Below are 56,164 nucleotides of genomic sequence, written 5' to 3'. Positions count from 1 at the left end.
GGGCTCGTAGCGCGCGGGCGGCCGCTGCACCAATGTGCGCGCCGCAGCGCGGTCACGCGCCTCACGGCGCGCACGATGTGCGCCAGTGGTGCGGGTCGTGGTGTCCGGGCTGCTGCTCATCACCCGGCGACCGTAGGCGGCGGCGAGTGGCCGCTTCCGCCCCGTTGAGCACATTTAATCCGTACGGGTGAAACGATCCCTCATAAGGGGACAGGAACCCTCCATTCCATTGCTCGTTCGTGACGGGGTCGCCGGCCGGGGGTGCGCACGGGCGCGCGCCCGGGCGTGAACCGGGGGCCCGCAACGTGCCGCTTCACGAGGCCCGTACCCCGGCTGTCAGTGCCGGCGGCTACGGTTCCGTCCATGGCTGCCCGTACGAAGACCACCAAGGACCGTCCGTCCTACCGCTGCACCGAATGCGGCTGGCAGACGGCCAAATGGCTCGGTCGCTGCCCCGAGTGCCAGGCCTGGGGCACGATCGAGGAGTACGGCACGCCCGCGGTACGGACCACGACGCCGGGACGCGTCACGACGTCTGCGCTGCCCATCGGTCAGGTCGACGGCCGGCAGGCGACCGCGCGCTCCACCGGTGTGCCCGAGCTGGACCGGGTGCTCGGCGGCGGTCTGGTGCCCGGCGCGGTGGTGCTGGTCGCGGGCGAGCCCGGCGTCGGCAAGTCGACGCTGCTGCTGGACGTGGCGGCCAAGGCGGCCAGCGACGAGCACCGCACCCTCTATGTGACCGGCGAGGAGTCGGCGAGCCAGGTCCGGCTGCGCGCCGACCGCATCCACGCCATCGACGACCACCTCTATCTCGCCGCCGAGACCGATCTGTCCGCCGTGCTGGGTCACTTGGACGCGGTGAAGCCGTCGCTGCTGATCATGGACTCGGTGCAGACGGTGGCCTCCCCCGAGATCGACGGCGCGCCCGGCGGCATGGCGCAGGTGCGGGAGGTGGCCGGCGCTCTGATCCGCGCCTCCAAGGAACGCGGCATGTCCACGCTCCTGGTGGGCCATGTCACCAAGGACGGCGCGATCGCGGGCCCCCGCCTCCTGGAGCACCTCGTCGACGTCGTGCTGCATTTCGAGGGTGACCGGCACGCGCGCCTGCGGCTCGTACGAGGCGTCAAGAACCGCTACGGCACCACGGACGAGGTCGGCTGCTTCGAGCTGCACGACGAGGGCATCACGGGCCTTGCGGACCCGAGCGGACTTTTCCTGACACGTCGTGCCGAACCAGTCCCGGGCACCTGCCTGACCGTCACCCTGGAGGGTCGCCGCCCCCTGGTGGCCGAGGTCCAGGCGCTCACGGTCGACTCCCAGATCCCCTCCCCGCGCCGTACGACCTCCGGCCTGGAGACCTCCCGCGTCTCGATGATGCTCGCGGTGCTGGAGCAGCGCGGGCGGATCAGCGCGCTGGGCAAACGGGACATCTACTCCGCGACGGTCGGCGGGGTGAAGCTCTCCGAGCCGGCCGCCGACCTCGCCATCGCCCTGGCGCTGGCCTCCGCCGCCAGCGACACCCCGCTGCCGAAGAACCTCGTCGCGATCGGCGAGGTCGGCCTCGCGGGCGAGGTCAGGCGGGTCACCGGCGTGCAGCGCAGGCTCGCCGAGGCGCACCGGCTGGGCTTCACGCACGCCCTCGTGCCGGGCGACCCGGGGAAGGTCCCGGCCGGTATGAAGGTGCTGGAGGTCGCGGACATAGGGGACGCCCTGAGGGTGCTGCCCCGCTCCCGTCGCCGAGAGGCCCCCCAGGACGCGGAGGACCGCCGGTAGACTTTGCCCTGGTCTCGCCCGTCCGTACGAACCGCGTGCGGATCCGGGAGCGCCCCACAACCTGCGACCGGAGGAGTGCAGTGGCAGCCAACGACCGGGCAGCAGCTCCCGGAAAGTACGGCGGGAGTGCCGGTTCCGATGGCCTGATGCGCGCCTCGCTGAGCGCCGTCGCCCCCGGCACGCCCTTGCGCGACGGCCTGGAGCGCGTCCTGCGCGGCAACACCGGCGGCCTGATCGTGCTCGGCTCCGACAAGACCGTCGAGTCCATGTGCACGGGTGGATTCGTCCTGGATGTCGAGTTCACGGCCACCCGGCTGCGCGAGTTGTGCAAGCTGGACGGCGGCATCGTGCTCTCCTCCGACCTGTCGAAGATCCTCCGGGCCGGCGTGCAGCTGCTCCCCGACCCGACGATCCCGACCGAGGAGACCGGCACCCGCCACCGCACCGCGGACCGCGTCAGCAAACAGGTCGGCTTCCCGGTGGTCTCGGTCTCCCAGTCCATGCGGCTGATCGCCCTCTACGTCGACGGGCAGCGCCGCGTCCTGGAGGACTCGGCCGCGATCCTCTCCCGCGCCAACCAGGCGCTCGCGACCCTGGAGCGCTACAAGCTCCGCCTGGACGAGGTCGCGGGCACGCTGTCCGCGCTGGAGATCGAGGACCTGGTGACGGTCCGGGACGTCTCGGCGGTGGCGCAGCGGTTGGAGATGGTGCGCCGGATCGCGACCGAAATCGCCGAGTACGTGGTGGAGCTGGGCACCGACGGTCGCCTGCTCGCACTCCAGCTGGACGAGTTGATCGCGGGAGTGGAGCCCGAGCGGGAGCTGGTCGTCCGGGACTACGTCCCCGAGCCCACGGCCAAGCGCTCGCGCACGGTGGACGAGGCGCTGGCCGAGCTGGACGCGCTCAGCCATGCCGAGCTGCTCGAGCTGCCGACGGTGGCCCGGGCTCTGGGCTACACCGGCTCCCCCGAGGCCCTCGACTCCGCGGTCTCACCGCGCGGCTTCCGGCTGCTGGCCAAGGTGCCGCGGCTGCCGGGCGCCATCATCGACCGGCTGGTCGAGCACTTCGGCGGCCTCCAGAAGCTGCTCGCCGCGAGCGTCGACGACCTCCAGACGGTGGACGGCGTGGGCGAGGCCCGCGCCCGCAGCGTCCGCGAGGGCCTGTCCCGCCTGGCGGAGTCGTCGATCCTGGAACGCTACGTCTAGCGCCGCCCTGGGCAACGCCCCGAGGGGCCGCGCCTCCCAGGGGCGCGAGGAACTTGGCGACCAGCCACGGCGAACCCGCACCCGACGCACGGCGCGACCGCGGCCCCAGCCGCAGCCGCTCCCGGCCACAACGGCCCGCACCTGACAGCACCGGCCTCCGGCCAAGCGCAGCGGTCAGTCGGCGTCCAGCACGAACGAAGCCCGCAGCGTCCCGAACCCCGCCGCCTTGCCCTCCAGCAGATAGGTCCCCGCCCCGGCCACTCCCGCCGGAGGCGTCCCGCACTCGGGGGCGCTCGGCTTGCGGTCCCACTCCACGGTGTACGTGATGCTCTTCCCCGCCGGCACCCGGTACAGCAGGCTCCCGGAGCCCTTGGGGCAGTCGGCCGACGACCAGTACGCGTCGTCGTCACCCGCGGCCTGAGTGACCGTCAGCACCGTGCCCTTCGGCCCCAGATCGACCTTGCAGTCACCGCTGGAGGTGTTCTTCGCCGTCAGCCGGAACGCCGGCGTCTCGTCGGGCGAGTAGGCGTTGCGCACGCTGCGCAGGGTCAACGTCACCGTGTTCGGCGCGCAGTTGGGCAGCGAGGACCCGGCCGGCAGCGCGTCGCCCGTACCGACGCCACCGCCGGAGGAGTCCGCACCCGAACCGCCGGCGCCCGCACCGTCCGATCCGCCGGCCCCCTCGCCGTCACCCGAACCCGCGCCGGCGCCGTCACCCGTACCGTCGTCCGATCCGTCCCCGGCGTCGCTCCCGCCGGAGCCCTCGTCGCCCGACTCGTCACGTCCGCCGGGCGCTTCGCTGATCGCGGGACCGGAACCGGACGGGCCCGGCGTGATGGAGGGCGCGGGATTCTTGCCGTCGGAGCCCCCTGCGCCGTTGCCGCTCCCACCGCCGCCACCGGAGGTCACGACCCAGGTGACCAGCAGGGCCAGCAGGGCGACCACGGACAGCATGATCACCCTCCGTCGCCAGTAGATGGAGGAGGGAAGCGGCCCGACCGGATTGCGCAGAGATCCCACGGCGCAAACTGTACGAGAGATCGGTGGCGTCACCGGCCCCACCCGCCGCCTGGAGCCACAACTTTTCCGGATCATCATCCCGGAAACGCCGCGCGGGCGCACGAGAGTTGGATGCGAGGGCACAGCGGTGGGTCCGGGCGCCCCCGGGACCCGCGCCCTGGGCCCGTGTCTGCCGGGCCGCGAAACGCTTCGCAGCAGCACGGCCGATCCGCACCGGCATGGCAGGATCGGAACTGCCATGACTGCTCCCACGAAGCCCCCGCACACCAGCCCCGCCGAGGCCGTCACCGGCTCCCCGAGCGGGGAGGACCTCCACTCCCCCGTCATCGCCTGGTTCGACGAGCACGCGCGCGACCTGCCCTGGCGGCGGCCGGAGGCCGGCGCGTGGGGCGTGATGGTCAGCGAGTTCATGCTCCAGCAGACCCCGGTCAACCGCGTGCTGCCCATCTACGAGCAGTGGCTGGCCCGCTGGCCGCGCCCCGCCGGCCTCGCCAAGGAGGCCCCCGGCGAGGCCGTCCGCGCCTGGGGCCGGCTCGGCTACCCGCGCCGCGCCCTGCGTCTGCACGGCGCCGCCGTGGCCATAACGGAACGGCACGGCGGCGACGTGCCCACCGACCACGGGCAGCTCCTCGCGCTGCCCGGCATCGGCGAGTACACCGCGGCGGCGGTGGCGTCGTTCGCCTACGGGCAGCGCCACGCCGTGCTCGACACCAACGTCCGCCGGGTGTTCGCCCGCGCGGTCACCGGCGTGCAGTACCCGCCGAACGCGACGACGGCCGCCGAGCGCAGGCTGGCCAGGGCCCTGCTCCCGGACGACGAGGCGATCGCCGCCCGCTGGGCCGCCGGCTCGATGGAGCTGGGCGCGCTGGTCTGCACGGCCAAGAACGAGAGCTGCCACCACTGCCCGATCGCCGCACAGTGCGCGTGGCGACTGGCGGGCAAGCCGGAGCACGAGGGCCCGCCGCGGCGCGCCCAGACGTACGCCGGCACGGACCGCCAGGTGCGGGGCAAGCTGCTGGCCGTGCTGCGCGAGGCGCACGCGCCCGTCCCGCAGGCGCGTCTGGACCGCGTGTGGCACGAGCCCGTCCAGCGCGCCCGCGCCTTGGACGGCCTGGTCTCCGACGGTCTGGTGGAGCCGCTGCCGGGCGGCCTGTACCGGCTGCCGCTGAGCTGACGCACAGAGGGAACACAACCCGGCGCACCTTCATGTCACAAAGCTGGCCACCCCTCCACCGCCCAAATCATCCCATAACCGCCCCAACTGCCTTGCGCACTTAACCGTTTCCTACTTCCGTTACACAACCGACGGACAGCCGAGCGTTCACCGCAGGCTGCTTCGCACAGCCCCGTGACAACGCCTCCGTAGCTTCATTTCCGTGCCCGGCAGGGGGGCACAGCCAAGGAAAACGGGGATGGAGGCGGTTGATCATGTCGCAGGGTGACGTGGGCGAGGTGCTCGGGTTCGAGGAGTACGTCCGCACCCGGCAGGACGCGCTGCTGCGCAGTGCCCGGCGGCTGGTCCCGGACCCGGTCGACGCCCAGGATCTGCTCCAGACGGCACTGGCGCGGACATTCGGCCGCTGGGACGGCATAGCCGACAAGCGGCTCGCGGACGCCTATCTGCGCCGGGTCATGATCAACACGCGGACCGAGTGGTGGCGGGCCCGTAAGCTGGAGGAGGTTCCCACCGAGCAGCTCCCCGAGTCGTGCGTGGACGACTCCTCGGAGCAGCACGCGGACCGCGCCCTGCTGATGGACGTCATGAAGGTGCTCGCCCCCAAGCAGCGCAGTGTCGTCGTGCTGCGACACTGGGAGCAGATGTCCACTGAGGAGACGGCCGCCGCCCTCGGCATGTCGGCCGGAACGGTCAAGAGCACGCTGCACCGGGCGCTCGCCCGGCTCCGCGAGGAGCTGGAGGCCCGCGACCTGGACGCACGCGCGCTGGAGCGTGAGGAGCGGGAGCGTTGCGCGGCCTGACCGGCAGGGCCGGTGTCGGCACCGGCCCCGGGCTCACCCCGGCCCGAGGTACCTTCCAGGCGGTGACCACGGCGGCGTCCGTGCTCACCACCCTCAGCCTTTTACTGTCCGCCTGCGCGACGGGCGGCACCGGCGCCCGGGACGAGGGACCGGCGCACGACGAGCCGGTGGCGGGCACGGCGGTGAGCCCGGCCGCCCCCGTCTCCGCGGTGCCGCCGTCCAGAAGCCTGACCCGGGCCACGGCGGTCAAGCTGCTGCAGGCGGATCCGCAGGTCTCGGCGGCGGTCAAGCGCGTCCTGAAGCCCTGCGTCGCCGACGAGTACCCGGTCGACCTGTCCTACGGCGATCTGACCGGCGGTACCGCCGAGGACGTCGTCGTCAACGTCGTGACCTGCAGTGACGTCGTCGGCATCGGCTCGTATGTGTATCGCGAGGAGAACGGCACCTACGAGAACGTCTTCAAGGCCGAGGAGCCTCCGGTCTACGCCGAGATAGACCGCGGCGACCTGGTGGTGACCAAGCAGGTCTACGAGCGCGGCGACCCGGTGTCGAGCCCGTCCGGCGAGAACGTGATCACGTACCGCTGGACGGCGGGCCGTTTCGCCGAGGAGTACCGCACGCGCAACGACTACAGCACGGTCGTCGGCCCGGAACCGACCCCGGCGCCCGAGAGCAACTGACCGGCCCGGGACCGGCACGAGACCGGGTACCGAGTACCGACCCAACGGATACGGACTGAGAACACGGATGGCAGACCAGACCCACGTCCTGTTCGTCGAGGACGACGATGTCATCCGCGAGGCCACCCAGCTCGCCCTGGAGCGGGACGGCTTCGCGGTCACCGCCATGCCCGACGGGCTGTCGGGGCTGGAGGCGTTCCGCGCGAACCGGCCCGACATCGCTCTGCTGGACGTCATGGTGCCCGGCCTCGACGGGGTCAGTCTGTGCCGCCGTATCCGCGACGAGTCGACCGTCCCGGTGATCATGCTGTCGGCGCGGGCCGACTCGATCGACGTGGTGCTCGGGCTGGAGGCGGGCGCGGACGACTACGTGACCAAGCCGTTCGACGGCGCCGTGCTGGTGGCGCGGATCCGGGCGGTGCTGCGCCGGTTCGGGCACGCGAGCGGCGGCGCGGCGGGCCGCCCGGAGGACGCGGACGCCTCGGCGAACGGCGGGGTGCTGACCTTCGGTGACCTGGAGGTCGACACCGAGGGCATGGAGGTGCGCAAGGCCGGCCGGCCGGTGGCGCTCACCCCGACCGAGATGCGGCTGCTGCTGGAGTTCTCCTCGGCGCCGGGCACCGTGCTGTCCCGGGACAAGCTGCTGGAGCGGGTCTGGGACTACGGCTGGGGCGGGGACACCCGCGTCGTCGACGTCCATGTGCAGCGGCTGCGAACGAAGATCGGTCAGGACCGGATCGAGACGGTTCGCGGCTTCGGCTACAAGCTGAAGGCCTGAGGGCGGGACGGGACACGCAGATGCGGGGGATCACCCGGCGCCTGGTGGGGGCGCGCGTGCGGCGTACGGGCATCCGTACGGGACTCAGGTGGAAGCTCAGCGCGGCGATCGCGCTGGTCGGCGCGCTGATCGCGATCGTGCTCAGCCTGGTCGTGCACAACGCCGCCCGGGTCTCGATGCTGGACAACGCGCGCGACCTCGCCGACGAGCGGGTGCAGATCGCCCAGCGCAACTACGAGCTGTCCGGGCGGCCCAACTTCCCCGACATCAAGATCGACGACCCGGACCTGCCGTCCGCGCTGCGCGCCAAGGTCGGGGCCGGGCGCCGGGCGACGTACGTGACCGACCGGGCGGGTGGCGGGCCGGACATCTGGGCCGCGGTGCCGCTCAAGGACGGGCATGTGCTGTCCCTGCACACCGGGTTCACCGACCGCAGCACGGACATCCTCAAGGACCTCGACCAGGCGCTGGTCATCGGCTCCATCGCGGTGGTCCTGGGTGGCAGCGCGCTCGGCGTGCTCGTCGGCGGACAGTTGTCGCGCCGGCTGCGCAAGGCGGCCTCCGCGGCGAACCAGGTCGCCAAGGGCGAGCCGGACGTGCGGGTGCGCGAGGCCATCGGCGGGGTCGTCCGGGACGAGACCGACGACCTGGCGCGGGCCGTGGACGCGATGGCGGACGCGTTGCAGCAGCGGCTGGAGGCGGAGCGGCGGGTGACCGCCGACATCGCGCACGAGCTGCGCACCCCGGTGACCGGGCTGCTGACCGCGGCCGAGCTGCTGCCGCCGGGCCGCCCCACCGAGCTGGTGCTGGACCGGGCGAAGGCCATGCGCACGCTGGTCGAGGACGTGCTGGAGGTGGCCCGGCTCGACGGGGCCTCCGAGCGGGCCGAGCTGCAGGACATCATGCTGGGCGAGTTCGTCGCCCGGCGGGTGGCGACGAAGGACGCGGGGATCGCCGTACAGGTGGTGCACGAGTCGGAGGTGACGACCGACCCGCGCCGCCTGGAGCGCGTGCTGTTCAACCTGCTCGCCAACGCCGCCCGGCACGGCAAGCCGCCCATAGAGGTCACCGTCGAGGGCCGGGTGATCCGCGTCCGCGACCACGGGCCGGGCTTCCCCGAGGACCTGCTGGCACAGGGCCCGAGCCGGTTCCGCACCGGCAGCATGGACCGCGCCGGTGTAGGCCACGGCCTGGGCCTGACCATCGCGGCCGGCCAGGCCAGGGTGCTGGGCGCCCGCCTGACCTTCCGCAACGTCCGCCCACCGGGCGCCGCCGACCACATACCGGCCGAGGGCGCGGTCGCCGTCCTCTGGCTGCCGGAGCACGCGCCGACGAACACGGGCAGCTATCCGGTCCTGGCCGAATAGGCCTGCTGAACGGGCGGGGCGAACGCTACGGGCGGGGCTCGGGCCGGGTCAGCAGCCGAAGTCCTTCGAAAAGTCCAGCTTCTCGTTGCGCTGCGTCAGGGAGTACCAGTTCCCGTTGTCGTCGCGGAAGATCGCCTCGATGCCGTACGGCCGCTCCTGCGGCTCCTGGAGGAACTCCACCCCGCGCGCCCGGAACGTCTCGTAGTCGCCCCGGCAGTCGTCCGTGCGTAGCGCGCCCGCGCCGATGACGCCCTTGCTGACCAGCTTCTTCAGCGCCTCGGAGGACTCGGCGTCGAGCCCGGGACCGTCCAGGCTCATCAGGGCCAGCTCCACGTCCGGCTGCTCCTTTGCGCCCACGGTGACCCACCGCATGTCACCCATCGGCACCTCGCTGCGCACCTCGAATCCCAGCTTCTCCGTGAAGAAGGTCTTGGTGCGCTGCTGGTCGAAGGTCCACACGGTGGTGATTCCCAGGCCGGTGATCATCGCTCTGCTCTCCCGCGTCGGGTAACGGCTTGTGTTCGTCACGGTAGGCAGGGCAGGGGCCGGTGCGCTTCTCCGGAATTGCTCAGTGCCGGACCGCCGGCAGCGGCGCGAGAGTCCGGTGTGACGCCTTCGGCATCCGTACGGCCCGGGCCGCGATCCGTGTGCGGTTGCCCAGCATCCGGGGGGACGCCGTGGGCGGATGCACCTCGCCGTCCCCCAGGCCGATGCGGACGCCTAATGTGCCGCCATGACCGATGGGGAACTGTCGCTGCGCTCCCGGCTGGCGCACACGCTGCTCGCGGACATCGACCGCCTCACCGGCAAGGTGGTGGCGGACATCCGCGCGCACAGCCCGGCGTACGCTTCCGGCCGCCCGGTCTCGCTCACCGATCTGCGCGCCGTCTGCCGCGACAACCTCGTACTCGCGCTGGAGGACTTCGGCGGGCTGCCGACGAGCGTCGGCGACATCGAGGCCGCCGCCACCGAGACGGGGCGGCGGCGGGCGGAGCAGGGCATGCCGCTGGACAGCGTGCTCCAGGCGTACCGGCGCGGCGGCCGGGTGCTGTGGCAGGCGATGGCGGAGCCGCTGCGCGGCCCGGCGGCGACCGACCAGGACCTGGTCCTGGAGGTGGCGGGGGCGCTGTGGGAGACCATCGACCGCTTCTCGACGGTGATGTCGGATGCGTACCGGCTCGCCCAGCTGGAGCTGCGCCACCGTCAGGACTCGCGGCGCGGCGCCCTGTTCGAGGCTCTCCTGGAGGGCCGCGGCAGTGATCCGGCGGTGGCCGCCGCGGCAGCGGCGGCTCTCGGTCTGCCCCCGCGCGACCGCTTCGCCGTGGTGGTGGCCGACCAGGATCCGGCGGCGCCGCCCCACCCAGGGCCGGCGCTGCAGACGGCGGGCATGTGGTCGTTCTGGCGTCCCCGGGCCGAGCGGTACGCGGGCCTCGTACGGCTCGGGTCCGCCGAGCCGTACGAGTTGACGCGGGTGCTGCGCGGGGAGTTGGGGGGCACGGCGGGGATCTCCCCGCCGTTCGAGGAACTGGCCGCGGCGGACACCGCCCTGCGGCTGGCGGAACGCGCCCTGCGCACGCTGCCGCCGAGCAGCGGAGTGGTGGCGCAGCTCGACGAACGCCTGGTGGAGGCGGCACTGACCGGCGACCCGGAGATAGCCGAGCGCCTGGTCACCCACTACCTGGACGGCGTTCTGAAGTGCGGCTCCGAAGCTCCGGCGCTGCTGCGCACCCTGCGGGTGTGGCTGGACGCCGGCTGCTCGGCCCTGCGGGCCGCCGAGGAGCTCTACTGCCACCGCAACACGGTCCTCAATCGCATCGTCCGGATCGTCGAACTCACGGGCTGGCCTTCGGAGTCGGGGGAGGCCCGACTGGGCTGGGCCCTCGCGCTCCGCGCGACGGACGTGCCACGCTGACGCGGGCAGCCGCTCGTACGCCACGAGGCCGCGCAAGCTTCTTGTGACGCCGATACCGATGCCTACGCCGATACCGACGCCGACGCCGACGCCGACGCCGACCAGCCTCCCGCGTCCCCGGCGACGGCCCCGCCGTCCCCGATGGAGCTCAGGTGCCCCGCGCCGCGCGCCTCGCCGTAGACGGCCGGAACATGCCAGAGCGCTCGTGGAACCCCTTCGCCAGGACCGGCCGGACGGTGAGGACGCCCTGCCCGGTCAGGTGGAGTTCGAGGTCGACCTTGCCGTTCAAGACGCTGCCGCTGTCGGCGTTGCACTGCTCACCGCCCTTGCTGGAGCGTCCTCACAACGCGGTCACCGGCTCAGCCGGCATCGCCGCGGCCCGCTCCCCCGCGTCGAGCTCCACCCGCGCACGGCGCGGGAAGCCGCCGGCCCAGAGCATCGCGTAGCACCCGGGTATCAGGGCCGCCCCGCTGCCGACGTGCGTCGTCCGGTACTCGCTCGGCGTCAGGCCGGTCCGTGCCTTGAAGCGGGTCGAGAAGGTGCCGAGGCTGCTGAAGCCGACCAGGTTGCAGATCTCCGTGACGGTGAGGTCGGCGGCGCGCAGCAGGTCCTCGGCCCGCTCGATCCGGCGGTGGGTGAGGTACTGGCCGGGTGTCTCGCCGTACGCCTCCTTGAAGGCGCGGACGAAGTGGTACCGCGAGTACCCGGCGTGCGCGGCGACCGCGGCCAGGTCGAGTGCGGGGTCGGCCCAGTCACGGTCCATCGCGTCCTTCGCCAGCCGCAGCTGACGCGTCCTGTCCATGGACCGATCGTGACACGGGGCACCGACATCACCGCCGGGCTCCGCGACCGGCCGCCGGCGCATCGCCCGCCGACGCCTTACCCCGCGCCCCGCCCCCACCGGAGACTCAGACCGCTTCAGTCACCGGCGCCACCGCCGGCTCCGCCTCGTCCTTCGGCCCCGCCCCCTTCAGCGGCACCTCCTTCACGAACACCGCCGCGATCAGTGCCGGCACGGCCACCACCGCGCCCAGCAGGAACGCCCCGTGCGTCCCGGCCGTCACCGCGTACTGGTACGCCTCGCGGGCCGCCTCCGGCAGCTTGGCCAGGCTCGCGGCGTCCAGCTGGGCGGACTGCTCGGTCATCTGGGAGCCCAGTGCGCCGGCCCGCCGGGCCATCTCGTCCTGGACCCGGTGGTTGAAGAGCGCGCCCATGATCGCGACACCGAAGGAGGAGCCGAGGGTGCGGAAGAGGGTGGTGGAGGAGGACGCGACGCCCATGTCCTTCATCTCCACGCTGTTCTGCGCTATCAGCATGGTGATCTGCATCAGGCAGCCCATGCCGAGCCCGACCACGGCCATGTACACGCCGGACGTCAGCCGCGAGGTCTCCGTGTCCATCAGGGACAGCAGATACAGGCCGACGACCATCAGCGCACCGCCCACCACCGGAAACAGCTTGTAGCGCCCGGTCTGCGTGGTCACCCGCCCGGCCACCATCGACGTGACGAGCATCGCGCCCAGCATCGGCAGCAGCAGCAGTCCGGAGTTGGTGGCGGACGCTCCCTGCACGGACTGCTGGTAGAGCGGCAGGAAGAGGGTCGCGCCGAACATCACGAAGCCGACGACGAACCCGATGAAGGACATCAGCGTGAAGTTCCGGCTGCGGAAGATGTGCAGCGGCAGGATCGGCTCGGCGGCCCGCGTCTGCCGGAAGACGAACCCGACCAGCGCGGCGACGCCGATCCCGATCAGCTCCATGATCACGGCCGACGTCCAGGCGTACTCCGTACCGCCCCAGGTGGTGACGAGCACGATCGCGGTGATGCCGACGGTCAGCAGCGCGGCGCCCAGGTAGTCGATCCGGGCCTCGGAGCGCTTCTTCGGCAGATGCAGCACGGCGGTGATGGCGATCAGCGCGACCGCGCCCAGCGGCAGGTTGATGTAGAAGGTCCAGCGCCAGCCCCAGTGGTCGGTGATGGTGCCGCCGACCAGCGGGCCGCCGATCATCGCCAGCGCCATGACGCCAGCCATCATGCCCTGGTACTTGCCGCGCTCCCGGGGCGGTATCAGGTCACCGATGATCGCCATGACGCCGACCATCAGACCGCCGGCGCCCAGCCCCTGCACGGCCCGGAACGCGATCAGCTGCCCCATGTCCTGGGCCATGCCGCTGAGCACCGAGCCGATCAGGAAGAGCACGATCGAGCTCAGGAAGACGCCCTTGCGCCCGTACATGTCGCCGAGTTTGCCCCAGATCGGGGTGGAGGCGGCGGTCGCCAGGGTGTACGACGTCACCACCCAGGACAGGTGTTCCAGACCGCCCAGCTCGCCCACGATCGTCGGCATCGCCGTACCGATGATCATGTTGTCGAGCATCGCGAGCATCATCGCGATCATCAGGGCGAGCAGGACCACCCGCACGCTCCTCGGTTGCTTCCCCTCTTGCACCGCTCCCCCAACTTACTTGCCGCCCGGCTAGTTACCGCGAGAACGTAGCTCGCAAACTAGCCGGGCGTCAAGTAAGTTTTTCCTTGCCAGGGAGTGGCCGGGCAAGGCGAGGACGGGCGGCAGGATGGACGGCACCAAGCAGCGCCGACGGGGCGACACCCGCCAGCGCATCCAGGACGTGGCCCTGGACCTCTTCGCCGAGCAGGGCTACGAGAAGACATCGCTGCGCGAGATCGCCGAGCGCCTGGACGTCACCAAGGCGGCGCTCTACTACCACTTCAAGACCAAGGAAGAGATCCTGGTCGGCATCTTCGACGACGTGATGCAGCCGATCGACGAACTGATCGAGTGGGGCCGCCACCAGCCGCACACCCTGGAGACGAAGCAGCAGATCGTACGGCGCTACAGCGAGTACCTCACCGCCGCCGGGCCGCTGTTCCGCTTCATGCACGAGAACCAGGCGACGGTACGGGAGTTGCGCATCGGCGACCTGTTCAAGGAACGCATGAAGGGCCTGCGTCACATCATCATCGACCGGGACGCCACCCTGGCCGACCAGGTCCGGTGCGTGAGCGCCATCTTCACGCTGCACGCGGGGATGGTGTTCGTGATGCAGGAACTCGAAGGCGACCCCGAGGAGAAGCGCGAAGCCATCCTCGAAGTCGCCGTCGACATGGTGACGCAGGCGCACAGGGGTGCGCCCTAGGTCACCGTCGCTCAGAGGGTGATGCCCTTGGTCCGCAGGAAGGCGACCGGGTCTATCGCCGTGCCGTAGTTGGCGGAGGTGCGGATCTCGAAGTGCAGGTGCGGGCCGCTGGAGTTGCCGGTGTTGCCGGACAGGGCGATGCGCTGACCGCCGGCGACGATCTGACCGACCTTCACGTCGATGCGCGAGAGGTGGGCGTACTGCGAGTAGGTGCCGTTGCCGTGCTTGATGACGACGGCGTTGCCGTACGCGGGGCCGTCACCGGCGCCGTTGCCGCCGGCCTTGACGACCGTACCGCCGTGCGCGGCCATGACCTTGGTGCCGGTGGCGACGGCGAAGTCCTGCCCGCTGTGAGTGGACTGCCACATGCCGCCGGCCTGGGCGTAGCTGGCACTGAGGCTGTAGCCCTTGACCGGGGCGGTCCAGCCGACGGCCTTCTTCGCGGCGACCGACTTGGCGTTCGCCTTCTTGGCGGCGGCGACCGTGGCCGCCTTCGCCTGAGCCGCGGCCTGTGCCTCAACGGCGTGCGCGACACCGGTGGTGGCGGTCGTGGCAGCGGCCGTGGAGGTGTTGGCGGCGGCCGCGACCCCGGCCCCCAGCACGACCGAGGCGCCGATACCGGCGGCCAGCACGGCCGCGCGAGTGCGGAGCTGGGGCGTACGGGACGAACGGGACGTGACACGCGTGAACATGCGAAACCTCATGGGACGGGGACAGAAGGAACCGCTCGGCGCAAAAGCCTTCTGCCGGGCGGGCCATCCCTTGGTACCTGTCGCACCCGGTCAGGCCAAAACGTGTGACCTACTACCGAACCTAGTAGAATCAGGCATATCGCCGGGGCTCTTGACAGAGGAGCTATTCCGGACGATTGGCTCGAAATTGGATAGTCCGACACGTGAGTTGTGAGTGAAAAATCCTGTTTGTCCAAATCCATCCCACTCCTATTCCGGCTAGTACCGGACAAATCGCCTGTGCGGCATGTCACCGGCGGGCAGGCTCCCCGCACCCCGGAATGTGACCGGCGCTACTCTGCTGTCTCCTGCCAACAGGGCTCAGGGGGAGGCCGGGTGGAACCGTCGGTCATCGGCGTGCGGCTGGCGTCGGCCGTGGCCGCGCCGCTCGTGAAGAAGCTGTTCGTGAGCGAGGGCGCGGGCGCCGGGCTGGTCGAACGGCCGGTGCGGATCTCCTCGTACGTCTCGTTCCGCGGCGAGAAGCGGCGACTGGATCGCGGGGACCTCACCCGGCTGGCCACGGAGCTGGTCCGGCAGGCGCTGAAGGGCGGCGGGGAGCGCCCCTTGCGGGCGGCCGAGGAAGAGCCCGTGGCGCACGCCCTCGCCGACACCCTGTACGCCCTCGGCGAACTGGACATGACCGACGTACAGGCGGTCGAGCTCGGCCACGAGGCCTTGGCCGCACGGCTGCGCGCCGCGAGCGGCACGCCGGACCGCGAGCTCTCCCTCGACGCGGCCCACTTCTACCTCGGCACGCTCACCACCGCCTGCCTGCACATCCTGCACTTCTTCACTCAGCGCTCGACCTTCGTCGCCCGCACCCTGGTCGAGCAGTCCCGCCGCCAGCGCGAGCTGGTCGGCAAGATCGACGCCCTGCTCGCCCGCACCGCACCGGCCTCCGACAGCGGCTTCGAGCAGCGCTATATGAGGTACGTCACCACCAAGCACGGCCACCTCACCATCTACGGCATCGACCTGGTCGACTCCCCCGACCGCTGGCCCCTCGACGCCGCCTACCTCAGCCTCCAGGCCCTGCACCCGGCCGCCGACGGCGAGACGGCCGGCCCCGACGGCCTCCCCTCCGCCACCCTCACGCTCCGCGCCGAACAGGCCTTCGCCGAGCACGACCGCGTGCTGCTGCGCGGGGTGGCCGGTTCGGGCAAGACCACGCTCGTCCAGTGGGTCGCGGTCACCGCGGCCCGGGGCGCGCGCGGCGACCGCGTCCCGTTCGTCCTGCCGCTGCGCACCCTGGTCCGCCGCCCCGACGGCCTCCCCGCACCCGACGCCTTCCTGTCCGCCGTACGCGTCCCCTTCCACGCGAACCAGCCGGACGGCTGGGCGGACCATGTGCTCGGCGCGGGCCGGGGACTGCTTCTGGTGGACGGCATCGACGAGATCCCCGAACGCGAGCGCGAACGCACCCGCCGCTGGCTGCGCGACCTGCTGGACGTCTATCCCGGCAACCAGTGGCTGGTCACCTCCCGCCCCTCCGCCGTACGGGAGGACTGGCTCGCGCCCGACGGGTTCACCGAGCTGACGCTGACCCCGATGAGCACGGACGACGTGGCCGCCTTCGTCACGCGCTGGCACACCGCCGCCCGCGCCGACGCCCCCGAGGACCGCGACCGCCTCGACGCCTACGAACGCACCCTTCTCGACGCCGTCCGCACCAAGCCCGACCTGGGCCGCCTCGCCACCAACCCCCTGATGTGCGGTCTGATCTGCGCCCTGCACCGGGACCGGCGGGGCTATCTCCCGTACGGCCGCCAGGAGTTGTACGACGCCGCCCTGTCGATGCTGCTGGCACGGCGGGACGAGGAGCGGGACATGGCCGGGCCCGGCGGCATCCACCTCACCGAGCTCCCCCAGATCCAGTTGCTCCAGCGCCTCGCGTACTGGCTGATCCGCAACAACCAGTCCGAGATGGACCGTGAGCGGGCCGAGCGCCTGGTCGCCGACGTCCTCCCGTCCCTCCCGGCGGCGGCCTCCCAGGGCGACGCCCCGTCGATATTGAGGCATCTGCTGGTCCGCAGCGGCCTGCTCCGCGAACCGTCCCCCGGCACCGTGGAGTTCGTCCACCGCACCTTCCAGGACTACCTGGGCGCGAAGGCGGCGGTGGAGGACGGGGACTTCGGCCTGCTGGTGCGGGGCGCGGCGGACGAGCAGTGGGCGGACGTGATCCGGATGGCGGTGGCCCATGCCCGCCCCCGGGAGCGGGCGCAGCTGCTGCGCGAGTTGGTGGCCTCGACGCACCGGATGGGGGGCGCGGCACACGCCCGGGTAGGGCTGCTCGCGCTGGCGTCCCTGGAGCACGCGACCGAGCTCGACCCCGGGGTACGGGAGGAGGTCGAGCGGAACGCCGCCGCCCTGATCCCGCCCCGGACGGTCGAGGAGGCCCGCGCCCTCGCCTCGGTCGGCCCCCTGGCACTGGAGCTGCTGCCCGGGCCGGAAGGGCTCGGGCAGGAGGAGGCGCGGGCGGTCGTCATCACGGCTTCGCTGATCGGTACGGAGGCGGCGGTGCCGGTCCTCGCCCACTTCCGCTCCCATCCGTCGCTCGACGTGCGTGCCCAACTGTCCTGGACCTGGCACCGGTTCGGGACCCGGCGGTACGCCGACGACGTCATCGCGCACCTGGACGAGGACGGCCTCTTCATCACCGCCCACTCCGGCGAGCACCTGCGTGAGCTGCGTGAACTGGGCGGCCGGGCGGCCAACGACGTCGTCGGCGACATCACGGAAGCGGAACTGAGCGCCGGTCTGGTGCCCCGGAAGGTGCGGGAGCTGCGTCTGCGCAACAACGGCCGGCTGCGAGACCTGACCTGCCTGACCACGCTGCGGCAGCTCACCGACCTGACCATCCATCAGTGCCCGGAGGTACGGGAACTCCGCCCGCTGGCCGGCATCCCGCTCGCCTGGCTGGCGTTGCACGACCTGCCTGGCCTCGTACGTCCCGGCGCAATGTTCGCCCTCGCCGATAGCCCGACGCTCCACTCGCTCGACATCGGCGTGCCGCTGGAGGCGGAGTCCCTGGACGAGGCCATTCCGACGGAACCGCCGCTGCGCTATCTGCGCTTCACCAAGCTCGCTCTCCGGCACAGCGGGCTGCGGGGCCTGCACCGGTTCCGCTCCCTGCGAGCACTGAGCCTGGCCACCCTCTACGAAGCGCTGGACCCGGAGGACTACGAGGAGATCGCCCGGCTCCCGGACCTGCGGGAACTGCGCATCAACTGGGAGCTCGTCGGCTGGCAGGGCCCACCCCTGCCCGGGGTCACCAAGCTGCGCCTCAACAACTTCCACGGCACCGAGGACATTTCAGGTGTGCGCACCCTGTTTCCCGACCTGCGCGAGGTCACCATCAACCTGGCCGCCGGCATCACCGACGTACCGGACGGGATACGCGAACTCCTCCCGGTGTCACCGTCGTTGAGCAGGATCCACGGCGTTGTGTGACGCACACCTCTGTACACCTACCGTGCAGTAACCCTACGGTTCCCCTCGCGCCACCCTCACGCACGACCATGCACACGACATGCCGGCCCCGTACGCACCGTGTACGGACGTGAAGGGACCCCCCAGATGACAAGACGCCACCCTTGGGCGAGCCGCACCGCCGCCACCGCCCTCGCCGCGGCCGCCCTCGTGGCCATCGCCGCCCCCGCCGAGGCCGCCACCAGCACTGCCTCGACCACCGCGGCCACCGCCGCCGCGGACGTCGACTACGCCACCTGGCAGCGGGACTGCCAGGCCGTGATGGACCAGGCACTGCCGTACCTCAAGCAGCGGATCGCCCAGGCCGGGCCGGGCGAGAAGCAGGCGATCGTCTTCGACATCGACAACACCACGCTGGAGACCGACTTCGGCTTCAGCTTCCCGCAGCCGGCCAACAAGCCCGCCCTGAACGTCGCGAAGTACGCCCAGGACCGCGGCGTCGACATCTTCTTCGTCACCGCCCGCCCGGGCATCATCCACCTGCCCACCGAGTGGAACCTGGAGCAGGTCGGCTACGAGGTCGACGGCCTCTACGTCCGCGGCTTCTTCGACCTCTTCAAGAACGTCGCCGACTACAAGACGGCCCAGCGGGTGAACATCGAGTCCAAGGGCTACACGATCATCGCCAACATCGGCAACAACACCACCGACCTGTCGGGCGGCCACGCCGAGAAGACCTACAAGCTGCCGGACTACGACGGCCAGCTGTCGTAGCACCCGGGCATGCGAAAGGGGCCGGTGCCTCGACGGCACCGGCCCCTCACGTGTGCGGCGTTACGCGTCCTTGCTCAGGTTCGGACCCGCTCCGCCGGCCGCCTGCTCGATCGGCGGGACGTCCGGCAGGGCCGACTTCTCCTCGCCGCGGAAGGTGAAGGTCTTGCTGTCGCCCTCACCCTCGGTGTCCACGACCACGATGTGGCCGGGACGCAGCTCGCCGAAGAGGATCTTCTCCGACAGGGAGTCCTCGATCTCGCGCTGGATGGTGCGGCGCAGCGGCCGGGCACCCAGCACGGGGTCGTAACCCTTCTGTGCCAGCAGCTCCTTGGCGGACTGGGAGAGCTCGATGCCCATGTCCCGGTCCTTCAGGCGCTCGTCCACCTTGCCGACCATCAGGTCGACGATCCGCAGGATGTCGCCCTGGGTCAGCTGCGGGAAGACGACCACGTCGTCGACGCGGTTGAGGAACTCGGGCCGGAAGTGCTGCTTGAGCTCGTCCGAGACCTTGTTCTTCATGCGCTCGTAGTTGGACTTCGTGTCACCCTGCGCCGCGAAGCCCAGGTTGAAGCCCTTGGAGATGTCCCGGGTGCCGAGGTTGGTCGTCATGATGATGACCGTGTTCTTGAAGTCGACGACCCGGCCCTGGGAGTCGGTCAGGCGACCGTCCTCCAGGATCTGCAGCAGCGAGTTGAAGATGTCCGGGTGGGCCTTCTCCACCTCGTCGAAGAGGACGACGGAGAACGGCTTGCGGCGGACCTTCTCGGTCAGCTGGCCACCCTCTTCGTAGCCCACGTAACCGGGGGGCGAGCCGAAGAGACGCGACACCGTGTGCTTCTCGCTGAACTCCGACATGTCGAGGGAGATCAGCGCGTCCTCGTCACCGAAGAGAAACTCGGCGAGGGCCTTGGACAGCTCGGTCTTACCGACACCGGAGGGGCCGGCGAAGATGAACGAGCCACCCGGACGCTTCGGGTCCTTCAGACCGGCACGCGTACGGCGGATCGCCTTCGACAGCGCCTTGACGGCGTCGACCTGGCCGATGACCCGCTTGTGGAGCTCGTCCTCCATGCGGAGCAGACGCGAGGACTCCTCCTCCGTCAGCTTGAAGACCGGGATGCCGGTGGCCGTGGCGAGGACCTCGGCGATCAGCTCGCCGTCGACCTCGGCGACGACGTCCATGTCGCCGGCCTTCCACTCCTTCTCCCGCTTCGCCTTCGCGGCCAGGAGCTGCTTCTCCTTGTCGCGCAGGGAGGCCGCCTTCTCGAAGTCCTGCGAGTCGATCGCGGACTCCTTGTCCCGGCGGACACCGGCGATCTTCTCGTCGAACTCGCGCAGGTCCGGCGGAGCGGTCATCCGGCGGATGCGCATCCGGGAACCGGCCTCGTCGATCAGGTCGATCGCCTTGTCCGGCAGGAAGCGGTCCGAGATGTACCGGTCGGCCAGGGTTGCGGCCTGGACCAGTGCCTCGTCGGTGATGGAGACGCGGTGGTGCGCCTCGTACCGGTCCCGCAGACCCTTGAGGATCTCGATGGTGTGCGGCAGGGACGGCTCCGCGACCTGGATGGGCTGGAAGCGGCGCTCAAGGGCCGCGTCCTTCTCCAGGTGCTTGCGGTACTCGTCCAGCGTGGTGGCGCCGATGGTCTGCAGCTCCCCACGGGCCAGCATCGGCTTGAGGATGCTCGCGGCGTCGATGGCGCCCTCGGCGGCACCCGCACCGACCAGCGTGTGCAGCTCGTCGATGAACAGGATGATGTCGCCGCGGGTGCGGATCTCCTTGAGCACCTTCTTCAGGCGCTCCTCGAAGTCACCGCGGTAGCGGGAGCCGGCGACCAGCGCGCCGAGGTCCAGGGTGTAGAGGTGCTTGTCCTTGAGGGTCTCGGGCACCTCGCCCTTGACGATGGCCTGAGCGAGGCCCTCGACTACGGCGGTCTTGCCGACGCCGGGCTCACCGATCAGGACCGGGTTGTTCTTTGTACGGCGGGACAGCACCTGCATGACCCGCTCGATCTCCTTCTCGCGCCCGATGACCGGGTCGAGCTTGGACTCACGAGCGGCCTGGGTGAGGTTCCGGCCGAACTGGTCGAGGACCAGGGACGTGGAGGGGGTGCCCTCGGCAGGACCGCCACTGGCGCCGGCGGTCTCCTTGCCCTGGTAACCGGAGAGCAGCTGGATCACCTGCTGCCGCACCCGGTTGAGATCTGCGCCCAGCTTGACCAGGACCTGGGCGGCGACGCCCTCGCCCTCACGGATCAGGCCGAGCAGGATGTGCTCCGTGCCGATGTAGTTGTGGCCCAGCTGAAGGGCCTCGCGGAGCGACAGCTCCAGGACCTTCTTGGCACGGGGGGTGAAGGGGATGTGCCCGGACGGGGCCTGCTGGCCCTGGCCGATGATCTCCTCCACCTGCTGGCGGACCGCCTCGAGCGAAATCCCGAGGCTCTCAAGGGCCTTGGCGGCGACACCCTCACCCTCATGGATCAGGCCCAGGAGGATGTGCTCGGTGCCGATGTAGTTGTGGTTGAGCATCCGGGCTTCTTCCTGAGCCAGGACGACAACCCGCCGCGCGCGGTCGGTGAACCTCTCGAACATCGTTAATCGCTCCTCAGAGCGGTCAGGCAGTGGGGGGAACTTCCCCTCCCTGTCCTTCCGCAGCTTAGTCCCGCAAGCGGGGACCGCTCATTCCAACTGCCGACACCGTCGATGGCCTCCTGACCCCGAACGCCGACATCTGCTCCAACCCGATGGTGCGAGACGATGTTCCCGCAGGCCAGGCAGTTACCCCCACCATCAGTACGCCGATGGCGAACGCGAGACGGCCTCGCCTGCGTGTCGCCCCCTCTCACTAGGGATGTCTTACCCGCTCGCACTGACAGTCCATGCCGTGCGCCCCCGTTCCCTCCGCTATGGGCGAACAACCTTGCGCCACCCCGCACCCCCACACGCCCCCTTTTTCGCCACTCTGCGCATCAACAGCAACACCCAGCGTAACTCGAACGCGGTTTTGACGGTTTCACTTGGCATGGTTGGCGCAATGCCCTGGGTTCCGCCCCCACGGCGCCCTTCCCATCAGGGCGATCGGGTGAGGCGGTGGTACGAGCACGAGCTGGGCTGGCCGACCGTGCCGGGCACCCCGCTCCACCTGTCGGTGGGCTCGCGCTTCGACGTCCTGGACGTAGCGGTCGAGGCGGGCCTCGCGGGTCTGCGGCACCTTGTTCCGGGGTCTCCGGTGGCCGTCCAGGGTGACCGGATGCGGCTGCTGGTGGCGCCGGGGAGCGCGGAGGAGCTGCCGGGGGTGCTGGACTGGCTGGAGTGGGGTGGCCTGCCGCTGGATCTGCGGGTCGTCGGCGGGGAGGGCGGGAGCGCCTCCACGGAGGCTCCGCTTCCGCCGGGCGGCGACGCGGCCGGCTGGAGCGGCGAGGAGCTCATCGCTGACCCCGAGGGGGGTGGTGGCTCCGGGGATCCCTGGGGCTGCTCCCGGGGCTGTCACGGGGACGACCGAGGCTGTCAGGGGGACTGCCGGAGTTGTCACGGGGACCGCTGGAGTTCTCTGCAGGGGGCCGCTGTGTGGCTGCGGCCCCCCGAGCCGGGGTGCGAGGTCGAGGCCTCGCTGCCGACGCTGTCGGCCATGGGGGGCGTTGGGGGCGCCCCCGATCTCGTACGGCTGCTGGACACGGTGGCGACTCACTGCCACCGGATCCGGCTGCGACGCGCGTGTGCTCAGCCGTTGGCCTTCTCGTAAGCCTCGCGAATGGACGCGGGAACACGACCACGGTCGTTGACCTCGTAACCGTTCTCCTTCGCCCACGCACGGATCGCAGCGGTGTCCTGGCCGCCACCGGACGCGGCACGCGCCTTTCCGCGCCCTCCGGAAGCACGGCCGCCAGTACGCCGACCACCCTTCACATAGGGGTCAAGAAGGCTGCGCAACTTGTCCGCATTGGTGGTCGTGAGATCGATCTCGTACGTCTTACCGTCCAGCGCGAACGTCACCGTCTCGTCCGCCTCGCCGCCGTCGAGGTCGTCGACAAGAAGGACCTGAACCTTCTGTGCCACCGCATTTCCTTTCATCGATAACGTTGAGGGCCGAGGGTCTGCGGCGTCCGCCGTTTCGCCGCCCCCTGTTATATGCAGTACTGCAGTACGTCGGAAAGCAAACCGCTTTTGCTGGAAAAACACAAACCCCCCGGGAGAGACCGGTGGACGACCCTCGCCCGGAAACATGCGCGTTTCGGACATAGGGAACCCGGGCAGCGGGCTCGGGCGGAATACTCCGGGCATACTCTCGGGCATACCCGCGGACATACCTCCCCGACATAGCCCGTCGACATCCCCCCGGCATACTCCCCCGCAAACCGTCGGCATACCCCGGCGATCACAGATGCAGAAGCATCCGGCTGTTGCCCAAGGTGTTCGGTTTCACTCGTTCGAGGCCCAGGAACTCCGCGACGCCCTCGTCATAGGAACGCAGCAGCTCCGCGTACACCTCGGTGTCCACCGGGGTCTCACCGATCTCCACGAAGCCGTGCCTGCTGAAGAAGTCGACTTCGAAGGTCAGACAGAAAACCCGGCGAACACCGAGCCACCGTGCGGTCTGCAGCAACTTCTCCAGCAACCGATGACCGACGCCGGCGCCCCTGAGGCCGGGCTTCACGGCGAGAGTGCGGACTTCCGCGAGGTCTTCCCACATCACGTGCAGTGCGCCGCAGCCGACGACCTCGGCGTTGTCGTCCCGTTCCGCGACCCAGAACTCCTGGATGTCCTCGTAAAGCGTCACCGTGGCTTTGTCGAGCAGGATGCCGCCGCGGACGAAGGAGTCGAGGAGTCGGCGGACGGCGGGGACATCGCTGGTCCGGGCCCGGCGGACGGTGATGGCTTTAGCGGTGACTTCGGGGTTCTCGGCGGAGGGGCTCTCTGCGGACATGAGCGGACGCTATCGCCCGGAAGCCTCCGGGGCGGAGCCGGGGTTCTCGGCAGAGATGCCGGTGGACGTGTCCGTGGACATCTCGGTGGAGGGGCCGGTGGGCTTGTCGCCGTGGTTGTCGTTCTGGACGTCGGTGCGGTTCTCGTCCCGGGTATCGGGGCGGGTATTCGTGGCTTCGGGCGGTTGGGCTCGTTCGGTGCTCTGGAGCGGCCCGGGGGGGCTGGGGGCCGGCTCGGGGGTTTCCGGGATGTTCACGATGCGTACCGCGTCGCGCAGCGCCTGGCGCTGTTCCTCGCTCATCATGCCGAAGAAGGCGACCAGCGCGGCCGCGGCGTTGTCGCTCTGCGACCATGCGTCGTTCATCAGGGCCGCGGCGTAGGCGGCTCGGGTGGAGACCGCCTCATATCGATAGGCCCGCCCTTCCGCCTCGCGGCGCACCCAGCCCTTCTGATGGAGATTGTCCAAAACGGTCATCACCGTGGTGTAGGCGATGGTCCGTCCCTGCTGAAGATCTTCCAGGACTTCTCGAACGGTCACCGGGCGGTTCCACTTCCACACCCGCGTCATGACCGCGTCTTCGAGTTCTCCCAATGGGCGAGGCACAGTTCAGCACAATAGTGGTAAATCCGGGTTATGGCGTGCTGGACGGGAACTTTTCTGTGTGAAGGAGAACAAAAAGGGCGTACGACCCTGAAGGGGAGTCGTACGCCCTGGGTGGCGCGGGTGGGGCGGAGGCGCTTCGGCCGGGGTGGTGCCGCCTGTCAGGCGTCGCCTGTCGCGGAGGACCGGCGGGTGCCCTCCGCGCGGGCGAGGGCGGCGTCGACGGCCGCGTCCTCCTTGGCCTTGTTGGCGCCGCCCTGGGTCTTCACGATCACCCGGATCACGCCGATGAAGAAGACGGCCATGACGGCCGGGGGGAGAAGCGCGGAGACGTAGTCCATGGGTCCAGGGTAGTGGCGGGCGGCCGGGCCGGGTGCCCGGGGCCGCGCCTGGACTTCAGACCGCCGCGAGCTGCTGCGAAGGCGTCGCCGGGGGCTGAGGTGGCTTGCGGCGGGGGAAGACCTCGCCCGGGGTGGGGACGGGGCGGCGGGTGGGCTTCGGGGTGGGTCCGGGGGCGGCCGGGGAGGGTGGGCCGGGCTTCTCGGCCGGCCGCTTCTCGGGTTTGCGCTCCGGTTCGGCGGGGTTCTCCGCGTCGGCGTGGGGGGTGGGGGCGAACGTGAGGTTCGCCAGGCCGCCGGGGAGGGCGTGGAGGTGGGTGCGGGTGGCCGGGATACGGGGCGTGGGCGTGAGTGCCGGGGTGGGGGTGGGCGAGAGAGCGCTGCGGGTGAGGCGCGCACGGACGTCCTGTTCGGCGAGGCGCTGACAGTGGTCCAGGAGCGCGGCGGCCGTGGGGTTGCCGCGGAGGGCGCGGAGGGCGGCCAGGTCGTCGGGATGGGGGCGGTGTCCGGCGCGCAGGGCCTCCTCCAGGAGCGTGAGGTAGCCGGCCGCGGTGCCTGGGAGGGCGGCGCGGTAGCGGGCCAGGTCGGCCACGAGGAAGGCCCGCAGGCGGGCGCCCTCGCGCATTGCCTCGTCGAGCGACTCGGCCAGGCGATGGCAGTCCTGGACGTCCTCGGCCGAGGTCTGGCCGGGGTGGAGGGCAAGGGCGAGAGCGCGTCGGAGCACACGCAGCTCCGCCGCACCGAACGCCATGCCGCCGCGGGATCCGTGTGGCGTGGGCATGCGGCGACGATACGCGCTAATCAGACAAACCGGGTGGTAGGAGGGTGGGTGTGGCGTGGGTGCCACTCGGGTGGACGGGGCCGTGGGGGTGCCTGCGCCGCCGGTGCGGGTGGGTGCTTGGTTGCTGTGGCGCCCAAGGTGCGGGTTCGTGTCGGGGCCGTGCCGGGGGGTGACCGTCCTCGGAACGGTGCGGAATCGGTTCCTTACCGACTCGCCCGTGTTGACGCGCCAACCGCTGCGGGCGGACACCCCCGGGCACGGGTGGGCGCGGCGGCGCCCGTCGCGGCGGGCTACATGCGGGAGACGTTGCGTTCGTAGACCAGGCGGAGGCCTATCAGGGTCAGCCACGGTTCGTGTTCGTCGATGACCGAGGATTCGCCCAGGACCATGGGGGCCAGGCCGCCCGTCGCGATCACTGTGACGTCGTCGGGGTCGGTCGCGAGTTCGCGGGCCATGCGGTTGACGACTCCGTCGACCTGGCCCGCGAAGCCGTAGACGATGCCGGACTGCATGGCCTCGACCGTGTTCTTGCCGATCACGCTGCGGGGGCGGGCAACCTCGATCTTGCGGAGCTGGGCGCCTCTGACGCCGAGGGCCTCGACGGAGATCTCGATGCCGGGGGCGATGACGCCGCCGACGTACTCCCCGCGCGCGCTGACCGCGTCGAACGTCGTCGCCGTGCCGAAGTCGACCACGATGGCCGGGCCACCGAAGAGTTCGACCGCCGCCACGGCGTTGATGATGCGGTCGGCGCCGACCTCCTTGGGGTTGTCCGTGAGGATCGGGACGCCCGTCTTGACGCCCGGTTCGACGAGGACGGCGGGGACGTCGCCGTAGTAGCGGCGGGTCACCTCGCGGAGTTCGTGCAGCACCGAGGGGACCGTCGCGCAGATCGCGATGCCGTCGATGCCGTCGCCCAGGTCGTCGCCGAGGAGCGGGTGCATGCCCATCAGGCCCTGCAGGAGCACCGCCAGCTCGTCCGCCGTGCGGCGGGCGTCGGTGGAGATGCGCCAGTGCTCGACGATCTCGTCGCCGTCGAACAGGCCCAGGACCGTGTGCGTGTTGCCTACGTCGATCGTCAGCAGCATGGCCGGTTCCCCCTCCCTACTCCGCCGCTCGCAGATCCAGGCCGATGTCCAGGATCGGCGCGGAGTGCGTCAGGGCGCCCACGGCCAGGTAGTCGACCCCGGTGTCGGCGTATGCCTTGGCGTTGTCGAGGGTGAGGCGGCCGGATGCCTCCAGGGCCGCGCGGCCGTGCACGAGGGCGACCGCCTCCTCGCATTCGCCCGGCGTGAAGTTGTCCAGCAGGATCAGGTCGGCGCCGGCGTCCACGACCTCGCGGAGCTGGTGCAGCGTGTCGACCTCGACCTCGATCGGGACGTCCGGGAAGGTCTCCCGGACGGCCTGGAAGGCCTGGGCGACGCCGCCCGCGGCGACCACGTGGTTGTCCTTGACCAGGGCCGCGTCGGAGAGGGACATGCGGTGGTTGACGCCGCCGCCGCAACGGACGGCGAACTTCTCGAGGGAGCGCAGGCCCGGCGTGGTCTTTCGGGTGTCGCGGACCTTCGCCGTCGTGCCGTCGAGTACGTCCGCCCACGCGCGGGTGGCCGTCGCGATGCCCGACAGGCGGCACAGGAGGTTGAGCGCGCTGCGTTCGGCGGTGAGCAGGTCCCGGGTGCGGGTGGTGAGGGAGAGGAGCTTCTGGCCTTCCGTCACGCGGTCGCCGTCCTCGACGTGCCGCTCGACCTCGAACTCGTCCTCGCAGACGATCGACATCACGGCCTCGGCGACCCGCAGGCCCGCCACGACGCCCGCCTCGCGTGCCACGAAGTCGGCCGTCGCCACCGCGTCCTCGGGGATGGTCGCGACCGTCGTCACGTCCACGCCGCCCGCGAGGTCCTCCTGGACGGCCATGTTGGCGATGTCCTCGACCTCCACGGGGTCGAGTCCGGCGTCGGCCAGCAGCTGGGCGAGTGCGGGGTCGAGGCCGCACTCCAGGTATTCCTCGCCGGCGCCGCAGGCGCAGCCGTCACCGCAGCCGTCGGACGGGACGAGGGGAAGGTCGGGGGTGCTCACTGCTGTCACTGCTCCTGGGGACGCTGCGCCGGGTGGTGCATGGGGGTGCCCCCTGCTCGAGCGGAGCCGAGAACTTGGGGGAGGGTTGGGGGGAAGTCTGCGGTATCGGTGGTGCGTACGGCGAGTGTGCGGTCCGGATTCAGCCTCACGACGATGTGGCGGTGCCACGTGCTGTCGTCACGGTCGGGGTGGTCCTCCCGCCAGTGGCAGCCTCGGGTCTCCTCGCGGAGCCGTGCGGCGGCCACCAGGACGCGGGCCACGCACAGGAGGTTGGTGGCCTCCCAGGTGTCCACGCCGGGCTCGGCCGTCTTGCCGTTCTCGTGCAGGGCCTCACGGGCGTCGGCGTGCAGGCGGTGGAGCTGCTCGGCCGCCTTGGTGAGGGAGTCGGCGGAGCGCAGGACCCCGGCGCCCTCGGTCATGATCCGCTGGATCGTGAAGCGGTCCTCGGGGGCGAGGAGGGGGTGCGCGGGCTGCTCCGGGTGCAGGAGGGGGGCCGGCACACGCGCGTGGAGGTCGTCGCGGCGGTGGGTCACCGCGATGTCGTGGGCGATGCGCTCTGCGTAGACCAGGCCTTCGAGGAGGCTGTTGGAGGCGAGCCGGTTGGCGCCGTGCACGCCCGTGCAGGCGACCTCCCCGCACGCGTACAGCCCGGGGACCGTCGTGCGGCCCTGGGAGTCCGTGCGGACGCCCCCGGAGGCGTAGTGGGCGGCCGGGGCGATCGGGATCGGTTCGTGGACCGGGTCGATGTCGTGGGCGCGGCAGGCGGCGAGGATCGTGGGGAAGCGGTGCTCCCACATGTCGGCGCCGAAGTGCCGGGCGTCGAGGAACATGTGCTCGGCGTTCTGCTCCTGCATACGCCGCATGATGCCCTTGGCGACGATGTCCCGGGGAGCGAGTTCGGCGAGCTCGTGCTGCCCCACCATGAAGCGCACGCCGCCGGCGTCCACCAGGTGCGCGCCCTCGCCCCGTACCGCCTCGGAGACCAGGGGCTGCTGGCCCTCCGCCTCCGGGCCCAGGAACAGCACCGTGGGATGGAACTGGACGAATTCGAGGTCGCTGACCTCCGCGCCCGCGCGCAGGGCGAGGGCCACGCCGTCGCCGGTGGAGACCGAGGGGTTGGTCGTCGCCGAGAAGACCTGGCCCATGCCGCCGGTCGCGAGCACCACCGCCGGCGCGTGCACCGCGCCCACCCCGTCGTGCTGGCCCTCGCCCATGACGTGCAGGGTGACGCCCGCCGTGCGGCCGTCGGCGTCCGTGAGGAGGTCCAGGACCAGGGCGTTCTCGATCGTGCGCAGGCCACGCGCGCGTACCGCCTCCACGAGGGCACGGGAGATCTCCGCGCCGGTCGCGTCGCCGCCCGCGTGGGCGATACGGCGGCGGTGGTGGCCGCCCTCGCGGGTGAGCGCCAGTTCGCCCTCGGTGGACTCGTCGAAGTGCGCGCCGGTCTCGATCAGGCGGCGTACGGCGTCGGGCCCCTCGGTGACGAGGATCCGCACCGCGTCCACGTCGCACAGCCCGGCGCCGGCCACCAGGGTGTCGTCCATGTGCTGTTCGGGGCTGTCGCCCTCGCCCAGGGCGGCGGCGATGCCGCCCTGGGCCCAGCGGGTGGAGCCGTCGTCGAGGCGCGCCTTGGTCACGACGACCGTGCGCAGGCCGGCGGCCTCGCAGCGCAGCGCCGCCGTCAGGCCGGCGACGCCGGAGCCGACGACCACGACGTCCGCGGGGATGGACCAGCCCGGAGTGGGGGCGTGCAGTCGTATGCCTGTGCTGGTCACGAGGCTGCTCCGAAGGTGAGGGGGACGTTGTCGATCAGCCGGGTCGTGCCGACCTTGGCGGCGACCGCGAGGACGGCCTCTCCCGTGAAGTCGTCCTCGATCTCGGTGAAGTCCTCGGGGTCCACCAGGGCCACGTAGTCCAGCACCAGGGGCGGGTCGAGGCGGACGGCGTCGTCGAGGACCAGGCGGGCGGCGGCGCGTACGGCGGACGGGCCACCGGGGACCGCCTTGGCGACGGCGTGCGCGTCGGCGGCGGCGCGGGACTCGCCGATGGCGCTCAGCGCCTCGGCACGCGCGCGCGTGGCGGGCACTTCACGCGCCCGCGCGCGCAGCGCCTCCTGGGCCGCGTGCCGGTCGCGGCCCGCGAACAGCGCGCGGGACAGCGCGAGCGCCGTGCGCCGCTCCTTGGGCGAGAGGTAGCGGTTGCGGCTGGACAGGGCCAGGCCGTCGTCCTCGCGCACGGTCGGTACGCCGACGATCTCGACGCCGAAGTTCAGATCCCGCGCCATCCGGCGGATCAGGGCGAGCTGCTGGGCATCCTTCTGCCCGAAGAACGCCACGTCGGGGCGGGTGAGGTGGAGCAGCTTGCCGACGACCGTGAGCATGCCGTCGAAGTGGCCGGGCCGGGAGGCGCCCTCGAGGCGTTCCCCCATGGCGCCCGCGCTGATGCGGACCTGGGGCTCGCCGCCGGGGTAGACCTCGTCCACGGCGGGGGCGAACACGACGTCCGCGCCGGCCTGCTCGGCGACCTTGAGGTCGGCCTCCAGGGTGCGCGGGTAGCGGTCGAGGTCCTCGCCCTCGCCGAACTGCAACGGGTTGACGAAGACCGTGACGACGACGAAGCCGTCCGGCCCGACGTGCCCGCGCGCGGTGCGCACGAGGGCGGCGTGGCCGTCGTGCAGGGCGCCCATCGTCATCACCACGGCGGTGCGACCGGGCACGGCGTGGTGTGCGCGCACCCGCGCCAGGTCGTCCGGCGTGGGGGCGAGTTCGAGGCTCCGGCGGCTCATCGGTCTTCCCCGTTCTCGGGCAGGGTCGTGTCCGCGGCGAGTACCCCGAGCAGGTCCTCCGCGAGTTCCGGCTTCAGCAACCCGTGCGCGAGCGCGCGGTCGGCGGTGGCGCGCGCCATCGCCAGATAGCCGGCGACGGCCTGCGGGGCGTGCCGGCGCAGCTCCGTGACGTGCGCGGCGACCGTGCCGGCGTCCCCACGCGCGACGGGGCCGGTCAGCGCCGCGTCACCGGAGCGCAGGGCGTTGTCCAGGGCGGCACCGAGCAGCGGGCCGAGCATCCGGTCGGGGGCCTCGACGCCGGCGGCGCGCAGCAGCTCCATGGACTGGGCGACCAGCGTGACCAGGTGGTTGGCGCCCAGCGCGAGCGCCGCGTGGTAGAGCGGGCGGTTCTCCTCGGCGATCCACTCGGGCTCGCCGCCCATCTCGATGACGAGCGCTTCGGCGGCCAGCCGCAGTTCGTCGGGGGCGGTGACCCCGAAGGAGCACCCTGCGAGGCGCTGGACGTCCACCGGCGTCCCCGTGAACGTCATCGCGGGGTGCAGGGCCAGCGGCAGCCCGCCGGCCCGCAGAGCGGGCTCCAGGACGTTCGCGCCGTACCGCCCGGAGGTGTGCACGAGCAGCTGCCCCGGCCGTACCGCCCCGGTGCCTGCGAGGCCGTCCACGAGGCCGGGCAGGGTGTCGTCGGGGACGGTCAGCAGGACCAGGTCGGCACGCTCCAGCACCTCGGCGGGCGGGACCACCGGTACGTCGGGCAGCAGCAGCGCGGCCCGCCTTCTGGAGGCGTCGGAGACCGCGGAGACGGCCACCGGACGGTGCCCGGCGAGCTGGAGGGACGCGGCGAGTGCGGGGCCCACGCGGCCGGCGCCGACGACGCCGACGGTGAGCCGCGCGGGGCGGTCCCTGGGGTCTGGCTGTTGGCTTGTACTCACGCGACGGCGGCCTTCCCGTTCCAGTCCGCTCCGGGTACCGGACGATTTCTCGTCATGTTAACGCGATTGGTTCGAAGGGCGTTCGGTTGTCCACAGGCTGTGGGTTGTGAAATCCGGTACTCGCCGTGGACCCCGCCCGGCATGATCGCGGCATGGCTGAGACGGCGAGGCAGTACGCGCGTGCCCCGGAGGATTCGGTCGAGGAGCGGCGCAAACGGCGCTTGGAGCGGCGCAGGACGGCATACCGGAGCGCGCGGCGGGTGCTCGCGCGATCGAGCGTGCTCGCGACGCTGCGGGAGCGTCTGGCGCTGCTGGAGACCGTCGAGGAGCTGTACGACCTGGACGAATCGGCGGACGTGTACGGCAACGGCATCGTGGAGGCCCTGGAGGCGAAGGTCGCCGGGCTGCTCGGCACGGAGGCCGCCGCGTTCTTCCCGACCGGCACGATGGCCCAGCAGGTGGCCCTGCGCTGCTGGGCCGGCCGCACCGGGAACCCGACCGTCGCGCTGCATCCGCTCGCCCACCCCGCAGTGCATGAGCGCGATGCGTTCGCGCAGGTCAGTGGCCTGCGCTCCGTTCATGTGCACAGGGAGCCACGGCTGCCGACCGCCGCCGAGATCCGGGAGTTCGAGGAGCCGTTCGGTGCACTGATGCTGGAGCTGCCGCTGCGGGACGCCGGTTTCGTGCTGCCTTCCTGGGAGGCGCTCAGCGAGGTGGTGAAGGCAGCGCGGGAGCGCGACGCGGTGGTGCACTTCGACGGCGCGCGCCTGTGGGAGACCACCGTCCATTTCGGCCGCCCCCTGCACGAGATCGCCGGCCTGGCGGACAGCGTGTACGTGTCGTTCTACAAGTCCCTCGACGGCTTCGGCGGCGCGGCGCTCGCGGGCCCCGGGGCACTGGTGGAGGAGGCGAAGGCCTGGCGGCACCGGTACGGCGGTCAGGTGTTCCAGCAGTTCCCGACCGTGCTGTCGGCGCTCGCCGGGCTGGCGCGGGAGCTGCCCCGGCTCCCCGACTACGTGCGGCACGCGCGCGTGGTGGCCGCCGCGCTGCGGGAGGGGTTCACGGCGGCCGGCGTGCCCTGGGCGCGCGTCCACCCCGATGAGCCCCACACCAACGAGTTCCAGGTATGGGTGCCCTACGACCCCGATGCCGCCGCCGAGGCGGCGGTGCGGCAGGCGGAGGAGACCGGGACCCTGCTCTTCGGCCGCTCGTGGGACGGCCCCGGCCCGGACCTCGCCGTCACGGAAATCGACGTACGGGCCGCGGGCCTGGAATGGACGGCGGACGAGGTGAGGGCGGCGGTCGCCGAGTTCGTCGCCCGGCTGCCGTAGCGGTCAGCATGTGGGCGGCGGTCGCCCGGCGGTCAGCCTGTGACCCCGCGCCCAGGGTGGAGCCACCGGCCCAGGGCGTGCCGTATCCGCCCCCGCGCCGGCCGTCCGGCGAGCACCGCGCGGAAGTCCTCTTCGGGACGTAATCACCGGACGGTTCGGGATCCGGAAGGCTCCGCGGCGGCCCCGGTGTGTGCCCAGGCCGCGTCGCACCGGACGTCGACGTCGCGTGGATTGACGCCGGTCGTCAATCGGGGGCGGCGTTGTCGGTGCCGGGGTGCACCATGGCGTCATGAGCGTGAGCATCGACATCGCGGGGCTGCGGCCGGAGAGGGTCGCCGTCGTGCCCTCACCCCTCACCGAGCTCGGCATGGCGCTGCACGCGCTGTCCGAGCCGGGGCACCATCCCGGCCTCCAGGGATGGGTGACCGGCGTGACCGCCGGCCTCGACTCGCATCTGGCCGACCGGATGTGCGAGGCCGACTTCCTGTGGCGGACGACGTTCTCGGACGTTTTCATGCCGTTCGCGGGCGTCCCGGGCCGCGGCACCCTGCCCGGGGCGACGCTCGCCGAGGACATCGACCTGCTGGACAAGCTGTCGGACGAGCAGTTCGCGGACTTGGCGCTTGAGTTCACCTGCGCGCCCGACTACGACATGCCGGGCCCCGGCGTCCTGGCCGACCCGGCGCTGCGCCGCCGCGCGCTGGAGCTCGCGGAGTCACGCGGTCCGCGGCAGGTGCGGTTCACCAGGCGGCTCCTCGACGACCCGCCACGCGTGCGTGCCTGGCTGCGCCAGTTCCTGGAGGAGTGCGACGAGGCGTTCTTCGGCGACGTCTGGGCCAGGGTGCGCCACCCGCTCGCCGCGGACGCGCGGCACAAGACGGATCTGCTGCGGCGCAAGGGCCTCGGCGAGGCGCTGGCCGCCGTGTCCTCGGCCGTGACGCTGGACGAGGACGGCGCCCGGATCACCGTGGACAAGCTGTCCGAGGGGCGTACGACGACCGCCGGCGGCGGTCTGCTGCTGGTGCCGACGAGCCTCGGCTGGCCGCACCTGATGGTGCTGCACCGGTACGGCTGGCAGCCGGTCCTGCACTACCCGGTGGGCTCCCCGGAGCTGGCCTCGCCGCCGTCGGTCGAGCAGCTCACCCTGCGGATGACGGCCCTGTCCCACCCCCTGCGGATGCGTATCTGCCGCCATCTGGCCCGCAGCGCCTTCACCACCGGCGAGCTGGCCACGGCGCACGGCGTGACCGCTCCGGAGATATCCCGGCACCTGGGCGTGCTGAAGAAGGCGGGCCTGATCACCACGCGCCGCCGCGGCCGGTACGTCCTGCACCAGCTGGACGTGACAGTGGTGGCGCGGCTCGGCAGCGACTTCCTGGAGGGGATCCTCAGGTAGCCGTACGCGACCCCGCACAGCCCCGCCCGGCCCCGGCCGGGTCGCCTCAGTCGAACCGGATGTGCCGGATCCCCACCCGCGCCTGCCGCAGCCGGGTGCGCAGCGGCCCCTCGTCGTTGGGCCGCAGGGTCAGCCCGGCGAGGACGGCGATCCGGTCCGCCGTCTTCGGCACGGTCGTGTGGTCGGTCCACAGATGCTCGGCGAACTCCGGCTCCCGCAACCGTTCCAGGCAGTGGTCGAGCTGCCGCACCGCCCAACTCTCACCGTGCCCTCCGGCGTTCCTCCCGGCGACATGCTGAAGCTGGTGCACGACCCCTCGCTCCCGCAGCCGCTCCAGCACGGTCTCGCGTTCGGCGAGGAGCGTGAAGTGCCGTACGTCGTGACCGAGTTCCCGCAGCCGTCCGACGGTCTCCCCGAAGTGACCCGAGTCGGTGACCGTCATCGGGGCGATGACGACACCGTCGTGGCGCGTGAGGGCGAGGTCGAGGACCTCGACAACGCCCTGCCGCCAGGAGACAAGGTCCTGGAAGTCGCCCCGCAGTGCCGGCGGGAGCATGCGGCGCAGACCGAAGCCCACGTGCTCCGGGTCGCAGAGGACGCTGCCGGGCAGCCGGCGCTGTATCTCGTGTGCGGTCTGTGTCTTGCCGCCCCCGAAGGGGCCGTTGATCCACAGGAGCATGCGCAGACCCTACCGACGCCCGCGCGCCCCGGGCAGCCGTGGCCGGTCAGCCGTGGCCGCCGGCCCGCACGAGCCCCGTCTCGTACGCCAGGACGACCACCTGCACCCGGTCCCGCAGCCCCAGCTTGGTGAGGATGCGGCCCACGTGCGTCTTGACGGTCGCCTCGGACAGCACCAGCCGGGCCGCGATCTCACCGTTGGACAGCCCCTGGGCGACCAGCACCATCACCTCGCGCTCCCGGTCGGTGAGCCGCTCCAGCTCCTTGTGCCGGGGCTCCTTGCCGGCGCTGGGCAGCATCGGCGCGAACCGGTCCAGGAGGCGCCGGGTGGTCGACGGGGCCACCACGGCGTCGCCACTGTGCACGGACCGGATGGCGGCGAGCAGTTCGCCGGGCGGCACGTCCTTGAGCATGAAGCCGGAGGCGCCCGCCTTCAGCCCGGAGAAGGCGTACTCGTCCAGGTCGAAGGTGGTCAGGATGAGCACCTTCGGCGGGTTCGGGTCCGCGCAGATCCGGCGGGTGGCCTCCACGCCGTCCAGCTTGGGCATGCGCACGTCCATCAGCACCACGTCGACCTCGGTCGCGCGCAGCACCTGAAGGGCCTCGACGCCGTCGCCCGCCTCGGCCACGACCTCCATGTCCGGTTGCGCGGCGAGCACCATCCGGAACCCGGTGCGCAGCAGCACCTGGTCGTCGACGAGCATCACGCGGATCGTCATGGGGTCCTCTTCCGTGTCCATCTCGAAGGTCGTCGGGTGCGAAGTCGTTCGGGGGCGTGACAGGTGTCAACGGGCGGCGTGCGGATGCGTCAATGCGCCGGTTTGAGCGGCAGCAGCGCACTGATGCGGAATCCTCCGCCGGGGCGGGGGCCCGCGTCCAGGGTGCCGCCGACCATGCCGACGCGCTCGCGCATGCCGATCAGGCCGTGGCCCTGTCCGTCGAGGCCGCCGTCCTCGTACAGCTCGTGCGGGGCGCCCTTGCCGTCGTCCTCGATGAGCAGGCCGAGGCCGTCGTCGAAGTAGACCAGGCGCACGCTGGCGCCCGCGTTGGGCCCGCCGTGCTTGCGCGTGTTGGTGAGCGCCTCCTGCACGATGCGGTAGGCGGTCAGCTCGACGCCGCTGGGCAGCGGGCGCGGCGTGCCCTCGATCTTGAAGTCGACGGGCAGTCCGGAAGCCCGGCACTGCTCGACCAGGTCCTCGATCTGCTCGACGTCGGGCTGCGGCACGTACTCCCCGCCCTCCTGGTGCTCGCCGGTGCGCAGCACGCCGAGCAGGCGGCGCATCTCGGCGAGGGCCTGGCGGCCGGTGGAGGAGATGGTCTCCAGGGCCTTCTTGGCCTGGTCGGGCGCGGCGTCGAGAACGTACGCGGCACCGTCGGCCTGCACCACCATGACGGACACGTTGTGCGCGACGACGTCGTGCAGCTCGCGCGCGATCCGGGCGCGTTCGGCGGCGACCGCGACCTTCGACTGCGCCTCGCGCTCCTTCTCCAGCCGGGCGGCGCGCTCCTCGAGCTGCGCGAAGTAGGCGCGGCGGGTGCGGATCGAGTCGCCGAGCACCCAGGCCAGGGCGAAGGGCACCGTAAGGAAGATCGCCAGCGCGATGTTGCCCGCGACGCTGGTCTGGGGCTCCGGCCAGCGGATCTGCGCGAGCGGTGCCGCGCACAGACCACCGGCCAGGGCGAACCGGGAGGCCCAGCGCTCCCCGATCGCGGCCACGGTGTAGACGATCACCAGCATCGCGAAGTTCGCGGGCAGCCGCCCCACGTCCAGCGCCAGCTGCGCCACCCCCACGGCGGCCGCCAGCACCAGCATCTTCTCCGGCATACGCCGGCGCAGCGCCAGCACCAGGCAGAGCACCAGCGTGATCGGCACGACGAAGGCCGGGAGATCGCTCCGGCTGCTCTCCTCCGTGGTCGCCCCACCCACGACCGAGATCCCGAACAGGACGAGGGCCCAGAAGCCGTCGACCCATGTCGGGTGTCGGCGGAGGAAGTCGTAGAGGCGCTGCACGTAACCCAGCGTAGGGAAGCGTGGTGCCCGCGGGAGTCAACCGGAGGACCGATCCGGATGCGATACGTGTACTCCGCAAGGTGGAGGTTCCGCTCTCCTGTGCGCCTAGCCTTGCCCTGTGAACAGGGGTGCGACGGGCGACGCGACGGACGGTGAAGGGTTGGAGGGGCGGGAGTGGCGGGGGTGGCGCGCGGCCATGGAGGCGGCGCTGTACGGCCCCGACGGCTTCTATCGCAGGCCCGAGGGACCGGCAGGGCACTTCCGTACGTCCGTGCACGCGTCGCCGCTGTTCGCCGGGGCGGTGGCACGGCTGCTGAGCCGGGTCGACGAGGCGCTGGGCCGCCCGGCCTGCCTCGACTTCGTCGACATGGCGGCGGGCCGGGGCGAACTGGTCACCGGGGTGCTGGCCGCGCTGCCCGCCGAACTGGCCGCCCGCACGCGCGCGTACGCCGTGGAGATCGCCGGTCGCCCGGCCGGTCTCGATCACCGCATCGAGTGGCGCGCCGAGTGCCCCGAGGGCGTCTCGGGGCTGCTGTTCGCCAACGAGTGGCTGGACAACGTGCCCGTGGAGGTCGCCGAGGCCGACTCGGCGGGGGTGTGGCGGCTGGTGCTCGTACGGGAGGACGGCATCGAGCGGCTCGGGGAGCCGGTGTCCGGGGCTGCGGCCGAGTGGCTCGCGCGCTGGTGGCCGGGGCCGGCCGAGGAAGGGCTGCGGGCGGAGATCGGGCTTCCGAGGGACACGGCCTGGGCGTCGGTCCTCACGCGCGTCGGGCGGGGGCTGGCGGTCGCCGTGGACTACGCGCACACGGTGGACGCGCGACCGCCCTTCGGCACCCTCACCGGCTTCCGCGAGGGGCGCGGGACGACGCCCGTGCCGGACGGGTCGTGCGACATCACGGCACATGTGGCGCTGGACGCGTGCGCGCTCCCCGGGGGGCGCACACTGACCCAGCGCGACGCTCTGCGCGCCTTGGGGGTGGCGGGCGCACGGCCCCCGATCACGCTGGCCACCACCGACCCCGCGGCCTATCTGCGTGCCCTCACGGTCGCCGGCGAGGCCGCCGAGCTGACGGCGCCGGGCGGGCTGGGCGACTTCGGGTGGCTGGTGCAGCCGGTCGGGATCCCGGACCCGCTCGCCGACTGAACCAGCTCACCGGCCGAAGCCGCTCGCCGATGACCCGCTCGCCGATGACCCGTTCACCGGCTGAGCCGCTCGCCGGCCCGTGCGGGGCCGCCTACTTGTCGATGTCCCCCACCACGAAGAACAACGACCCCAGGATCGCCACCATGTCCGCCACCAGCGTCCCCGGCAGCAGCTCGGTCAGCGCCTGGATGTTGTTGAAGGAGGCCGAGCGCAGCTTGAGCCGGTACGGCGTCTTGTCGCCCTTGCTGACCAGGTAGTAGCCGTTGATGCCGAGCGGGTTCTCGGTCCACGCGTAGGTGTGCCCCTCGGGCGCCTTCAGCACCTTGGGGAGCCGCTGGTTGATCGGCCCCGGCGGCAGCTCGGCGATCCGGTCGAGGCAGGCGTCGGCGAGGTCGAGCGCGTTGTGCGTCTGTTCCAGCAGGCACTCGAACCGGGCCAGGCAGTCGCCCTCGGAGCGCGTCACGACCTTGAGGGTGTCCTGGAGCTCCCCGTAGGCGAGATAGGGCTCGTCACGGCGCAGGTCGAAGTCGACGCCCGAGCCGCGCGCGATCGGGCCGCTCACGCCGTACGCGTGGACGGCCTCCGGCGTGAGGTTCCCGACGTCGCGCGTGCGGCCGCGGAAGATCTCGTTGCCGAGGACCAGGTCGTCGAAGCGGTCCATGCGCGAGCGCACCCCCGAGACCGCGGTACGCGCGCGTGCGGTCCAGCCGGCCGGCACATCCTCCTTGAGGCCGCCGACGCGGTTGAACATGTAGTGCATCCGCCCGCCGGAGACCTCCTCCATGACGTTCTGCAGGACCTCGCGCTCCCGGAAGGCGTAGAAGACCGGGGTGATGCCGCCCAGCTCCAGCGGGTACGAGCCCAGGAACATCAGGTGGTTGAGCACTCGGTTGAGCTCCGCGAGCAGCGTGCGCGTCCACACCGCGCGCGCGGGCACCTCCATGCCGAGCATGCGCTCCACGGCGAGGACGACGCCCAGCTCGTTGGAGAAGGCCGACAGCCAGTCGTGACGGTTGGCGAGCATGATGATCTGGCGGTAGTCCCGCGCCTCGAACAGCTTCTCCGCACCCCGGTGCATGTAGCCGACCACCGGCTCCGCGCTCGTGATGCGCTCACCGTCGAGGAGCAGCCGCAGGCGCAGCACGCCGTGCGTGGACGGATGCTGCGGACCGATGTTGAGCACCATGTCGGTGCTCTCCGCGGCGCCGCCGATTCCGACCGTGGTCTCCGTCGTAGGAGTCATGGACACAGTCTGTCCTACGTAGGCTGGCCGTATGGAGACGGGGAGCCCTGAGGGCGGCGCGGCGGCAGGTCCGGAGGGCGGCGGGTCGATGCGCCCCGCGGACGGGGGGACAACGGCCTCCGCGGACGGCGGGACGGCGGCTCCTGGGCGGGTGGTGACGGCGGAGGCCGAACCGGCCTGGACCGCGCTGCCGCCCGGCCTGCTACGCATGCGACGGCTGTTGCTGGTGGTGTGGATGGGGTTGCTGACGCTGGCCACGGGCCTGCTTCCGGGATTGCTGGCAGGTCCCGCGTGGGCCGCTTTCGCCCTGCTGCCGCTGGCACTCATGGTGTGGGGCTGGTGGCTGATCGAGCGCAACTGGCGCTCCTGGCGGTACGCCGAGCGCGCCGACGACCTGCTGATCAGCCGGGGCGTGCTGTGGCACACCGTGACGGTGGTGCCGTACGGGCGGATGCAGCTGGTCGAGGTGACCTCCGGTCCCGTCGAGCGGCACTTCGGGCTGGCCAGCGTCCAGCTCCACACGGCCGCCGCCGCGACCGACGCGACCATCCCCGGCCTCGACCCGGACGAGGCGGAACGGCTGCGCGACCGGCTCACCGAACTGGGCCAGGCACGATCGGCGGGGCTGTGACGACGCCGGGCACCGACGAGCCGGGCACCCCGGGCACCGACGAGCCGGGCACCGACGGCGAGGTGCGCGACGAAGTGACGGTGACCGAGCGGCGGCTGCACCCGGTCACGCCGTTCCGACGGGCGTGGGCGCCGGTCGCCGTGCTCATCGGGTGGGCGCTGCACGATCCGGACGGGGCGCACCGCCAACTGAGCCGGCTGACGACGACCACGATCCTGACAGCCCTCGCCGTCGTCGTCCCGGCCGCCGCGCTGTACGGCTTCCTCAGCTGGTGGTTCACGCACTTCGCGGTGACCGGGACGGAACTGCGCATCCGCACCGGCCTGCTGTTCCGGCGCACCGCGCACATCCGCCTGGAGCGCATCCAGGCCGTCGACGTCACCAGACCGCTCCTCGCGCGCGTGGCGGGCGTCGCCAAACTCAGACTCGACGTCATAGGCGCCGACAAGAAGGACGAGCTCGCCTACCTGGGCGAGGCGGACGCACGCGCGCTGCGGGCCGAACTCCTCGCGCGTGCCGCCGGTTTCGCCCCCGAGACCGCCCACGAGGTGGGCGAGGCGCCGGAGCAGCGGCTGCTGAACGTGCCGGGTGGGGTGCTGGCCGTCTCGCTGCTGCTGACCGGCGCCACGTGGGCCACGCTGGCCGGCGCGGTCGTCGTACCGACCGTCCTGTGGATCGTCACCCACAACCTGTGGACGGTGGTCGCGACCGCGGTGCCGCTGATCGGCGCGGCGGGCGCGAGCAGCGTGGGCAGGTTCGTCGCCGAGTACGACTGGACGGTGGCCGAGTCGCCGGACGGTATCCGGATCGACCGCGGGCTCCTCGACCGCGCGCACGAGACGGTGCCGCCGGGACGGGTGCAGACCGTGCGGATCGTGGAGCCCTTGCTGTGGCGGCGGCGCGGCTGGATGCGGGTGGAGCTGGACGTGGCCGGCTCGTCCAACTCCCTGCTGCTGCCGGTCGCCCCGCGCGAGATCGCGGAGTCCCTCGTCACGCGCGTGCTGCCCGGCGTGACCGTACCGCCCGCCTCGTCCCTGTCCCGCCCGCTGCGGCACGCGGGCCGGTGCGTGCCGCTGTGGTGGCGCGGCTACGGCTACACCGTCACCGACACGGTGTTCGTGGCCCGGCACGGACTGCTCCGGCGCACCCTCGCGCTCGTACCGCACGCCAAGGTGCAGAGCGTCCGGCAGGCGCAAGGCCCCTGGATGCGGCTCTGGCGGCTCGCGGACGTCCACGTGGACACCGGCGCCGACAAGACCGTGACGGCCCGGCTGCGGGACGCCGAGGAGGCCGCGGGGCTGCTGCGCGCCCAGGCCGAGCGGTCACGGACGGGGCGCAAGGACGCGCGGCCGGACCGGTGGATGACATGAGAACGCCGTGCTCGGCGCCAGCGCGCCCGCACGGCGTTCCGGTAGAGCTGTCCAAAAAGCCGCCGTTTGAACGGGGTTTCAGCTGAGCGGGCTCAGGAAGCCGCGCTGCGCAGCCCCTGCATGTCGATCTGCTCGGTCTCGTCGTGCGCCGTCAGGTCGATCACCTGGCCGACGCCGCGCGACTCCGCGGTCGCGGGCTTGAACTCCGCCTCGGCCTCGGCCTTGTGCAGATCGAGCGCCTCCTGGCCGACCACGTCGGCGAGGTCCTCGTTCTGCACGGCCTCCAGCGCGGCGGACGCCTCGCCCTTCGTACCGAAGAAGTCGAACCCGCCCTCGACCCTGGGCCGGCGCACCGGCGTGGAGGCGGGCACCACGGCCACCGCGGTGGGCACGGTGTAGTGGCCGGAGGGCTGCTGCAGGGGGGCCCGGGGAGTGGCGGCGGCCGCGTGCTCGTGCGCGTCGGCCGCCTCGGCCTTCCCCCGCGCCTCGTCCTCCTGCGCGGCCTCCGCCCCGGCACCACGCTCGGCGTCGGCCGGCACGGGCTCCTTGACGGAGGCCTCCGTCCCGTCGACCGGGTCCTGTTCGGGCTCGGCCTTCCGATCGGCGTCGAAGCGGACCAGCGCGGCCTGCGCCCGCAGAAACAGCCGGGAGCCCTCCGGGGAGAACAGCTTCGCGCCCTCGGGCTTCTCCTCGACGGCCGTCTCTGCGGTGGTGCCGTCGGAGGTGCCGTCGGCGATGTCCTCCGTGGAGTCGGCGGTGTCGTCGGCCTCGGTGGAGGCCTCGGGCGAGACCTCGTTGGAGACCGCGGGCGAGACCTCGTCGGAAGCCCCGGCGGCACCCTCGGTCCCGACCTCGGCGGCGTCCTCCGCCACCGCGCCGGGCGGCAGCGCGCGCGTGGGAACCGCGGCCTCGATCTCCAGCCGGCGGCGGCCCTCCAGGGCGCTCGCCCGCTCGGTCTCGGCGTTGGCGTACCGGCGCAGCAGCGCCGCGTGCTCGTTGCGCAGGCCGGCCAGTTCGGTGCGCTTGGCCCGGAGGCGCTGTTCGAGCTTGCCGCGCAGCTCGCGCGACTCCTCCAGGTCGCTCTCCAGTTCGGCGACACGTTCCTCGTGCCGCCACTCGTCGCTCGCCCGCGCGCGCGTGAGGTCGGCCACCTGCTTGCCGGCCTGGATGTCCCAACGGCGCATGACGACCGCGCCGGCGGCAGCCGTCACCGCGGCGGCGGCAGCCAGCCCACGGAGCAGCGTCTGCTCCGTGAACACCCAGGGGCCGAGAGCGCAGACGAGGGAGACGCCTGCGATCGCCGACGGAGGCAGCAGCCTGTGCAGAGGCGGTGAATGGCGGTGACGTCCACGTGGCATGGCCAGAAACTTACCGCGCGTAGGCGAATCATGGTGCCCCCGGCGGTAAAAACACAGCCACCACACGGCCTTGAAACGGTGCCATCCCGTCTCCCGGAGCCCGCCGCCCCGCGGCCGGGGCACGGCACCACCGCGTGAGCCCGGACCACAGCAACCCCGTGGCCTTTGAAACGGCTTTGCGAAGCGGAGTGAACCTCCCTCTCCGTCCCGCCGTCCTAGAGGGCGCAATGTCGCCGGATGCCCGAATCGGCACTCGGATTCCAACTCTCGCGCAGAACTACGGGATGCGATGTCTGTCAGTGAAGTCGGGGAACCACGGGAAGAGGGGGAAATGCCGTGGCGGTGCCGCCCGCGCGGGCCGCGCCCCGAGGCCGTTCCCCTTCTCGCCGGCAGGGCCTGCGCCCTCGTGGGCCTCGTGGACATCGCCGCGGGGGTCTTCCCGCTCTTGCGGCACAGCCGTACGCACGCGCTCGCCGAGGTGCTGCCCGGCGCGCTCGGCCCCTTCGCGGCCGCGCTCTCGCTCAGCGCCGGCGTGCTGTTGCTGCTGCTCACCCACGGCCTCAAGCGCGGCAGGCGGCGCGCCTGGCGGGCCGCCGTGGTGCTGCTGCCGGCCGGCGCGCTCGCACAGTTCACGTACCGGCACTCCCTGCTCGGCGTGATCGTCTCGCTCGCGCTCCTCGCGTCGCTGCTGCGCCGCCGCGACCGGTTCGCCTCCCTGTCCGACCCGCACAGCCGGTGGCGGGCGCTGGCCAACCTCGTGCTCATGGGCGCCGGTTCGCTCGCCCTGGGCCTGGTCGTCGTCAGTGCCCACCCGCACTGCCTGATCGGCGACCCGTCCCTGGCGGACCGCATCACCCATGTCCTGTACGGCCTGTTCGGCATCGAGGGCCCGGTCGCCTACGCGGGCACCACCTCCCGGACGGTCGCCGTCTCCCTGGGCGCCCTCGGCCTGCTCACCGCCCTCACCACGGTCCACCTCGCCCTGCGCCCCGAGCACCCGGCAGCCCGGCTCACCGAGGACGACGAGGTCAGGCTGCGCACCCTGCTGGAGCGGCACGGCGACCGCGACTCGTCCGGCCACCTCGCGCTGCGCCGCGACAGGGCCGTCGTCTTCTCCCCCAGCGGCAAGGCGGCGGTGACGTACCGCGTGGTCTCCGGGGTGATGCTCGCCGGCGGCGACCCCATCGGTGACGTGGAGGCCTGGCCCGGGGCCATCGAGCGGTTCATGGACGAGGCACGCGCGCACTCGTGGACACCCGCCGTCATGGGCTGTTCCGAGACGGGCGGCGAGGTGTGGATCCGCGAGACCGGACTCGACGCCCTCGAACGGGGTGACGAGGCGGTGGTGGAGGTCGCGGATTTCTCCCTCGCCGGCCGCGCGATGCGCAACGTGCGGCAGATGGTCAGGCGCATCGAACGTGCCGGATACGTGACCCGGGTACGACACGTCCGTGACCTCGGCGAGGCCGAGCGGGACCGGATCCGCCGCGCCACCGGGGACTGGTGCGGCACCGACAGCGAACGGGGCTTCTCCATGGCGCCCGGCCGCGTCGGCGGCCCCGGTGACGGCGACTGCCTGGTGGCCACCGCCCACAGGACGGACGCCGAGCCGGGTCCGTACGGCGATCTGAAGGCCGTCCTGCACTTCGTGCCCTGGGGTGCGGACGGCGTCTCCCTGGACCTGATGCGCCGGGACCGCTCAGCGGACCCGGGCATGAACGAACTGCTCGTCGTGGCCGCGCTGCTGGCGGCGCCGAAGCTCGGCATCGCGCGCGTGTCGCTGGACCTCGCGATGTTCCGCTCGGCGCCGGCACGCGGCGAGAAGACCGGCGCGGGCCCGGTGCCGCGCGCCTGGCGCGGGCTGCTGGTCTTCCTCTCCCACTGGTTCCAGATCGAGTCCCTGCACCGCTTCAGTGGGGGGTTCCAGCCGCGCTGGGAGTCCCGCCTCGCCGTCCACCGCGCCTCCGGGGACCTGCCGCGCATCGGCCTGGCCGCCCCGCGGGCCGAGGGTTCCCTCCACCCCGGCCGTGCCCTGCCCCGCCCGCCGAGGCGCCCGGACACCGCCGCGCGCCCCTGAGCGCACGCCGTCGCCGAACGGGACATTCGCCCGGCCTGACCCGGACAGGCCCGAGCGGGGACCCCGCCCCCTCCGGTCGTGGGGCCGCCGCTCGGGCCGCACCACCCGGCCGGGCTCCCCACCAGGCCAGCCCAGGTGAGGGGCCCGGCCCCAACCTGGGCCTACGCTGAACGTATGAGCAATCACAGCGGGCGCGGGCGGATCGCGGGCCTTCCGGAATGGGACCGCTGCGCGGTCATGGGAGTCGTGAACGTCACCCCCGACTCCTTCTCCGACGGCGGCCGCTGGTTCGACACCACCGCCGCCGTCAAGCACGGCCTCGACCTCGTCACCGAGGGCGCCGACCTCGTCGACGTCGGCGGCGAGTCCACCCGCCCCGGCGCCACCCGGGTCGACGAGGCCGAGGAGCTCCGCCGCGTCGTCCCCGTCGTCCGCGGCCTCGCCTCCGAAGGCGTCACCATCTCCGTCGACACCATGCGCGCGTCCGTCGCCGAACAGGCCCTCGCCGCCGGCGCCGCCCTCGTCAACGACGTCAGCGGCGGCCTCGCCGACCCCGCGATGATCCCCGTCGTGGCGCGGACCGGCGCCCCCTTCGTCGTCATGCACTGGCGCGGCTTCCTGGAGGGCGGCAACGTCAGGGGCGTGTACGACGACGTCGTCACCGAGGTCACCGACGAACTGCACGCGCGCGTGGAGGCCGTCCTGGAGGGCGGCGTCGCCCCCGACCGGATCGTGATCGACCCCGGTCTCGGCTTCTCCAAGGGGGCCGAGCACGACCTCACCCTGCTCGCCCACCTCGACCGGCTGCGCACCCTCGGCCACCCCCTGCTCGTCGCCGCGTCCCGCAAGCGGTTCCTCGGCCGCGTACTGGCGGGCCCCGAGGGCGCCCCACCCCCGGCACGGGAACGCGACGCCGCGACGGCCGCCGTCTCCGCGCTGGCGGCGCACGCCGGCGCGTGGGCCGTACGCGTCCACGAGGTCCGCGCCACCGCGGACGCGGTACGCGTCGCACGCGCCGTGGAAGGAGCCCGGTGACCGCTCCGCACACCGACGTCGAAGAGGTCGAACTCGCCAACACGGCCTTCTACGAGACACTGGAGCGCGGCGACTTCGAGGAACTGTCCACGCTCTGGCTCACCCCTTCCGACCTGGGCGTCGACGAGACCTACCACGACCCGGCGGACAGCGGAGTGGTCTCCTGCGTGCACCCCGGCTGGCCGGTGCTGACCGGCCGCGGCGAGGTGCTCCGGTCGTACGCCCTGATCATGGCGAACACCGAGTACATCCAGTTCTTCCTGACCGACGTGCACGTCTCCGTCACCGGCGACACCGCCCTGGTGACCTGCACGGAGAACATCCTCAGCGGTGGCCCCGCCCCCGAGGACGGTGACGGCCCCGGGCCCCTCGTCGGCCAGCTGGTGGTCGCCACCAACGTGTTCCGGCGCACACCCGACGGCTGGAAGCTCTGGTCGCACCACGCCTCGCCCGTGCTGACCGAGAACGGGGAGGACGAGGAGGACGAGTCGACCGCCTGAGTGGGTAGGCGCCCGCCAGCGCCCCGGCCGGAACCGGACGGGCCCGAAGGGACCAAGAAGTGGTTGGAATCACGAACCCGGGGTATGGGCGGCTACCAGCCCGTGAGCCGCCGGATTCCCCAGGGGAAACACACGATGAAACCTCCCGGCCCCCGCCGGGGCCCCTGCCCCGGTGTCCCGGGGCTGTCGGTGTCCGCAGGTAGATTCGTTCGAGGCCGGTGTGCCGCCCGCACACGGTACGCACCGGTCTCACCCGACGATTGCAGGAGTGATTCGCGTGGATCGTGTCGCGCTGCGCGGCCTGAAGGCCCGCGGGCACCACGGTGTGTTCCCCAGGGAGCGCGAGGAGGGCCAGACCTTCATCGTGGACCTCGTCCTCGGCCTGGACACCCGGCCGGCCGCCGCCGACGACGACCTGGCGAAGACCGTGCACTACGGCGTCGTGGCCGAGGAGGTCGTGGCCGTCGTCGAGGGCGAGCCCGTCAACCTCATCGAGACGCTCGCCGAGCGCATCGCCCAGGCCTGTCTGAAGCACGAGGGGGTCCAGGAGGTCGAGGTCAACGTCCACAAACCGGACGCACCGATCACGGTCCCCTTCGACGACGTGACCGTCACCATCATCCGGAGCCGAGTATGACTGCCTCGTTCACAGAGGGTCACAGCGACCCGACCGTACAGCCGGTACCCGCCTCCGTCGTCGAGAGGGTCGACGCCGCCGACACCACCCTGCACAACCCCGAACGGGCCGTGATCTCCATCGGCTCCAACCTCGGCAACCGCCTGGAGACCCTCCAGGGCGCCATCGACGCCCTGGAGGACACCCCGGGCGTGCGCATCAAGGCCGTCTCCCCCGTCTACGAGACCGAGCCGTGGGGCGTCCAGCCCGGCAGCCAGCCCGCGTACTTCAACGCGGTCGTGGTCCTGAAGACCACCCTGCCCCCGTCCTCGCTCCTGGAGCGGGCGCACGCGGTCGAGGAGGCCTTCCACCGGATCCGCGACGAGCACTGGGGCCCGCGCACGCTCGACGTCGACATCGTGTCCTACGCCGAAGTCGTCTCCGACGACCCACTGCTCACGCTCCCCCACCCCCGCGCCCACGAACGCGCCTTCGTCCTCGCCCCCTGGCACGACGTGGACCCCGACGCCCAGCTGCCCGGCCGCGGCCCCGTCGCCGAGCTGCTCGGCGCCGTCACCCACGAAGGCGTGGCCGCTCGCGCGGACCTGGAACTCCGGCTGCCCGAGTAGTCGTTAAGGTCGAGACGACCACAGTCCGGGGGATCCGGGGAACCGAAGGGACACCGTGAGAGAGCTGCGCATCAGGGTGCTGGCCGGCGTCTTCGTCGTCGCAGGCATCCTGTCCTGGGCGGGCGCCCGCCTCTGGAACTCGATCGGCACGCTCCCGAGCGTCCCCCTCGCCGCCCCCGTCGTCCTGGCCCTGATCGCCGCGGTGCTGCTCGCCACGGCGCTCTCGCTGCGCGCCCGGCTCAGGGCCCAGCGCGAGCGCCGTCCCGGCGCCAAGGGGGTCGACCCGCTGATGGCGGCCCGCGCGGTCGTCTTCGGCCAGGCCAGCGCCCTGGTGGCCGCCCTGGTCGCCGGAATGTACGGCGGCGCGGGGGTCTTCCTGCTGGAGTCCCTGGACATCCCGGTCCGCCGCGACCAGGCCATCTACGCCGGCTGCTCGGTGGTCGCGGGCATCGCCGTCATCGCGGCCGCGATCTTCCTGGAGAAGATCTGCAAACTCCCGGAGGACGACGACCACAACGGCCCAGGCACGGCCCCGTCCGCTTGAAGGGCCCTTGCTCACCAAGGCTGACGGGCCAGGTGACCGACAATCGGATCAGCGCGCCAGTATCAGGCTCATGGCCTCGGCTCGGGTCGTGGAGTCGCGAAGCTGGCCACGCACCGCCGACGTCGTGGTCTTGGCGCCCGGCTTGCGAATACCGCGCACCGACATGCACATGTGCTCCGCCTCGATGACCACGATCACTCCTCGGGCCTCGAGGATTCGCATGAGCGAGTCGGCGATCTGAGTGGTGAGTCGTTCCTGCACCTGCAGACGACGGGCGAACACCTCAACCAGCCGCGCGAGCTTCGACAGGCCCGTGATCTTGCCGGTCTCCGCGGGGATGTACCCGACGTGGGCCACACCGTGGAACGGCAACATGTGGTGTTCGCAGAGACTCACGATTTCGATGTCCTTGACCAGGACCATCTCGTCGTGGCCGAGATCGAAGGTGGTCGTCAGGACGTCCTCGGGCTGCTGGTTATGACCGGCCAGGAGCTCCCGATACGCCCGCGCCACCCGCGCCGGTGTCTCCCTGAGGCCCTCGCGGTCCGGGTCCTCGCCGACCGCGATCAGGAGTTCGCGTACGGCGTTCTCGGCGCGCTTCTCGTCGAACTCGCCGATCGTGCCCTCGCCGTCCAGCGTCACGGGGTCGGTCATGTGGTGCCTCGTTCCTGTGCCTGACGCGTACCTGGACGCGTCCCAACTGTGCGCATACGTCGATGCCGCGCCACCCAGGCTAGAACCTGGGTGGCGCGGCATCCATTCCGGGCCTTGCCGGGGGCGCCGGGGGCGGCCCTGGGATCAGGCTTCGGGACGATCCTCCGGGGCGGCCGGCTCAGCCGCGGGGGCGGGCTCCGCCACCGCGCTCTTCGCGGTGATCGCCGCCGTCGCGCCGTTGGCGCCGTTCGTCAGTGCGAGCTCCTTCGGGGAGAGCACCGGCGGACGGGTGGACGGCGTACGGCGGGAGGAGCCGGTCCACGCGGGACGTGGCGGCCGCTTGACGATCGGCGCGAAGATCTCGGCGATCTCCTCCTTGCCCAGGGTCTCCTTCTCCAGGAGCGCCAGGACCAGGTTGTCGAGGACATCGCGGTTCTCGACGAGCATCTCCCACGCCTCGTTGTGCGCGGTCTCGATGAGCTTCTTGACCTCTTCGTCGACGAGCGCCGCGACCTCCTCGGAGTAGTCGCGCTGGTGAGACATCTCACGGCCGAGGAACGGCTCGCTGTTGTCGCCACCGAACTTGATCGCGCCCAGACGCTCCGTCATGCCGTACTGCGTGACCATCGCGCGGGCCAGGTTGGTGGCCTTCTCGATGTCGTTGGCGGCACCGGTGGTCGGGTCGTGGAAGACCAGTTCCTCGGCCGCCCGGCCGCCCAGCATGTAGGCGAGCTGGTCGAGCATCTCGTTGCGCGTGGTCGAGTACCTGTCCTCGTCCGGCAGCACCATCGTGTAGCCGAGGGCGCGGCCGCGGGACAGGATCGTGATCTTGTGGACCGGGTCGGAGTTCGGTGAGGCCGCCGCGACCAGGGCGTGTCCGCCCTCGTGGTACGCGGTGATCTTCTTTTCCTTGTCCGACATGATCCGGGTCCGCTTCTGCGGGCCCGCCACGACGCGGTCGATGGCCTCGTCGAGCATCTTGTTGTCGACGAGCTTCTGGTCACTGCGGGCCGTCAGCAGGGCGGCCTCGTTCAGCACGTTCGCCAGGTCGGCGCCGGTCATGCCGGGCGTACGACGGGCGACGGCCGACAGGTCGACGTCGTGCGCGACCGGCTTGCCCTTCTGGTGGACCTTGAGGATCTCCAGCCGGCCCTGCATGTCCGGGCGGTCGACGGCGATCTGCCGGTCGAAGCGGCCGGGGCGCAGCAGCGCCGGGTCGAGGATGTCGGGCCGGTTCGTCGCGGCGATGAGGATCACGCCGCCCTTGACGTCGAAGCCGTCCATCTCGACGAGCAGCTGGTTCAGCGTCTGCTCGCGCTCGTCGTGACCGCCGCCCAGGCCGGCGCCGCGGTGGCGGCCGACCGCGTCGATCTCGTCGACGAAGACGATCGCCGGGGCGTTCGCCTTGGCCTGCTCGAACAGGTCACGGACTCGGGAGGCACCGACACCGACGAACATCTCGACGAAGTCGGAACCGGAGATCGAGTAGAAGGGCACGCCCGCCTCGCCGGCGACGGCGCGCGCGAGCAGCGTCTTGCCGGTGCCGGGCGGGCCGTACAGCAGCACGCCCTTGGGGATCTTGGCGCCGACGGCCTGGAACTTGGCCGGCTCCTGCAGGAACTCCTTGATCTCCTGGAGTTCCTCGACCGCCTCGTCGGCACCCGCGACGTCGGTGAACGTCGTCTTGGGGGTGTCCTTGGTGATGAGCTTGGCCTTCGACTTGCCGAAGTTCATCACTCGGGAGCCGCCGCCCTGCATCTGATTCATCAGGAACAGGAAGACGACGACGATGAGGACGAAGGGCAGCAGGGACAGCAGGATGCTGACGAACGCGTTCTGCTTGGTCGGCGAGACCGTGTATCCGTCGGGGATCTGCTTGTTCTGGTACTTGTCCTGCAGCGTGTTGGCGAGGTTGGCGCCCTGGTCGCCGATGTAGCTCGCCTGGATCTTGGAGCTGTCCTCGATCTTTTGGCCGTCCTTGAGCGTGACCTTGATGGTCTGCTCGTCGCCGGTGGTCAGCTTGGCTGCTTCGACCTTGTTGTCATTGATCGCCTGGACGACCTGGCCGGTGTCCACCGTCTTGTAGCCCCCGGACGAGCCGACGACCTGCATCAACACGACCACGGCAAGGACGGCCAGCACGATCCACATGACCGGCCCACGGAAGTATCGCTTCACGTCCATCCATACGGAGCGGTGTCGCCCCGTCCCTCCTGCCATAGTGAGTTTGATAAGACAGTTCTTCTGACGGTACCCCAGCATTGTTGCCCGAAGCCGCACGGGACGGCTGGCGAACCCGTCTGCATGCTCCAACGGCGCGAGGGCCGCCGGGGTTCCCGATCGTCCTACAAGGCTTGGGCCGTCTGGCTCAGCCGCCGTAGACGTGGGGCGCGAGCGTACCGACGAACGGGAGGTTGCGGTACTTCTCGGCGTAGTCGAGGCCGTAGCCCACGACGAACTCGTTGGGGATGTCGAAGCCGACCCACTCCACGTCGATGGCGACCTTCGCGGCGTCGGGCTTGCGCAGCAGGGTGCACACCTTGAGGGTCGCGGGCTCGCGCGAGCCGAGGTTCGACAGCAGCCAGGACAGGGTCAGGCCGGAGTCGATGATGTCCTCGACGATCAGGACGTGCTTGCCCTTGATGTCGGTGTCGAGGTCCTTGAGGATCCGCACCACACCGGAGGACTGGGTGCCCGCGCCGTACGACGACACGGCCATCCAGTCCATGGTGACGGGGGTGGACAGCGCCCTCGCCAGGTCGGCCATGACCATGACCGCGCCCTTGAGCACTCCGACGATCAGCAGGTCCTTGCCCGCGTATTCCGCGTCGATCTTCGCGGCCAGCTCAGCCAGCTTCGCGTCGATCTCTTCCTTGGTGATGAGCACCTGCTGAAGGTCGGCACCCATGTCTTTCGCGTCCACCCGCATCACTTTCGGTCGTCCCACCGGCCGTCTCCGGACGTCCCGGCCGCGTGAGCGGCATTCGTGGGACCGCGTGCACGGTCCGGTGGGAGTGTCCCGGATTCAGCCTTGCCGAATCACCAGTCTGCCACCCTGCCGCCGGGCGACGACTTTGCCCGGGAGGTTGATGGCTCCCTGGCCGCGCCAGCCGGTGATCAGGCGGTCGACTTCCTCGATGTGACGGGCGAACAGCGAACCGGCCGGCGCACCGGCCTCGATGGCGGCCCGGCGCAGGATCCGGCGGCGTACCGCGGGCGGCAGGGCGTACAGCTTGGCGCACTCCAGACCGCCGGCGGCGTCGCGGACGGAGCCCTCGGCCTGGCTGGCCCAGGTGTCGAGGGCGTCGGCGTCGTCGCGGGAGAGCTGGGCCGTCCGGGCGAGCGCCTCGACGACGCCCTTGCCGAGGGCCTTCTCCAGCGCGGGCAGTCCCTCGTGCCGCAGCCGCGATCTGGTGTACGCCGGATCAGCGTTGTGCGGGTCGTCCCAGACGGGCAGGGACTGGACCATGCAGGCCTTGCGCGCGGTCTGCCGGTCGAGCTGGAGGAAGGGCCGCCGGTAACGGCCGTCGGCCCCCGAGACCGCGGCCATTCCGGACAGGGAGCGGATGCCGGAGCCACGGGCGAGGCCGAGCAGGACGGTTTCGGCCTGGTCGTCGCGGGTGTGGCCGAGCAGGACGGCGGCGGCACGGTGGCGTACGGCGGCGGCGTCGAGGGCGGCGTACCGGGCGTCGCGGGCGGCGGCTTCGGGGCCGCCGTCGCGGCCGACGCGCACGGCGGTGGCCTCGACCGGGTCCAGGCCGAGTTCGCGCAGCCGCAGCACGACCTCCTCGGCCCGCAGCCCGGAACCCGGCTGCAGGCCGTGGTCGACGGTGACGCCGCCCGCGCGCATGCCGAGTTTGGGGGCCTCGAAGGCCAGCGCGGAGGCCAGCGCCATGGAGTCGGCGCCGCCGGAGCACGCCACGAGCACGAGCGGCGAGGGGGGACGCTCGTGGTGATCGGCGGGGTGAGGGGTGGAGGTGTACTCGGTGAGGATGTCGTGGAGGACGCGGCGGACCGCCAGGCGTATCGCCGCGACCGCAGGATGGGGACCCATTGTCCGGTTCCCTTCATGAAGTTTTTCGGGGGTGAGCCCGAGCTCGGTCACTCAGAGTGTGTAGATGGTGACAGAACCGGGCCGTTCCCCGAGCATTGCACGCCTACCCATGGCTCACGGTCCCTCGGACGGGTGATTGAAGGGGCGTTCGCCTGCCGTCGGCCGGATCCGGTTCACGACGTCTCACCCCAGGTTCAGGTCTCGCTCCTGCGCTGCACCCGCGTGATCCAGTCCGCCGGTTTGGCGATCTCCGCCTTGGTGGGGAGGGTGTTCGGGGAGGTCCAGACCCGGTTGAAGCCGTCCATGCCCACCTCGTCGACCACGGCTCGTACGAAGCGCTCGCCGTCCCGGTACTGCTTGAGCTTGGCGTCCAGGCCCAGCAGTTTGCGCAGGGCGAGGTCCAGGCGGGAGGCGCCCTTGGCGCGGCGCTGCTGGAACTTCTCGCGGATCTCCCCGACGGTCCGTACGACGTCGGGGCCGACGCCGTCCATCACGAAGTCGGCGTGGCCCTCCAGGAGGGACATCACGGCGGTGAGCCGGCCGAGGATCTCCCGCTGGGCGGGGGTCTGCACCAGCTCGACCAGCGAGCGGCCGCCGTCGTCCTCCTCGCCCTCCGGGCGGCCTCCGGCGAGCGTCTGGGCGGCCTCGCGGACGCGTTCGAGGACGGTCATGGGGTCGACGTCGGTCTCCGCCAAGAACGACTGGATTTCACCCTCGAGGTGGTCTCGCAGCCACGGCACGGCGGAGAACTGGGTGCGGTGTGTCTCCTCGTGGAGGCATACCCAGAGGCGGAAGTCGTGCGGTTCCACGTCGAGTTCGCGCTCGACGTGGACGATGTTCGGCGCGACGAGCAGCAGCCTGCCGCCGCCGTTCGCGCCGGCCGGGAGGTCGCGGGTGGCGGGGGCGAAGGTCTCGTACTGGCCGAGGACGCGGGAGGACAGGAACGACAGCAGCATCCCCAGCTCCACGCCGGTGACCTTGCCGCCGACGGCACCGAGGACCGCGCCGCCGGCCGTGTTGCCGCGCCGCTCCTGCATCTTGCCGAGCAGGGGCTTGAGGAGTTCCCGGAACCCGGCGACGTTGGCCCGGACCCAGCCGGGGCGGTCGACCACGAGGACGGGGGTGTCGTGGATCTCCTCGGTGCCCATCCGGGTGAAGCCCCGGACGTGCCCCTCCGAGACCTTCGCGTGTCGGCGGAGCTCCGCGACGACGGCCCGGGCCTCGTCGCGGCTCACCTCTGGGCCCGGCCGCACGAGCCGGGTCGCGGTCGCGACCGCGAGGTTCCAGTCGACCATCCCGGAAGAAGCACCGATGCTCGTCATGCGTCAACGGTACGTGAGCGGCACCACTTCGGGCAGGGCGTGGCGGCCGGTGCCCCGGCCGCGGGCACCGGCTCAGCGGATCGTCGTCAGGGCCGTCGCGGCCCGGTCCAGGGCCGTTCGGGCCGCCGTGACCTCGTAGCCACCCGACGTCAGGAAGGCGAAGCCGAGGACATGGCCGTCCCGGGTGACGGCCGTCCCGGCGAGGGTGTTCACGCCGTTGAGGCTGCCGGTCTTGGCGCGCACGATGCCGGCCGCGCCGTCGGCGTACCGGCTGGTCAGGGTGCCCGTGAAGCCGGCCACCGGGAGGCCTGTGAGGGCGGGGCGCAGTTCGGGGCGGGATGGGTCGGCGGCCTTCAGCAGCAGGCGGGACAGCAGGTTCGCGGTGAGCCTTCCGTCGCGGTCGAGGCCGCTGCCGTCCTTGAAGCGGGCGCCCTTCAACGGCAGGCCCAGCTTCTTCAGCTGGGCCTGGATCGCGCGTCCGGCCCCGGCGAAGTCGGCGCGCAGGCCGGTCGCGACGGCGGTGTGGCGGGCGAGGGCCTCTGCGATGTCGTTGTCGCTTTCGGTCATCATCCGCTCGACCAGGGCGGACAGCGGCGGTGACTGGACCTTGGCGAGGGGCTGGGCCCGCTTGGTGGCCTTGGAGGGGCCCGGCGACGTCGTCCGGATGCCGTGCTCGTTCAGGAACTGCGCGAACTTCCGGGTGGCGTCCGCCGCCGGGCCGGGGATCCGCTTCACCGGCGGCCCGCTGGTCGAGGCGTCGACGCGGGCCTCGTCGGCCATCAGTGCCGTGACGGCGGCGAGGTTGTCGTTGACCCCGATGGGGTGAAGTTCGGGCCCGGCGTACAGGGTCGTGTCGTACGACAGCGTCACCTGGCGCACCTTGCGTTCCTTCAGGGCGGCCGCGGTCCCGGCGGCCAGGGTGCGCAGGCTCGCCTGGCCGGCACTGTCCCTGCGGGCCGAGAGGGTGGGGTCGCCGCCACCGACGAGGACGAGTTCCTTGGTGTCGGGCTCGTAGACGGCGCGGGTGGTCAGGCGGTGGTCGGGGCCCAGGGCGGACAGCGCGGCGACCGCGGTGGCGATCTTCGTGGTGGAGGCGGGCGTGAGCGCCTCGTCGGGGCCGCTGCCGTAGAGCCGCTTGCCGGTGGCCAGGTCGACCACCACGGCGGTACGGCGGTCGCCGAGCGCGGGGTCGGCCAGCAGGGGGTCGAGGACGCCGGCGAGGGCCCGGCCGTTCGGCGAGGATCTGACGACGTTCGTGGCGCTGCCGAGGCCGGTCAGGACCGAGGCCGCGCTGGGGGCGGGCTTCGGCGCGCCCGCCATGCCGGAGCCACCGCGGTGATCTGTGCCACCCGCGTCCCGGTGGGCGGCGGCCCGGTCCCGCTCCGCCGTACGCTGGCCTGAGGAGTCCCAGGGCCCCGCGGCCGTCACCACACCGGCGGCCAGCGCGAGGCCCGCGGTGGCGGCGACCGCGGTGTACGGCCACGGGCTCGCCCCCATCACCCTCCCGACCTGCGGTTTCGCGGCCGAAGCCCACCGGGTGCCCCGGGGTGCGGTGGCCGCGCGGGCCCGGGCGAGACGGGGACGGACGGCGTTCGCGATCCGCGCCACATGCGGTCTCGCGGCCCGCCAAGGCCTCAACTCGGGCACGACCACCAGCCCCTTTCGCGATCACATAGCTGCGTGAGGGACACTTAACCACCAGAACTATGTGCTGATCATGGAGGAGCCACCGGTGGAGTTCGACGTCACGATCGAGATTCCGAAGGGTTCGCGGAACAAGTACGAGGTGGACCACGAGACCGGTCGGATCCGCCTGGACCGCCGCCTGTTCACGTCGACCAGCTACCCGGCTGACTACGGCTTCGTCGAGAACACGCTCGGCGAGGACGGGGACCCGCTGGACGCGCTGGTCATCCTGGACGAGCCGACGTTCCCCGGCTGCCTCATCCAGTGCCGTGCGATCGGCATGTTCCGGATGACCGACGAGGCCGGCGGTGACGACAAGCTGCTCTGCGTGCCTGCCCACGACCCGCGCGTGGAGCACCTGCGCGACATCCACCACGTGTCCGAGTTCGACCGCCTGGAGATCCAGCACTTCTTCGAGGTGTACAAGGACCTGGAGCCCGGCAAGTCCGTCGAGGGCGCCAACTGGGTGGGCCGGACCGAGGCCGAGGCGGAGATCGAGCGGTCCTACAAGCGTGCCGAGGAGCAGGGCGGTCACTGAGTCCGCGCGTTCCGGGTAGACGGGGCGCACGCGTACGCGTGCGGCCCGTACGCGTGTCTGTGGGCATAAAGAGGGCTGTTGGGTGTGTCGTACAGGGTTCGCAGGCCGGTGACGG

52 protein-coding genes (1 of these 52 only partly in view) are annotated in these 56,164 nt (G+C 71.6%); 24 read left to right on the top strand and 28 right to left on the bottom strand.

Annotated features, from left to right (window positions below; all coding sequences use genetic code 11):
- Positions 1–123, bottom strand: partial view of a hypothetical protein gene (locus ACFV6X_RS18900; RefSeq protein ID WP_385384787.1) — the 5' end (the start) only. Its footprint begins 1,620 nt before the window's first position; the window shows 123 of its 1,743 coding nt (coding positions 1–123); its start codon is at positions 121–123; its stop codon lies beyond the left edge, outside the window.
- A gap of 240 nt (positions 124–363) precedes the next feature.
- Between ACFV6X_RS18900 and radA the strand changes: the two genes are divergently transcribed.
- Positions 364–1,773 (top strand): DNA repair protein RadA, encoded by a 1,410-nt coding sequence (gene radA / locus ACFV6X_RS18895; RefSeq protein WP_385384784.1) that lies wholly within the window; start codon positions 364–366, stop codon positions 1,771–1,773.
- An 80-nt stretch (positions 1,774–1,853) separates the two neighbouring features.
- On the top strand, positions 1,854–2,978 hold the full coding sequence (gene disA, locus ACFV6X_RS18890; RefSeq protein WP_365450907.1) for a DNA integrity scanning diadenylate cyclase DisA: 1,125 nt from the start codon (positions 1,854–1,856) through the stop codon (positions 2,976–2,978).
- Positions 2,979–3,152: 174 nt separating this feature from the next.
- Here the strand turns inward: disA and ACFV6X_RS18885 are convergent, their stop codons facing one another.
- Positions 3,153–3,998 (bottom strand): hypothetical protein, encoded by an 846-nt coding sequence (locus tag ACFV6X_RS18885; RefSeq protein WP_385384781.1) that lies wholly within the window; start codon positions 3,996–3,998, stop codon positions 3,153–3,155.
- A gap of 238 nt (positions 3,999–4,236) precedes the next feature.
- Between ACFV6X_RS18885 and ACFV6X_RS18880 the strand changes: the two genes are divergently transcribed.
- From ACFV6X_RS18880 to cseC, 5 genes are all read left to right on the top strand, one after another.
- Complete coding sequence (locus ACFV6X_RS18880; protein ID WP_385384779.1) at positions 4,237–5,172, top strand: A/G-specific adenine glycosylase; 936 nt, start codon at positions 4,237–4,239, stop codon at positions 5,170–5,172.
- Between the two features lie 254 nt (positions 5,173–5,426).
- Positions 5,427–5,975 carry a SigE family RNA polymerase sigma factor gene (locus tag ACFV6X_RS18875; protein ID WP_385384776.1) on the top strand — a complete coding sequence of 183 codons (549 nt, stop codon included), beginning with the start codon at positions 5,427–5,429 and terminating at the stop codon, positions 5,973–5,975.
- Positions 5,963–6,655, top strand: a complete 693-nt coding sequence (locus ACFV6X_RS18870; protein ID WP_385384773.1) for a hypothetical protein — start codon at positions 5,963–5,965, stop codon at positions 6,653–6,655. Before ACFV6X_RS18875 ends, ACFV6X_RS18870 begins: the two co-directional genes overlap by 13 nt.
- 67 nt (positions 6,656–6,722) lie before the next feature.
- Positions 6,723–7,433, top strand: coding sequence for a two-component system response regulator CseB (cseB, locus tag ACFV6X_RS18865; protein WP_385384770.1), 711 nt, complete (start codon positions 6,723–6,725; stop codon positions 7,431–7,433).
- A gap of 20 nt (positions 7,434–7,453) precedes the next feature.
- Entirely contained in the window at positions 7,454–8,800 is a 1,347-nt protein-coding gene (cseC, locus tag ACFV6X_RS18860; RefSeq protein WP_385384767.1) for a two-component system sensor histidine kinase CseC, read from the top strand.
- 48 nt (positions 8,801–8,848) lie between these two features.
- On the opposite strand, the gene ACFV6X_RS18855 is transcribed toward cseC, so the two are convergent.
- Entirely contained in the window at positions 8,849–9,286 is a 438-nt protein-coding gene (locus ACFV6X_RS18855; protein WP_385384802.1) for a VOC family protein, read from the bottom strand.
- A gap of 247 nt (positions 9,287–9,533) precedes the next feature.
- On the opposite strand from ACFV6X_RS18855, the gene ACFV6X_RS18850 reads away from it, so the two are divergent.
- Positions 9,534–10,712, top strand: a complete 1,179-nt coding sequence (locus tag ACFV6X_RS18850; RefSeq protein WP_385384765.1) for a PucR family transcriptional regulator — start codon at positions 9,534–9,536, stop codon at positions 10,710–10,712.
- A 340-nt stretch (positions 10,713–11,052) separates the two neighbouring features.
- On the opposite strand, the gene ACFV6X_RS18845 is transcribed toward ACFV6X_RS18850, so the two are convergent.
- Positions 11,053–11,514 carry a helix-turn-helix transcriptional regulator gene (locus ACFV6X_RS18845; RefSeq protein ID WP_385384762.1) on the bottom strand — a complete coding sequence of 154 codons (462 nt, stop codon included), beginning with the start codon at positions 11,512–11,514 and terminating at the stop codon, positions 11,053–11,055.
- A gap of 106 nt (positions 11,515–11,620) precedes the next feature.
- Positions 11,621–13,129 carry an MDR family MFS transporter gene (locus tag ACFV6X_RS18840; RefSeq protein ID WP_385384759.1) on the bottom strand — a complete coding sequence of 503 codons (1,509 nt, stop codon included), beginning with the start codon at positions 13,127–13,129 and terminating at the stop codon, positions 11,621–11,623.
- A gap of 157 nt (positions 13,130–13,286) precedes the next feature.
- Here ACFV6X_RS18840 and ACFV6X_RS18835 point away from each other — a divergent pair, with 157 nt between their 5' ends.
- Positions 13,287–13,868, top strand: a complete 582-nt coding sequence (locus ACFV6X_RS18835; protein WP_365450887.1) for a TetR/AcrR family transcriptional regulator — start codon at positions 13,287–13,289, stop codon at positions 13,866–13,868.
- Positions 13,869–13,879: 11 nt separating this feature from the next.
- On the opposite strand, the gene ACFV6X_RS18830 is transcribed toward ACFV6X_RS18835, so the two are convergent.
- Positions 13,880–14,560, bottom strand: a complete 681-nt coding sequence (locus ACFV6X_RS18830; RefSeq protein WP_365450885.1) for a M23 family metallopeptidase — start codon at positions 14,558–14,560, stop codon at positions 13,880–13,882.
- Positions 14,561–14,935: 375 nt separating this feature from the next.
- Between ACFV6X_RS18830 and ACFV6X_RS18825 the strand changes: the two genes are divergently transcribed.
- Together ACFV6X_RS18825 and ACFV6X_RS18820 are read left to right on the top strand one after the other, a co-directional pair.
- Positions 14,936–18,049 (top strand): NACHT domain-containing protein, encoded by a 3,114-nt coding sequence (locus ACFV6X_RS18825; protein ID WP_385384754.1) that lies wholly within the window; start codon positions 14,936–14,938, stop codon positions 18,047–18,049.
- Between the two features lie 126 nt (positions 18,050–18,175).
- On the top strand, positions 18,176–18,802 hold the full coding sequence (locus tag ACFV6X_RS18820) for an HAD family acid phosphatase (protein ID WP_385384751.1): 627 nt from the start codon (positions 18,176–18,178) through the stop codon (positions 18,800–18,802).
- A 60-nt stretch (positions 18,803–18,862) separates the two neighbouring features.
- Here the strand turns inward: ACFV6X_RS18820 and ACFV6X_RS18815 are convergent, their stop codons facing one another.
- Positions 18,863–21,391 carry an ATP-dependent Clp protease ATP-binding subunit gene (locus tag ACFV6X_RS18815; RefSeq protein ID WP_385384749.1) on the bottom strand — a complete coding sequence of 843 codons (2,529 nt, stop codon included), beginning with the start codon at positions 21,389–21,391 and terminating at the stop codon, positions 18,863–18,865.
- Between the two features lie 430 nt (positions 21,392–21,821).
- Between ACFV6X_RS18815 and ACFV6X_RS18810 the strand changes: the two genes are divergently transcribed.
- Complete coding sequence (locus ACFV6X_RS18810; RefSeq protein WP_385384747.1) at positions 21,822–22,541, top strand: SCO3374 family protein; 720 nt, start codon at positions 21,822–21,824, stop codon at positions 22,539–22,541.
- On the opposite strand, the gene ACFV6X_RS18805 is transcribed toward ACFV6X_RS18810, so the two are convergent.
- From ACFV6X_RS18805 to ACFV6X_RS18760, 10 genes are all read right to left on the bottom strand, one after another.
- Positions 22,520–22,855: an Lsr2 family protein gene (locus tag ACFV6X_RS18805; protein WP_385384744.1), complete on the bottom strand. Its 336-nt coding sequence runs from the start codon at positions 22,853–22,855 to the stop codon at positions 22,520–22,522. The two genes, ACFV6X_RS18810 and ACFV6X_RS18805, sit on opposite strands and share 22 nt — an antisense overlap.
- 319 nt (positions 22,856–23,174) lie before the next feature.
- Positions 23,175–23,723, bottom strand: coding sequence for an amino-acid N-acetyltransferase (locus tag ACFV6X_RS18800; RefSeq protein ID WP_385384741.1), 549 nt, complete (start codon positions 23,721–23,723; stop codon positions 23,175–23,177).
- Positions 23,724–23,732: 9 nt separating this feature from the next.
- The gene (locus ACFV6X_RS18795) at positions 23,733–24,290 is read right to left on the bottom strand and encodes a BlaI/MecI/CopY family transcriptional regulator (RefSeq protein WP_385384738.1); all 558 of its coding nucleotides are present in this window, start codon (positions 24,288–24,290) and stop codon (positions 23,733–23,735) included.
- Positions 24,291–24,484: 194 nt separating this feature from the next.
- Positions 24,485–24,664, bottom strand: a complete 180-nt coding sequence (locus tag ACFV6X_RS18790; protein WP_385384735.1) for a hypothetical protein — start codon at positions 24,662–24,664, stop codon at positions 24,485–24,487.
- A 55-nt stretch (positions 24,665–24,719) separates the two neighbouring features.
- Entirely contained in the window at positions 24,720–25,412 is a 693-nt protein-coding gene (locus ACFV6X_RS18785) for a hypothetical protein (protein WP_385384799.1), read from the bottom strand.
- A gap of 320 nt (positions 25,413–25,732) precedes the next feature.
- On the bottom strand, positions 25,733–26,530 hold the full coding sequence (locus ACFV6X_RS18780) for a type III pantothenate kinase (protein ID WP_365450869.1): 798 nt from the start codon (positions 26,528–26,530) through the stop codon (positions 25,733–25,735).
- A 16-nt stretch (positions 26,531–26,546) separates the two neighbouring features.
- Positions 26,547–27,518 (bottom strand): carboxylating nicotinate-nucleotide diphosphorylase, encoded by a 972-nt coding sequence (gene nadC / locus ACFV6X_RS18775; RefSeq protein ID WP_385384732.1) that lies wholly within the window; start codon positions 27,516–27,518, stop codon positions 26,547–26,549.
- A gap of 5 nt (positions 27,519–27,523) precedes the next feature.
- The gene (locus tag ACFV6X_RS18770) at positions 27,524–29,293 is read right to left on the bottom strand and encodes an L-aspartate oxidase (protein ID WP_385384730.1); all 1,770 of its coding nucleotides are present in this window, start codon (positions 29,291–29,293) and stop codon (positions 27,524–27,526) included.
- Positions 29,290–30,303, bottom strand: a complete 1,014-nt coding sequence (panC, locus tag ACFV6X_RS18765; protein WP_385384728.1) for a pantoate--beta-alanine ligase — start codon at positions 30,301–30,303, stop codon at positions 29,290–29,292. The genes ACFV6X_RS18770 and panC overlap by 4 nt, the downstream gene beginning before the upstream one ends.
- Positions 30,300–31,232: a Rossmann-like and DUF2520 domain-containing protein gene (locus ACFV6X_RS18760; protein ID WP_385384726.1), complete on the bottom strand. Its 933-nt coding sequence runs from the start codon at positions 31,230–31,232 to the stop codon at positions 30,300–30,302. Before ACFV6X_RS18760 ends, panC begins: the two co-directional genes overlap by 4 nt.
- Positions 31,233–31,384: 152 nt before the next feature.
- On the opposite strand from ACFV6X_RS18760, the gene ACFV6X_RS18755 reads away from it, so the two are divergent.
- Together ACFV6X_RS18755 and ACFV6X_RS18750 are read left to right on the top strand one after the other, a co-directional pair.
- Positions 31,385–32,563, top strand: coding sequence for a threonine aldolase family protein (locus ACFV6X_RS18755; RefSeq protein ID WP_385384723.1), 1,179 nt, complete (start codon positions 31,385–31,387; stop codon positions 32,561–32,563).
- A gap of 289 nt (positions 32,564–32,852) precedes the next feature.
- Positions 32,853–33,959 carry a DUF5937 family protein gene (locus tag ACFV6X_RS18750; protein ID WP_385384720.1) on the top strand — a complete coding sequence of 369 codons (1,107 nt, stop codon included), beginning with the start codon at positions 32,853–32,855 and terminating at the stop codon, positions 33,957–33,959.
- Positions 33,960–34,005: 46 nt separating this feature from the next.
- Here the strand turns inward: ACFV6X_RS18750 and ACFV6X_RS18745 are convergent, their stop codons facing one another.
- The 3 genes from ACFV6X_RS18745 to ACFV6X_RS18735 all read right to left on the bottom strand — a co-directional run bounded on the left by ACFV6X_RS18745 (position 34,006) and on the right by ACFV6X_RS18735 (position 36,648).
- Entirely contained in the window at positions 34,006–34,638 is a 633-nt protein-coding gene (locus tag ACFV6X_RS18745) for an AAA family ATPase (protein ID WP_385384718.1), read from the bottom strand.
- Between the two features lie 46 nt (positions 34,639–34,684).
- The gene (locus ACFV6X_RS18740) at positions 34,685–35,356 is read right to left on the bottom strand and encodes a response regulator transcription factor (protein ID WP_365454377.1); all 672 of its coding nucleotides are present in this window, start codon (positions 35,354–35,356) and stop codon (positions 34,685–34,687) included.
- 89 nt (positions 35,357–35,445) lie between these two features.
- On the bottom strand, positions 35,446–36,648 hold the full coding sequence (locus ACFV6X_RS18735) for a sensor histidine kinase (protein ID WP_385384715.1): 1,203 nt from the start codon (positions 36,646–36,648) through the stop codon (positions 35,446–35,448).
- 196 nt (positions 36,649–36,844) lie between these two features.
- On the opposite strand from ACFV6X_RS18735, the gene ACFV6X_RS18730 reads away from it, so the two are divergent.
- A complete protein-coding gene (locus ACFV6X_RS18730) occupies positions 36,845–37,792 on the top strand; it encodes an SAM-dependent methyltransferase (RefSeq protein ID WP_385384796.1) in 948 nt (315 codons plus the stop codon).
- Positions 37,793–37,883: 91 nt separating this feature from the next.
- On the opposite strand, the gene ACFV6X_RS18725 is transcribed toward ACFV6X_RS18730, so the two are convergent.
- A complete protein-coding gene (locus ACFV6X_RS18725) occupies positions 37,884–39,035 on the bottom strand; it encodes an NADH-quinone oxidoreductase subunit D (RefSeq protein WP_385384712.1) in 1,152 nt (383 codons plus the stop codon).
- 31 nt (positions 39,036–39,066) lie between these two features.
- Here ACFV6X_RS18725 and ACFV6X_RS18720 point away from each other — a divergent pair, with 31 nt between their 5' ends.
- A complete protein-coding gene (locus ACFV6X_RS18720) occupies positions 39,067–39,666 on the top strand; it encodes a PH domain-containing protein (RefSeq protein WP_385384709.1) in 600 nt (199 codons plus the stop codon).
- The gene (locus ACFV6X_RS18715) at positions 39,663–41,036 is read left to right on the top strand and encodes a PH domain-containing protein (protein WP_385384707.1); all 1,374 of its coding nucleotides are present in this window, start codon (positions 39,663–39,665) and stop codon (positions 41,034–41,036) included. Before ACFV6X_RS18720 ends, ACFV6X_RS18715 begins: the two co-directional genes overlap by 4 nt.
- Before the next feature lie 92 nt (positions 41,037–41,128).
- On the opposite strand, the gene ACFV6X_RS18710 is transcribed toward ACFV6X_RS18715, so the two are convergent.
- Positions 41,129–42,394, bottom strand: a complete 1,266-nt coding sequence (locus ACFV6X_RS18710; protein WP_385384704.1) for a hypothetical protein — start codon at positions 42,392–42,394, stop codon at positions 41,129–41,131.
- A gap of 331 nt (positions 42,395–42,725) precedes the next feature.
- Between ACFV6X_RS18710 and ACFV6X_RS18705 the strand changes: the two genes are divergently transcribed.
- The 6 genes from ACFV6X_RS18705 (at position 42,726) to ACFV6X_RS18680 (ending at position 47,795) form a co-directional block, all read left to right on the top strand.
- On the top strand, positions 42,726–44,471 hold the full coding sequence (locus ACFV6X_RS18705; RefSeq protein WP_385384701.1) for a phosphatidylglycerol lysyltransferase domain-containing protein: 1,746 nt from the start codon (positions 42,726–42,728) through the stop codon (positions 44,469–44,471).
- 174 nt (positions 44,472–44,645) lie between these two features.
- Positions 44,646–45,506 carry a dihydropteroate synthase gene (folP, locus tag ACFV6X_RS18700; protein ID WP_385384698.1) on the top strand — a complete coding sequence of 287 codons (861 nt, stop codon included), beginning with the start codon at positions 44,646–44,648 and terminating at the stop codon, positions 45,504–45,506.
- Positions 45,503–46,006, top strand: coding sequence for a nuclear transport factor 2 family protein (locus tag ACFV6X_RS18695; protein ID WP_365454350.1), 504 nt, complete (start codon positions 45,503–45,505; stop codon positions 46,004–46,006). The genes folP and ACFV6X_RS18695 overlap by 4 nt, the downstream gene beginning before the upstream one ends.
- 277 nt (positions 46,007–46,283) lie before the next feature.
- Positions 46,284–46,643, top strand: coding sequence for a dihydroneopterin aldolase (folB, locus tag ACFV6X_RS18690; protein WP_365454353.1), 360 nt, complete (start codon positions 46,284–46,286; stop codon positions 46,641–46,643).
- Entirely contained in the window at positions 46,640–47,251 is a 612-nt protein-coding gene (gene folK / locus ACFV6X_RS18685; RefSeq protein ID WP_385384694.1) for a 2-amino-4-hydroxy-6-hydroxymethyldihydropteridine diphosphokinase, read from the top strand. Before folB ends, folK begins: the two co-directional genes overlap by 4 nt.
- 55 nt (positions 47,252–47,306) lie before the next feature.
- The gene (locus ACFV6X_RS18680) at positions 47,307–47,795 is read left to right on the top strand and encodes a DUF3180 domain-containing protein (RefSeq protein WP_385384691.1); all 489 of its coding nucleotides are present in this window, start codon (positions 47,307–47,309) and stop codon (positions 47,793–47,795) included.
- Positions 47,796–47,843: 48 nt separating this feature from the next.
- Here the strand turns inward: ACFV6X_RS18680 and folE are convergent, their stop codons facing one another.
- The 6 genes from folE to dacB form a co-directional block, all read right to left on the bottom strand.
- Positions 47,844–48,449 (bottom strand): GTP cyclohydrolase I FolE, encoded by a 606-nt coding sequence (gene folE, locus ACFV6X_RS18675; RefSeq protein WP_385384689.1) that lies wholly within the window; start codon positions 48,447–48,449, stop codon positions 47,844–47,846.
- A gap of 144 nt (positions 48,450–48,593) precedes the next feature.
- Entirely contained in the window at positions 48,594–50,633 is a 2,040-nt protein-coding gene (gene ftsH / locus ACFV6X_RS18670) for an ATP-dependent zinc metalloprotease FtsH (RefSeq protein WP_385384686.1), read from the bottom strand.
- Positions 50,634–50,817: 184 nt separating this feature from the next.
- Positions 50,818–51,378: a hypoxanthine phosphoribosyltransferase gene (hpt, locus tag ACFV6X_RS18665; protein ID WP_365454386.1), complete on the bottom strand. Its 561-nt coding sequence runs from the start codon at positions 51,376–51,378 to the stop codon at positions 50,818–50,820.
- A 96-nt stretch (positions 51,379–51,474) separates the two neighbouring features.
- Positions 51,475–52,503 carry a tRNA lysidine(34) synthetase TilS gene (gene tilS, locus ACFV6X_RS18660; protein WP_385384683.1) on the bottom strand — a complete coding sequence of 343 codons (1,029 nt, stop codon included), beginning with the start codon at positions 52,501–52,503 and terminating at the stop codon, positions 51,475–51,477.
- Between the two features lie 194 nt (positions 52,504–52,697).
- Positions 52,698–53,825: a zinc-dependent metalloprotease gene (locus ACFV6X_RS18655; RefSeq protein ID WP_385384680.1), complete on the bottom strand. Its 1,128-nt coding sequence runs from the start codon at positions 53,823–53,825 to the stop codon at positions 52,698–52,700.
- A 72-nt stretch (positions 53,826–53,897) separates the two neighbouring features.
- Positions 53,898–55,322, bottom strand: coding sequence for a D-alanyl-D-alanine carboxypeptidase/D-alanyl-D-alanine-endopeptidase (gene dacB / locus ACFV6X_RS18650; protein ID WP_385384677.1), 1,425 nt, complete (start codon positions 55,320–55,322; stop codon positions 53,898–53,900).
- Positions 55,323–55,557: 235 nt separating this feature from the next.
- Between dacB and ACFV6X_RS18645 the strand changes: the two genes are divergently transcribed.
- Positions 55,558–56,049, top strand: a complete 492-nt coding sequence (locus tag ACFV6X_RS18645) for an inorganic diphosphatase (RefSeq protein ID WP_365454389.1) — start codon at positions 55,558–55,560, stop codon at positions 56,047–56,049.
- The last annotated feature ends 115 nt before the right edge of the window (positions 56,050–56,164 follow it).

It is taken from the genome of Streptomyces sp. NPDC059861, assembly GCF_042731435.1.
In the GTDB taxonomy this organism is placed as follows: domain Bacteria; phylum Actinomycetota; class Actinomycetes; order Streptomycetales; family Streptomycetaceae; genus Streptomyces.
The sequence above is the reverse complement of the archived record's forward strand: the minus strand, read 5'-3'. Positions and strand labels throughout refer to the sequence as shown.

What these genes read in the sequence shown, in the direction of transcription:
- radA (WP_385384784.1), top strand. Translation starts at nt 364, where the DNA reads ATGGCTGCCCGTACGAAGACCACCAAGGACCGTCCGTCCTACCGCTGC.
- ACFV6X_RS18880 (WP_385384779.1), top strand. Translation starts at nt 4,237, where the DNA reads ATGACTGCTCCCACGAAGCCCCCGCACACCAGCCCCGCCGAGGCCGTC.
- ACFV6X_RS18875 (WP_385384776.1), top strand. Translation starts at nt 5,427, where the DNA reads ATGTCGCAGGGTGACGTGGGCGAGGTGCTCGGGTTCGAGGAGTACGTC.
- cseB (WP_385384770.1), top strand. Translation starts at nt 6,723, where the DNA reads ATGGCAGACCAGACCCACGTCCTGTTCGTCGAGGACGACGATGTCATC.
- cseC (WP_385384767.1), top strand. Translation starts at nt 7,454, where the DNA reads ATGCGGGGGATCACCCGGCGCCTGGTGGGGGCGCGCGTGCGGCGTACG.
- ACFV6X_RS18855 (WP_385384802.1), bottom strand. Translation starts at nt 9,286, where the DNA reads ATGATCACCGGCCTGGGAATCACCACCGTGTGGACCTTCGACCAGCAG.
- ACFV6X_RS18850 (WP_385384765.1), top strand. Translation starts at nt 9,534, where the DNA reads ATGACCGATGGGGAACTGTCGCTGCGCTCCCGGCTGGCGCACACGCTG.
- ACFV6X_RS18845 (WP_385384762.1), bottom strand. Translation starts at nt 11,514, where the DNA reads ATGGACAGGACGCGTCAGCTGCGGCTGGCGAAGGACGCGATGGACCGT.
- ACFV6X_RS18835 (WP_365450887.1), top strand. Translation starts at nt 13,287, where the DNA reads ATGGACGGCACCAAGCAGCGCCGACGGGGCGACACCCGCCAGCGCATC.
- ACFV6X_RS18830 (WP_365450885.1), bottom strand. Translation starts at nt 14,560, where the DNA reads ATGTTCACGCGTGTCACGTCCCGTTCGTCCCGTACGCCCCAGCTCCGC.
- ACFV6X_RS18820 (WP_385384751.1), top strand. Translation starts at nt 18,176, where the DNA reads ATGACAAGACGCCACCCTTGGGCGAGCCGCACCGCCGCCACCGCCCTC.
- ACFV6X_RS18815 (WP_385384749.1), bottom strand. Translation starts at nt 21,391, where the DNA reads ATGTTCGAGAGGTTCACCGACCGCGCGCGGCGGGTTGTCGTCCTGGCT.
- ACFV6X_RS18810 (WP_385384747.1), top strand. Translation starts at nt 21,822, where the DNA reads ATGGTTGGCGCAATGCCCTGGGTTCCGCCCCCACGGCGCCCTTCCCAT.
- ACFV6X_RS18800 (WP_385384741.1), bottom strand. Translation starts at nt 23,723, where the DNA reads ATGTCCGCAGAGAGCCCCTCCGCCGAGAACCCCGAAGTCACCGCTAAA.
- ACFV6X_RS18795 (WP_385384738.1), bottom strand. Translation starts at nt 24,290, where the DNA reads ATGACGCGGGTGTGGAAGTGGAACCGCCCGGTGACCGTTCGAGAAGTC.
- ACFV6X_RS18790 (WP_385384735.1), bottom strand. Translation starts at nt 24,664, where the DNA reads ATGGACTACGTCTCCGCGCTTCTCCCCCCGGCCGTCATGGCCGTCTTC.
- ACFV6X_RS18785 (WP_385384799.1), bottom strand. Translation starts at nt 25,412, where the DNA reads ATGGCGTTCGGTGCGGCGGAGCTGCGTGTGCTCCGACGCGCTCTCGCC.
- ACFV6X_RS18780 (WP_365450869.1), bottom strand. Translation starts at nt 26,530, where the DNA reads ATGCTGCTGACGATCGACGTAGGCAACACGCACACGGTCCTGGGCCTG.
- panC (WP_385384728.1), bottom strand. Translation starts at nt 30,303, where the DNA reads ATGAGCCGCCGGAGCCTCGAACTCGCCCCCACGCCGGACGACCTGGCG.
- ACFV6X_RS18755 (WP_385384723.1), top strand. Translation starts at nt 31,385, where the DNA reads ATGGCTGAGACGGCGAGGCAGTACGCGCGTGCCCCGGAGGATTCGGTC.
- ACFV6X_RS18750 (WP_385384720.1), top strand. Translation starts at nt 32,853, where the DNA reads ATGAGCGTGAGCATCGACATCGCGGGGCTGCGGCCGGAGAGGGTCGCC.
- ACFV6X_RS18745 (WP_385384718.1), bottom strand. Translation starts at nt 34,638, where the DNA reads ATGCTCCTGTGGATCAACGGCCCCTTCGGGGGCGGCAAGACACAGACC.
- ACFV6X_RS18740 (WP_365454377.1), bottom strand. Translation starts at nt 35,356, where the DNA reads ATGACGATCCGCGTGATGCTCGTCGACGACCAGGTGCTGCTGCGCACC.
- ACFV6X_RS18730 (WP_385384796.1), top strand. Translation starts at nt 36,845, where the DNA reads ATGGAGGCGGCGCTGTACGGCCCCGACGGCTTCTATCGCAGGCCCGAG.
- ACFV6X_RS18725 (WP_385384712.1), bottom strand. Translation starts at nt 39,035, where the DNA reads ATGACTCCTACGACGGAGACCACGGTCGGAATCGGCGGCGCCGCGGAG.
- ACFV6X_RS18720 (WP_385384709.1), top strand. Translation starts at nt 39,067, where the DNA reads ATGGAGACGGGGAGCCCTGAGGGCGGCGCGGCGGCAGGTCCGGAGGGC.
- ACFV6X_RS18710 (WP_385384704.1), bottom strand. Translation starts at nt 42,394, where the DNA reads ATGCCACGTGGACGTCACCGCCATTCACCGCCTCTGCACAGGCTGCTG.
- ACFV6X_RS18705 (WP_385384701.1), top strand. Translation starts at nt 42,726, where the DNA reads ATGCCGTGGCGGTGCCGCCCGCGCGGGCCGCGCCCCGAGGCCGTTCCC.
- folP (WP_385384698.1), top strand. Translation starts at nt 44,646, where the DNA reads ATGAGCAATCACAGCGGGCGCGGGCGGATCGCGGGCCTTCCGGAATGG.
- folK (WP_385384694.1), top strand. Translation starts at nt 46,640, where the DNA reads ATGACTGCCTCGTTCACAGAGGGTCACAGCGACCCGACCGTACAGCCG.
- folE (WP_385384689.1), bottom strand. Translation starts at nt 48,449, where the DNA reads ATGACCGACCCCGTGACGCTGGACGGCGAGGGCACGATCGGCGAGTTC.
- ftsH (WP_385384686.1), bottom strand. Translation starts at nt 50,633, where the DNA reads ATGGACGTGAAGCGATACTTCCGTGGGCCGGTCATGTGGATCGTGCTG.
- hpt (WP_365454386.1), bottom strand. Translation starts at nt 51,378, where the DNA reads ATGCGGGTGGACGCGAAAGACATGGGTGCCGACCTTCAGCAGGTGCTC.
- tilS (WP_385384683.1), bottom strand. Translation starts at nt 52,503, where the DNA reads ATGGGTCCCCATCCTGCGGTCGCGGCGATACGCCTGGCGGTCCGCCGC.
- ACFV6X_RS18655 (WP_385384680.1), bottom strand. Translation starts at nt 53,825, where the DNA reads ATGACGAGCATCGGTGCTTCTTCCGGGATGGTCGACTGGAACCTCGCG.
- dacB (WP_385384677.1), bottom strand. Translation starts at nt 55,322, where the DNA reads ATGGGGGCGAGCCCGTGGCCGTACACCGCGGTCGCCGCCACCGCGGGC.